Source organism: Bdellovibrio sp. GT3 (genome assembly GCF_037996765.1).
Classification (GTDB): Bacteria; Bdellovibrionota; Bdellovibrionia; order Bdellovibrionales; family Bdellovibrionaceae; genus Bdellovibrio.
Genome location: NZ_JBBNAD010000005.1, coordinates 284,942 through 340,770 on the forward strand (window position 1 = coordinate 284,942; position 55,829 = coordinate 340,770).

General features: G+C 46.4%; 60 protein-coding genes and 1 pseudogene (2 of these 61 running past the window's edge). 28 read left to right on the top strand and 33 right to left on the bottom strand.

Going from position 1 to position 55,829, the window contains the following annotated elements:
• The 3 genes from AAAA73_RS08720 to AAAA73_RS08725 all read left to right on the top strand — a co-directional run.
• Positions 1–216: the end of a DASH family cryptochrome gene (locus AAAA73_RS08720; protein ID WP_340597845.1), read on the top strand. It extends 990 nt beyond the left edge of the window; the window shows 216 of its 1,206 coding nt (coding positions 991–1,206); its start codon lies off the left edge, out of view; it ends in the stop codon at positions 214–216.
• A complete protein-coding gene (locus AAAA73_RS17410) occupies positions 197–412 on the top strand; it encodes a CPXCG motif-containing cysteine-rich protein (RefSeq protein ID WP_413582796.1) in 216 nt (71 codons plus the stop codon). Before AAAA73_RS08720 ends, AAAA73_RS17410 begins: the two co-directional genes overlap by 20 nt.
• A gap of 81 nt (positions 413–493) precedes the next feature.
• Positions 494–2,083: a PAS domain-containing hybrid sensor histidine kinase/response regulator gene (locus AAAA73_RS08725; RefSeq protein ID WP_340597847.1), complete on the top strand. Its 1,590-nt coding sequence runs from the start codon at positions 494–496 to the stop codon at positions 2,081–2,083.
• Here AAAA73_RS08725 and AAAA73_RS08730 read toward each other — a convergent pair.
• Positions 2,043–2,891: a Bd3614 family nucleic acid deaminase gene (locus tag AAAA73_RS08730; protein WP_340597849.1), complete on the bottom strand. Its 849-nt coding sequence runs from the start codon at positions 2,889–2,891 to the stop codon at positions 2,043–2,045. The two genes, AAAA73_RS08725 and AAAA73_RS08730, sit on opposite strands and share 41 nt — an antisense overlap.
• A gap of 46 nt (positions 2,892–2,937) precedes the next feature.
• Here AAAA73_RS08730 and AAAA73_RS08735 point away from each other — a divergent pair, with 46 nt between their 5' ends.
• From AAAA73_RS08735 to AAAA73_RS08750, 4 genes are all read left to right on the top strand, one after another.
• The gene (locus AAAA73_RS08735; protein WP_340597851.1) at positions 2,938–3,858 is read left to right on the top strand and encodes a class I SAM-dependent methyltransferase; all 921 of its coding nucleotides are present in this window, start codon (positions 2,938–2,940) and stop codon (positions 3,856–3,858) included.
• A 141-nt stretch (positions 3,859–3,999) separates the two neighbouring features.
• On the top strand, positions 4,000–5,283 hold the full coding sequence (gene speE / locus AAAA73_RS08740) for a polyamine aminopropyltransferase (protein ID WP_340597853.1): 1,284 nt from the start codon (positions 4,000–4,002) through the stop codon (positions 5,281–5,283).
• Between the two features lie 131 nt (positions 5,284–5,414).
• Entirely contained in the window at positions 5,415–6,038 is a 624-nt protein-coding gene (locus tag AAAA73_RS08745) for a superoxide dismutase (protein ID WP_340597855.1), read from the top strand.
• Between the two features lie 189 nt (positions 6,039–6,227).
• Positions 6,228–6,635, top strand: a complete 408-nt coding sequence (locus AAAA73_RS08750; RefSeq protein ID WP_340597856.1) for a hypothetical protein — start codon at positions 6,228–6,230, stop codon at positions 6,633–6,635.
• 8 nt (positions 6,636–6,643) lie between these two features.
• Here AAAA73_RS08750 and AAAA73_RS08755 read toward each other — a convergent pair whose 3' ends face one another.
• The 3 genes from AAAA73_RS08755 to AAAA73_RS08765 all read right to left on the bottom strand — a co-directional run bounded on the left by AAAA73_RS08755 (position 6,644) and on the right by AAAA73_RS08765 (position 8,425).
• Complete coding sequence (locus AAAA73_RS08755) at positions 6,644–7,219, bottom strand: flavodoxin family protein (protein WP_340597857.1); 576 nt, start codon at positions 7,217–7,219, stop codon at positions 6,644–6,646.
• Between the two features lie 198 nt (positions 7,220–7,417).
• Positions 7,418–7,936, bottom strand: coding sequence for a BON domain-containing protein (locus tag AAAA73_RS08760; protein WP_340597858.1), 519 nt, complete (start codon positions 7,934–7,936; stop codon positions 7,418–7,420).
• 90 nt (positions 7,937–8,026) lie between these two features.
• Positions 8,027–8,425 carry an HPF/RaiA family ribosome-associated protein gene (locus AAAA73_RS08765; RefSeq protein ID WP_340597860.1) on the bottom strand — a complete coding sequence of 133 codons (399 nt, stop codon included), beginning with the start codon at positions 8,423–8,425 and terminating at the stop codon, positions 8,027–8,029.
• 203 nt (positions 8,426–8,628) lie between these two features.
• Here AAAA73_RS08765 and AAAA73_RS08770 point away from each other — a divergent pair, with 203 nt between their 5' ends.
• From AAAA73_RS08770 to AAAA73_RS08780, 3 genes are all read left to right on the top strand, one after another.
• Positions 8,629–9,552 (top strand): LysR family transcriptional regulator, encoded by a 924-nt coding sequence (locus AAAA73_RS08770; RefSeq protein WP_340597862.1) that lies wholly within the window; start codon positions 8,629–8,631, stop codon positions 9,550–9,552.
• 75 nt (positions 9,553–9,627) lie between these two features.
• Positions 9,628–10,464, top strand: a complete 837-nt coding sequence (locus AAAA73_RS08775; RefSeq protein ID WP_340597864.1) for a TIGR02147 family protein — start codon at positions 9,628–9,630, stop codon at positions 10,462–10,464.
• A gap of 219 nt (positions 10,465–10,683) precedes the next feature.
• Positions 10,684–11,139 carry a hypothetical protein gene (locus AAAA73_RS08780; protein ID WP_340597867.1) on the top strand — a complete coding sequence of 152 codons (456 nt, stop codon included), beginning with the start codon at positions 10,684–10,686 and terminating at the stop codon, positions 11,137–11,139.
• A gap of 85 nt (positions 11,140–11,224) precedes the next feature.
• Here the strand turns inward: AAAA73_RS08780 and AAAA73_RS08785 are convergent, their stop codons facing one another.
• Positions 11,225–12,463, bottom strand: a complete 1,239-nt coding sequence (locus AAAA73_RS08785) for a M20/M25/M40 family metallo-hydrolase (protein WP_340597869.1) — start codon at positions 12,461–12,463, stop codon at positions 11,225–11,227.
• Positions 12,464–12,572: 109 nt separating this feature from the next.
• Between AAAA73_RS08785 and AAAA73_RS08790 the strand changes: the two genes are divergently transcribed.
• Positions 12,573–14,141 carry a B12-binding domain-containing radical SAM protein gene (locus AAAA73_RS08790; protein ID WP_340597871.1) on the top strand — a complete coding sequence of 523 codons (1,569 nt, stop codon included), beginning with the start codon at positions 12,573–12,575 and terminating at the stop codon, positions 14,139–14,141.
• Here AAAA73_RS08790 and AAAA73_RS08795 read toward each other — a convergent pair.
• On the bottom strand, positions 14,092–14,601 hold the full coding sequence (locus AAAA73_RS08795) for a DUF1772 domain-containing protein (RefSeq protein WP_340597872.1): 510 nt from the start codon (positions 14,599–14,601) through the stop codon (positions 14,092–14,094). The genes AAAA73_RS08790 and AAAA73_RS08795 overlap by 50 nt on opposite strands.
• A gap of 63 nt (positions 14,602–14,664) precedes the next feature.
• Positions 14,665–15,519 (bottom strand): bifunctional 2-polyprenyl-6-hydroxyphenol methylase/3-demethylubiquinol 3-O-methyltransferase UbiG, encoded by an 855-nt coding sequence (gene ubiG / locus AAAA73_RS08800; protein WP_340597875.1) that lies wholly within the window; start codon positions 15,517–15,519, stop codon positions 14,665–14,667.
• A 46-nt stretch (positions 15,520–15,565) separates the two neighbouring features.
• Here ubiG and AAAA73_RS08805 point away from each other — a divergent pair, with 46 nt between their 5' ends.
• On the top strand, positions 15,566–15,937 hold the full coding sequence (locus AAAA73_RS08805) for a hypothetical protein (protein WP_340597877.1): 372 nt from the start codon (positions 15,566–15,568) through the stop codon (positions 15,935–15,937).
• On the opposite strand, the gene AAAA73_RS08810 is transcribed toward AAAA73_RS08805, so the two are convergent.
• The 9 genes and pseudogenes from AAAA73_RS08810 to AAAA73_RS08855 form a co-directional block, all read right to left on the bottom strand.
• Entirely contained in the window at positions 15,934–16,290 is a 357-nt protein-coding gene (locus AAAA73_RS08810; protein WP_340597879.1) for a DUF1304 domain-containing protein, read from the bottom strand. The two genes, AAAA73_RS08805 and AAAA73_RS08810, sit on opposite strands and share 4 nt — an antisense overlap.
• 1 nt (position 16,291) lies before the next feature.
• Positions 16,292–16,756 carry a CBS domain-containing protein gene (locus AAAA73_RS08815; protein ID WP_340597880.1) on the bottom strand — a complete coding sequence of 155 codons (465 nt, stop codon included), beginning with the start codon at positions 16,754–16,756 and terminating at the stop codon, positions 16,292–16,294.
• Between the two features lie 26 nt (positions 16,757–16,782).
• Entirely contained in the window at positions 16,783–17,778 is a 996-nt protein-coding gene (trpS, locus tag AAAA73_RS08820; RefSeq protein WP_340597882.1) for a tryptophan--tRNA ligase, read from the bottom strand.
• Between the two features lie 9 nt (positions 17,779–17,787).
• Positions 17,788–19,176, bottom strand: coding sequence for an NAD(P)H-binding protein (locus AAAA73_RS08825; RefSeq protein ID WP_340597884.1), 1,389 nt, complete (start codon positions 19,174–19,176; stop codon positions 17,788–17,790).
• Between the two features lie 14 nt (positions 19,177–19,190).
• Complete coding sequence (locus tag AAAA73_RS08830; RefSeq protein ID WP_340597886.1) at positions 19,191–20,753, bottom strand: RecQ family ATP-dependent DNA helicase; 1,563 nt, start codon at positions 20,751–20,753, stop codon at positions 19,191–19,193.
• A gap of 107 nt (positions 20,754–20,860) precedes the next feature.
• A pseudogene (locus tag AAAA73_RS17415) lies at positions 20,861–21,810 on the bottom strand (aldo/keto reductase).
• Positions 21,811–21,828: 18 nt separating this feature from the next.
• Complete coding sequence (locus tag AAAA73_RS08845) at positions 21,829–22,200, bottom strand: VOC family protein (protein ID WP_340597891.1); 372 nt, start codon at positions 22,198–22,200, stop codon at positions 21,829–21,831.
• Between the two features lie 84 nt (positions 22,201–22,284).
• Positions 22,285–23,043: a cyclic nucleotide-binding domain-containing protein gene (locus tag AAAA73_RS08850; protein ID WP_340597893.1), complete on the bottom strand. Its 759-nt coding sequence runs from the start codon at positions 23,041–23,043 to the stop codon at positions 22,285–22,287.
• Positions 23,044–23,208: 165 nt separating this feature from the next.
• Complete coding sequence (locus AAAA73_RS08855) at positions 23,209–23,970, bottom strand: hypothetical protein (RefSeq protein ID WP_340597895.1); 762 nt, start codon at positions 23,968–23,970, stop codon at positions 23,209–23,211.
• Positions 23,971–24,134: 164 nt separating this feature from the next.
• Here AAAA73_RS08855 and AAAA73_RS08860 point away from each other — a divergent pair, with 164 nt between their 5' ends.
• From AAAA73_RS08860 to AAAA73_RS08870, 3 genes are all read left to right on the top strand, one after another.
• Positions 24,135–25,184, top strand: coding sequence for a hypothetical protein (locus tag AAAA73_RS08860; RefSeq protein ID WP_340597896.1), 1,050 nt, complete (start codon positions 24,135–24,137; stop codon positions 25,182–25,184).
• 85 nt (positions 25,185–25,269) lie between these two features.
• Positions 25,270–26,862: an ABC-F family ATP-binding cassette domain-containing protein gene (locus AAAA73_RS08865; RefSeq protein ID WP_340597898.1), complete on the top strand. Its 1,593-nt coding sequence runs from the start codon at positions 25,270–25,272 to the stop codon at positions 26,860–26,862.
• A gap of 51 nt (positions 26,863–26,913) precedes the next feature.
• Complete coding sequence (locus AAAA73_RS08870; RefSeq protein WP_340597900.1) at positions 26,914–27,840, top strand: hypothetical protein; 927 nt, start codon at positions 26,914–26,916, stop codon at positions 27,838–27,840.
• Between the two features lie 36 nt (positions 27,841–27,876).
• On the opposite strand, the gene AAAA73_RS08875 is transcribed toward AAAA73_RS08870, so the two are convergent.
• Together AAAA73_RS08875 and AAAA73_RS08880 are read right to left on the bottom strand one after the other, a co-directional pair.
• A complete protein-coding gene (locus AAAA73_RS08875; RefSeq protein WP_340597902.1) occupies positions 27,877–28,932 on the bottom strand; it encodes a hypothetical protein in 1,056 nt (351 codons plus the stop codon).
• The gene (locus AAAA73_RS08880) at positions 28,925–29,692 is read right to left on the bottom strand and encodes a DUF4423 domain-containing protein (protein WP_340597904.1); all 768 of its coding nucleotides are present in this window, start codon (positions 29,690–29,692) and stop codon (positions 28,925–28,927) included. Before AAAA73_RS08880 ends, AAAA73_RS08875 begins: the two co-directional genes overlap by 8 nt.
• A 187-nt stretch (positions 29,693–29,879) precedes the next feature.
• On the opposite strand from AAAA73_RS08880, the gene AAAA73_RS08885 reads away from it, so the two are divergent.
• From AAAA73_RS08885 to AAAA73_RS08895, 3 genes are all read left to right on the top strand, one after another.
• Entirely contained in the window at positions 29,880–30,374 is a 495-nt protein-coding gene (locus AAAA73_RS08885; protein WP_340597906.1) for a hypothetical protein, read from the top strand.
• Between the two features lie 21 nt (positions 30,375–30,395).
• On the top strand, positions 30,396–30,911 hold the full coding sequence (locus AAAA73_RS08890) for a hypothetical protein (protein WP_340597908.1): 516 nt from the start codon (positions 30,396–30,398) through the stop codon (positions 30,909–30,911).
• Between the two features lie 78 nt (positions 30,912–30,989).
• Entirely contained in the window at positions 30,990–31,637 is a 648-nt protein-coding gene (locus tag AAAA73_RS08895; protein ID WP_340597910.1) for a L,D-transpeptidase, read from the top strand.
• A 9-nt stretch (positions 31,638–31,646) separates the two neighbouring features.
• On the opposite strand, the gene AAAA73_RS08900 is transcribed toward AAAA73_RS08895, so the two are convergent.
• Positions 31,647–32,018, bottom strand: coding sequence for a hypothetical protein (locus tag AAAA73_RS08900; RefSeq protein ID WP_340597912.1), 372 nt, complete (start codon positions 32,016–32,018; stop codon positions 31,647–31,649).
• A 228-nt stretch (positions 32,019–32,246) separates the two neighbouring features.
• Between AAAA73_RS08900 and AAAA73_RS08905 the strand changes: the two genes are divergently transcribed.
• A complete protein-coding gene (locus tag AAAA73_RS08905) occupies positions 32,247–33,584 on the top strand; it encodes a chloride channel protein (protein WP_340597914.1) in 1,338 nt (445 codons plus the stop codon).
• 3 nt (positions 33,585–33,587) lie between these two features.
• On the opposite strand, the gene AAAA73_RS08910 is transcribed toward AAAA73_RS08905, so the two are convergent.
• Complete coding sequence (locus tag AAAA73_RS08910; protein ID WP_340597916.1) at positions 33,588–34,103, bottom strand: hypothetical protein; 516 nt, start codon at positions 34,101–34,103, stop codon at positions 33,588–33,590.
• Between the two features lie 109 nt (positions 34,104–34,212).
• On the opposite strand from AAAA73_RS08910, the gene AAAA73_RS08915 reads away from it, so the two are divergent.
• A complete protein-coding gene (locus AAAA73_RS08915) occupies positions 34,213–34,392 on the top strand; it encodes a hypothetical protein (RefSeq protein ID WP_340597918.1) in 180 nt (59 codons plus the stop codon).
• A gap of 12 nt (positions 34,393–34,404) precedes the next feature.
• Positions 34,405–34,815: a CoA-binding protein gene (locus AAAA73_RS08920; RefSeq protein ID WP_340597920.1), complete on the top strand. Its 411-nt coding sequence runs from the start codon at positions 34,405–34,407 to the stop codon at positions 34,813–34,815.
• A gap of 1 nt (position 34,816) precedes the next feature.
• On the opposite strand, the gene AAAA73_RS08925 is transcribed toward AAAA73_RS08920, so the two are convergent.
• The 3 genes from AAAA73_RS08925 to AAAA73_RS08935 form a co-directional block, all read right to left on the bottom strand.
• Positions 34,817–35,374 (bottom strand): SRPBCC family protein, encoded by a 558-nt coding sequence (locus AAAA73_RS08925; RefSeq protein ID WP_340597922.1) that lies wholly within the window; start codon positions 35,372–35,374, stop codon positions 34,817–34,819.
• Positions 35,375–35,425: 51 nt separating this feature from the next.
• Positions 35,426–35,863 (bottom strand): hypothetical protein, encoded by a 438-nt coding sequence (locus AAAA73_RS08930; protein ID WP_340597924.1) that lies wholly within the window; start codon positions 35,861–35,863, stop codon positions 35,426–35,428.
• 63 nt (positions 35,864–35,926) lie between these two features.
• Entirely contained in the window at positions 35,927–36,844 is a 918-nt protein-coding gene (locus tag AAAA73_RS08935; RefSeq protein ID WP_340597925.1) for a LysR family transcriptional regulator, read from the bottom strand.
• Between the two features lie 104 nt (positions 36,845–36,948).
• On the opposite strand from AAAA73_RS08935, the gene AAAA73_RS08940 reads away from it, so the two are divergent.
• Together AAAA73_RS08940 and AAAA73_RS08945 are read left to right on the top strand one after the other, a co-directional pair.
• Complete coding sequence (locus AAAA73_RS08940) at positions 36,949–37,752, top strand: pirin family protein (RefSeq protein ID WP_340597927.1); 804 nt, start codon at positions 36,949–36,951, stop codon at positions 37,750–37,752.
• Positions 37,753–37,881: 129 nt separating this feature from the next.
• Positions 37,882–38,292: a hypothetical protein gene (locus tag AAAA73_RS08945; RefSeq protein ID WP_340597929.1), complete on the top strand. Its 411-nt coding sequence runs from the start codon at positions 37,882–37,884 to the stop codon at positions 38,290–38,292.
• Here the strand turns inward: AAAA73_RS08945 and AAAA73_RS08950 are convergent.
• From AAAA73_RS08950 to AAAA73_RS08960, 3 genes are read right to left on the bottom strand one after another with little or no spacing between them, the layout of a single operon-like run.
• Positions 38,270–38,653 (bottom strand): MGMT family protein, encoded by a 384-nt coding sequence (locus tag AAAA73_RS08950; protein ID WP_340597931.1) that lies wholly within the window; start codon positions 38,651–38,653, stop codon positions 38,270–38,272. The two genes, AAAA73_RS08945 and AAAA73_RS08950, sit on opposite strands and share 23 nt — an antisense overlap.
• On the bottom strand, positions 38,650–39,972 hold the full coding sequence (locus tag AAAA73_RS08955; protein WP_340597932.1) for an MBL fold metallo-hydrolase: 1,323 nt from the start codon (positions 39,970–39,972) through the stop codon (positions 38,650–38,652). Before AAAA73_RS08955 ends, AAAA73_RS08950 begins: the two co-directional genes overlap by 4 nt.
• A 2-nt stretch (positions 39,973–39,974) precedes the next feature.
• Positions 39,975–40,961 carry a 2-hydroxyacid dehydrogenase gene (locus tag AAAA73_RS08960; RefSeq protein ID WP_340597934.1) on the bottom strand — a complete coding sequence of 329 codons (987 nt, stop codon included), beginning with the start codon at positions 40,959–40,961 and terminating at the stop codon, positions 39,975–39,977.
• A gap of 90 nt (positions 40,962–41,051) precedes the next feature.
• On the opposite strand from AAAA73_RS08960, the gene AAAA73_RS08965 reads away from it, so the two are divergent.
• Positions 41,052–41,825, top strand: a complete 774-nt coding sequence (locus AAAA73_RS08965) for an exodeoxyribonuclease III (protein WP_340597936.1) — start codon at positions 41,052–41,054, stop codon at positions 41,823–41,825.
• Between the two features lie 6 nt (positions 41,826–41,831).
• Here the strand turns inward: AAAA73_RS08965 and AAAA73_RS08970 are convergent, their stop codons facing one another.
• A complete protein-coding gene (locus AAAA73_RS08970) occupies positions 41,832–42,329 on the bottom strand; it encodes an FBP domain-containing protein (RefSeq protein WP_340597938.1) in 498 nt (165 codons plus the stop codon).
• 89 nt (positions 42,330–42,418) lie between these two features.
• Here AAAA73_RS08970 and AAAA73_RS08975 point away from each other — a divergent pair, with 89 nt between their 5' ends.
• Positions 42,419–43,720: a hypothetical protein gene (locus tag AAAA73_RS08975; RefSeq protein ID WP_340597940.1), complete on the top strand. Its 1,302-nt coding sequence runs from the start codon at positions 42,419–42,421 to the stop codon at positions 43,718–43,720.
• On the opposite strand, the gene AAAA73_RS08980 is transcribed toward AAAA73_RS08975, so the two are convergent.
• Positions 43,717–45,231 (bottom strand): hypothetical protein, encoded by a 1,515-nt coding sequence (locus AAAA73_RS08980; protein WP_340597942.1) that lies wholly within the window; start codon positions 45,229–45,231, stop codon positions 43,717–43,719. The two genes, AAAA73_RS08975 and AAAA73_RS08980, sit on opposite strands and share 4 nt — an antisense overlap.
• Before the next feature lie 191 nt (positions 45,232–45,422).
• On the opposite strand from AAAA73_RS08980, the gene AAAA73_RS08985 reads away from it, so the two are divergent.
• The gene (locus AAAA73_RS08985) at positions 45,423–48,449 is read left to right on the top strand and encodes an outer membrane lipoprotein-sorting protein (protein ID WP_340597945.1); all 3,027 of its coding nucleotides are present in this window, start codon (positions 45,423–45,425) and stop codon (positions 48,447–48,449) included.
• Here AAAA73_RS08985 and AAAA73_RS08990 read toward each other — a convergent pair.
• Positions 48,446–49,360, bottom strand: coding sequence for a pseudouridine-5'-phosphate glycosidase (locus AAAA73_RS08990; RefSeq protein ID WP_340597947.1), 915 nt, complete (start codon positions 49,358–49,360; stop codon positions 48,446–48,448). The genes AAAA73_RS08985 and AAAA73_RS08990 overlap by 4 nt on opposite strands.
• Positions 49,361–49,525: 165 nt before the next feature.
• On the opposite strand from AAAA73_RS08990, the gene wecB reads away from it, so the two are divergent.
• Entirely contained in the window at positions 49,526–50,767 is a 1,242-nt protein-coding gene (gene wecB, locus AAAA73_RS08995; protein ID WP_340597949.1) for a non-hydrolyzing UDP-N-acetylglucosamine 2-epimerase, read from the top strand.
• 52 nt (positions 50,768–50,819) lie between these two features.
• Here wecB and katG read toward each other — a convergent pair whose 3' ends face one another.
• The 4 genes from katG to AAAA73_RS09015 all read right to left on the bottom strand — a co-directional run bounded on the left by katG (position 50,820) and on the right by AAAA73_RS09015 (position 54,991).
• Entirely contained in the window at positions 50,820–53,024 is a 2,205-nt protein-coding gene (gene katG, locus AAAA73_RS09000; protein ID WP_340597950.1) for a catalase/peroxidase HPI, read from the bottom strand.
• A 190-nt stretch (positions 53,025–53,214) separates the two neighbouring features.
• Entirely contained in the window at positions 53,215–53,667 is a 453-nt protein-coding gene (locus tag AAAA73_RS09005) for a hypothetical protein (protein WP_340597951.1), read from the bottom strand.
• Positions 53,668–53,741: 74 nt separating this feature from the next.
• Complete coding sequence (locus tag AAAA73_RS09010; RefSeq protein WP_340597953.1) at positions 53,742–54,245, bottom strand: hypothetical protein; 504 nt, start codon at positions 54,243–54,245, stop codon at positions 53,742–53,744.
• Positions 54,242–54,991 (bottom strand): ParA family protein, encoded by a 750-nt coding sequence (locus AAAA73_RS09015; protein WP_340597954.1) that lies wholly within the window; start codon positions 54,989–54,991, stop codon positions 54,242–54,244. Before AAAA73_RS09015 ends, AAAA73_RS09010 begins: the two co-directional genes overlap by 4 nt.
• Before the next feature lie 127 nt (positions 54,992–55,118).
• Between AAAA73_RS09015 and AAAA73_RS09020 the strand changes: the two genes are divergently transcribed.
• Positions 55,119–55,829 carry the 5' portion of a S1 family peptidase gene (locus tag AAAA73_RS09020; RefSeq protein WP_340597956.1) on the top strand. It continues 135 nt past the right edge of the window, so the window shows 711 of its 846 coding nt (coding positions 1–711); its start codon is at positions 55,119–55,121; the stop codon falls past the right edge of the window.

Here is a 55,829-nt window from a genome sequence, read left to right on the forward strand (position 1 = left end):
GGATTCCTTCCCTATCGCTGCCGCCTGGATGTTGCAAAGTATCTGACCGAAACCCTGAACCTGGATTGGCGTTGGGGGGCCCGGCATTTTGAAGAAATGCTTATCGACTACGATCCTTCCAGCAATTGGGGAAATTGGAATTACCTCATCGGAGTCAACGCCACCACTCAACGACCAAATAATCATGGAGGAATTTATGACCAGCCCGGAATTTGAAAGCTTTGAGAATGAACAAATAGAGCATTATTTTAAATGCCCTTACTGCCACAAAAGCATTTCGATGCTGGTGGACATTTCAGAGCCGGGACGTCAAACCTATGTGGAGGACTGCGAAGTCTGCTGTCGCCCAATTCAAGTAACTTACTCCGCAGATCAAGGAAAACTCGTCGACTTCGCAGCGCAAAAAATTTAATGCGTCCGTTATTACAAAACTTTAATTCCCAGGCGCTTTTGTAATTTTATTTAAATGCAATTCTACAGATAGACTTACTACATGAACAAGTCAGCTTACGAAGCTCTCGTAAATTCACATGCACTGATTGAGTTTGATCCCGAAGGAAAAGTTCTTTGGGCAAACCGCAATTTTTTGAATTTGCTGGGCTACGAAATGGACGAGATTCATCAGCGCTCGCATTCGATGTTTTTGCCTGACTTTGAACTTCACGAATCTGAATACAACGAACTCTGGGACACACTGCGCACCGGCAACCCGCAAGTGGGCGAGTTTAAGAGACTTGCAAAATCCGGCAAGGAAATTTGGGTTCATTGCTCTTATACGCCGGTAAAAAATGACAAAAGTGAAGTGATAAAAATTCTGAGCATGGCCTTTGATATTACAGAAAAAAGGCAACTGGCCGAGAACCTTGAACGAAAAAATCAGGAACTGTTGTCCACAGCAGCCAAGGCCCGAGCCGCAACTTATGCAAAGTCCGTATTTCTGGCAAATATGAGTCACGAAATCCGCACTCCACTAAATTCAATTATCGGTATCACTGACACACTCGCAGAAACTCCACTGAACGGACAGCAATCCTCGTTTGTCGAAATCCTGCAACGAGCAAACTATCAATTGATGACCATCATCAATGACGTCTTGGATCTTTCCAAGGTGGAGGCCGGCGAAATCGTTTTGCACATGCTGCCTTTCGGTCTGCAAAAAATTATCGAGGATATACTTTCAATTCTGGAGTTCCGGGCAAAGGAAAAAGGCCTTTCACTAAAGGTTGTCGTTCATCCCGAAGTTCAGTCCTTCTATATTGGAGACTCGGACCGCCTTCGTCAGGTGTTGATCAATCTGCTTAACAATGCCATCAAGTTCACTCATCAAGGCACGATCACACTGACGATCTCTCCGAACAACACTCCTCGTACCGGAAATATTTTATTCAGTGTTTCTGACACCGGAATTGGCGTTTCAAAACAAAAGTTCAAAGATATTTTCCGTCCCTTTACTCAAGCAGATCCAACCACAACAAGACGTTATGGCGGCACCGGGCTGGGTCTTTCGATTTCTCAAAAAATCGTCACTTTGATGGGCGGAGCTATCTGGCTTGAGAGCGAACCGAATATTGGCAGCACATTTTACTTCACTGCTTCGATGCCCTCGACGACAGAGCGCAAAACCAGCATGCACAACCCTCTGCAAGGTCGCTATCACCTTAACGACTTACAGCACTTTATTCAGGAAGAACGCCTGCGCGTATTGGTGGTTGATGATGTGGATGACAACCGCAATTTGCTGGGAATCTATCTGCAAAAAACAATTCACAGTATCACTTATGCCGAAAGCGGAACTGATGCCGTTGCCTTGGTCGAAAAAAACGACTACGACGTGATTTTCATGGACGTGCAAATGCCTGGGATGGACGGACACGAGGCCACCATGCGCATCCGCGAAATTGAGCGCGAACAAGGCCGTCGTGCGGCCCGTATTTTTGCGTGTACTGCAAATGCTTTTGCTGAAGATATCGAACGAAGCCTTAGCGCTGGTTGTGATATGCATCTATCCAAACCGATTCGCAAGGACACCCTTATGAAGGCGATCAATTCCTGCTTTTCTCAGGCAGAGTCAATTGTTGGTTAAGTCGCATACGATCCAGTACCGTCTGCGTGGACAGTCCACCCGACTCTTCGATTCCGTAAATCACTTTTAAATGCTTTGGCGACTCACTCCAATTATAGATCATACCGGCGCACATCTTACAGGGCTTGTGAGTGCTATAAATAACCGAATCGATCGGAATCTTCTTCCCGGTTTCCTGATAATACTTTTGAACCATATTCACTTCGGCATGCAGGGTTTTATTCTTGGAATTGGAGTTTATTCCGTAAGACAGAATCTCCCCTTGTGCAGAAATCAAAATGGCAGCGATACCCCGGTCAAAATCATGCAACACCTTTCCGCGGGGAACCAATTGCGACAAATCAAAAGCTGCTTTCAGGCGCTCTTCATCAGTAGCTAGGGATTTCACCGTCCACGTTGCGCGCAAGTCGATCAAAGAAATCTGATTTTGCTCGTTCAACTGAGTCACCGAGCTGATCGAATTTTCAACGTTGTCAATTTCACGAAATTCAAGGTGTTCGGAAAATTCCAGGTCGGCCTCGGGAAGGACGGCTTCACTCACTCGTTTAGCGACAACTTTTACCATACCCCGGCACATTTCCGAGAGTGCCGCAGAGGTGAAAATTCGTCGTCGTAAAATAAAGAAGCTATGATCGATTTGCTGGTCAAAAATGCCTTGAAGGAGCTTTACAACTGCTGAAGAGGGCGCCATTTGATTTTTGCGGAAGTGGGAATAGAAAACCCTTCCTTCGTGCTCCACAAAAGCCACATCGTGGCCCTCACGGGAGAGTAAAAATGCTAGGTGCCGGGCCCTTTTTTCATCGCTCATTTAAGAATTGGTACCATATCAGCCCAAATTTGTCTAAAAGGGCTGTATGCAAATGATCAAAAACCGCCTGGAAAAAAACTACAAGAAACTGAAATCATGGGCTGAGCGCACCGGTATCGAAGCCTATCGCTTGTACGATCGTGACATCCCTGAATATCCGTTCATCGTGGATATCTACGGCGAGCACTTTTTGATTTATGATAAGGGCGATGATCGCGACAAGGACAAGAATCACCTTCCCCACGTTGTCGAGGCTTTGCAGGCTCTGTTTAAGGCCGAAGAATCAAAAATCATCGTGAAAAAGCGCGAGCGCCAGGAAGGCTTGAAGCAGTATGAGAAACTTGATCAGAAAGAACAGACTTTCTCGGTTAAGGAGTCCCAAGCCCTGTTCAAAGTGAATTTGTACGACTACCTGGATACCGGTTTGTTTTTGGATCACCGTCCGATGCGCCAGAAGATTTTTAAAACTGCCAAAGACAAAAAGTTTTTGAACCTGTTCTGCTATACCGGATCCGTCAGCGTTTTTGCTGCCCTTGCCGGCGCCCGTACCACATCTGTGGACATGTCCCAGACTTATTTGGGATGGGCCCAGGAAAATTTTGAACTGAACAAAATCCAGGCCTCCGAACACAGCTTTATCAACGCCAATGTTCTGGAATGGTTATCCGAAAATGCGGGCCGCCCGGCATTTGACATTATTTTTCTGGATCCTCCGACATTTTCAAACTCCAAAAAGATGCAGGACAGCTTTGAGGTCGAGCGCGATCAGGACTTCCTGGTGAACTCTTGTATGAGCATGCTGGAACCCGGTGGGGTTTTGTATTTCTCGAATAATAAACGCAAGTTCAATCTGTCACCTGCGATTAAGGAACAATACAAGGTTCGTGACATCACGGAAGAAAGCATCCCACAGGACTTTCACGACAAGAAAATTCACGTTTGCTTTCAGATCTCCGCCTTCTCCTAAAGCTTCGGCGGACAAGTCCGCAGGGACTCCATGTTTTTGTGTTTCGTTTTGTGGTCAAAAATGACTTGCCCCCGGGGGTAAAAGGACCTATTACCCCCTTAGCAACTATGCACAAATTTATAACATTTGGAGGGCACGGAATTGAATGCTTTAGGTCGCCATATTTTGGTTGAGTTCAGCGGGTGTAACGCTGAGGTGTTAAACGACGTTTCTATCATCGAAAGAAGTATGATTGAAGCGGCACAAATCGCAGGGGCTACTGTGATTAACTCGACATTCCACCACTTTTCCCCTTGGGGAGTGAGCGGTGTGGTTGTTATTCAGGAAAGCCATTTGGCAATCCACACATGGCCGGAATACAGATACGCAGCGGTGGATCTTTTCACATGCGGCGAAACTGTGGACCCTTGGGTTTCTTTTGAACACCTGAAAAAAGCATTCCAGGCAAATTACTCGGCGATCGAAATGAATCGCGGTTCTTTGCACGTGATCCAAAAAACTGACTTTAAACCTAAAACAATCCGCGAAAAACCGACTTTTGATTTGTCCAAAGGCGTGCAAATCGAACGCAACGTTTGGTTCACCGATAAGGACGAGAACCAAGCCTTGTCTCTTCGTTACACAGGCGACGTCTTATTTGATGAAACAAATCCGTTCCAACGTGTTCGCGTATTGGAATCTTACTCACATGGAAAATTCCTGGCGATTAACAACATGGTTATGTGTTCCGAGCGTGATGAGTTTCATTATCATGAAATGATCACTCACCCGGTTATGCAGTCCCACGGAAAAGCCAAAAACGTTTTGGTTATTGGCGGCGGCGACGGCGGAACGATCCGTGAGTTGTTTAAGTACGACGTTGATAAAGTGACGATGGTGGAAATCGATGAAGCCGTTGTTCGCGCTTCAAAACTTCATTTGCCACAAATCGCTTCTGAGTTCGGCAACCCGAAATTGAATCTTATTATCGGTGACGGCATCCAGTTTGTGAAAGATGCGGCTCCTAACTCTTACGATGTGATCATCGTTGACGGTTCTGACCCGGTAGGACCTGCTGAAGGCCTATTCACGGCAGAGTTCTATGATAACTGCAAAAAAGCGCTGAAAGATGGCGGCATGGTGATCACTCAAGGTGAATCGCCGATGTTCCATGAGGGCACTTTTGTTGAGCTTAATAAGTGCCTAAAAGGCATTTTCGGCGCTTCCAGCGTTCACACTATGCTATTCCACGCCACGACTTACCCGTCTGGAATGTGGAGCTTGCAAATGGGCGTGAAGGGTTCCACTCACCCAGCGACCGATTTTAACAAAGACCAAGCGCGCCAATTTGCTAAAGCAAAGGGCTTGAAATACTACAATGAGGATTTGCACTCTGCGGCGTTCTCTTTGCCGACGTTTGTTAAAACAATGTTGGGCCAAAACTAAAATCACCAATTGTCTTTTGGGGACTCCGTCTTATTGGGCGGGGTCCTGAAGCTCTCTAAATCGTAGACCTCTCCTCATTTTCAATATAGTTTCATTTAAGATTATCAACCTGGACTATTTAGGAGATGTAAATGTTCAAACTTCCAACACTTCCGTATGCAAAAACAGATTTGGCTCCTTTGTTCAACGAAGAACAAATGACATATCACTATGACAAACATCACAAAGCTTATATCGACAATTTGAATAAGGCGATGGAGACAGACTCTTCTTTGAAAGGTAAATCCCTTGAAGAGATCGTTCTTTCTTCTTCTGGTGGTAACTTCAATAACTCGGCTCAAGCTTGGAACCACACATTCTATTGGTTCAACATGGCTCCAGTAGGAAAAGGCGGCAAAGCCTCTGCTGATCTTGAGACTGCAATCAAACGTGATTTCGGCTCCATGGACGAACTAAAAGCTAAGTTCGTTGATGGTGGCATGAAAACTTTCGGTTCTGGCTGGATCTGGTTGTGCACAGATGCTTCAGGCAAACTAAGCCTGGTATCCACTTCCAACGCTGCAGTTCCGTTCACTAACAACGGCCCAGCTCCAATCATGGTTGCTGACGTTTGGGAGCACGCTTACTACGTTGATTACCGCAACCTTCGTTTGAAATATCTTGAGACTTTCTGGGCACAAGTTAACTGGGATTACGTATCTCAATGTTACGCTTCCAAAAAAGTTCAAGACCTAACGAAAGCAATGACTGCTTAAGAGGTAACAGTTCCCTTTTTGGAACTCACCGCAATTAAAAGGGAGCCCACTGGCTCCCTTTTTTTGTGTCTTCGCAAGCCCACATCTTCCAAAAGACAAGCCAGCAGTTACTTTCCTTTCATACAACAGTTCCGTACTTGTCGCTCCCCACAGCTGTTTCACAATAGAGACAACCTTAAGGAGGTTTCTATGAAAAACCTTTTAGCAGTATTTCTGGTTAGCACATTTTCGTGGGCATCTTTTGCAGCTCCCTCTCAAACATTTGCTCAGACACCGATTCAAGTTTCCGAAGACATCGTCATTGATTACGATTTTGGCGAAGTGGCCGTGGGCAGTGGCAGCTCGACGTCCTGGGAACTTTACGCTCCCGCAGACAAATCAATCTATATTAGCCAAATCACCATGAGTGGTGGTGACTATTGGGCAGATACAGATTGTCTGGGATTTTTGGAGGCGGGTTACTCATGCACTTTTACACTGTACTTCGTGCCATCCCAACAAGGTGAATCCAACGCCACAGTCAAAGTTTTAGCCAACGAAGATAGTGTCACAATGAATATTAAAGGAACCGGAATCCCCGGCGGCGAACCTCAGTAGCTACCGAGTTACTTAAACCATTTACGGCGAGGGTCTTTCTTGTCGACGGGCCAAGTGGTCCACTCAACTTTTAAGGCCATCGCTGTTTTTATATTTTCAAGAATAAGTTCGGCGTCTTCGATTTGCCAAAAATCTTTGGCGTGAGTCGTTTTTGTTTTCAAGGCAATGTCAGACACCAAAGAATAAACCATGCCACTCATTGGCGGGATCAAGAATCCCATCGTGCTTAAAACGCCCTGCAGGCGCGACAGCACGGACTTCCCACCCACTGAATGCATCAGCACCATCACTGCACAGGGCTTCCCCATAATGGCCGGAGTGGCTTCCATATCAGTCATTTCCTCAAGCAGCCTTTGCAGCGGACTCCCCCAAGAATCCCAATAGGTCCCGGTCACAAAAATGACCGAGTCACAATCCGCAATCTTCTTCTTAACCGAAAGCCAAAAGGCGCCAGCCGGTTTTTGCGCCAGATGAACAACCTCATAATCCAACGTCCGATCCAGTTTCCGAACTTTGGAAATGAATGCCGCGCAATTGCCTTTATCGCCAGATGGACTGCCATTAAGAATCAAAACTTTTTTCATACTCAAAAAGGTACGCCGTACCTTTGGGGATTGCATCGCAGAACCGCATCAGTTTCGCGGTGTGTATCAAAAAACCGGCAGGCGCCTTTTGGGAAAAAGGAAGGCGCCCTTGATTGGGGCGCCTTTTATTCATGGAGGGATATTTGGGAAAAGGACCGCATGATTTAACTATCTATCACCATCAATGATCCTCCTTTGTTAGGAAGGCCCAGGCCCATTCATCAGGTCCCGGTTTTCGTTTACAAAAGAAGGAGCTCGGCGGGGTGGTTCTATGATCAATATATTATTAACCACATCGGCCACTCCGGAGAGCTCCCATGCCGATCCGACTGCTAAAGCTTTTAATCGTGGTCTGAACACTTCGCCTTCAAGGGTTACGATTCCGTCCTCAACGAGGACCTCTATTCGTTCTCCCCCGATTTTTACGAAGTCCTCTAAAGACTGTTCGATCAACATCTTTAGCTCTTCATCGGAGCGATAATAGTCAGATGGAACCACAATGCGATCTTCAATCGACCACACTCCCTCAATATTGGAGACGAGTTCCAGGGCTGCCATTTTTTTAAATGAGGTGTCGCAACTGCCTGTGACAATCACGGCACACCCTCGCACGATCACATCGAAGTCCGCAGGACTCACTCTCTTATCCCATTTCAATCTTTCACAGATTTTTCGTCTGAGATCGGTATCAATTGGATTGATCTTTTGAGTACCCATGGGCCGACTCCTTTCTGATCGTTCGGTTAAACTAATTCAATTTCAATATTAACTAATTACTCATTCCCATCTCATCCAAGCTGGGGAAACCTACCCAGCCTGGTTTTCTGCCATCATCTCTGCTTCTTCCCAAGTAGGGAAATAGTTCAGCATAGGATCGTGTCTACGATGCATGGCTTTTTTCGAAGAACGGCGACGCAAAACAGATTTCAAAGAGTCTACTGTTTTCATCACTGCTTTTTTGAAACTCTCGTCAGATTTCGAGATTTTTATAATCCCCTTGCTGTGAGTCGGTTTCAAAATTACCTCGCAAGTATAACTAGGTTTGCGAGATTGTGTGCGATGTCGATCTGTCTCAATCCGCACAGTGAGGTGAGCAGCACTGTCGTATTTGAAGAAGTCCTGGATTGAAGCCTCCACTTTCTCAAGTAAGTAAGCTTCTAGGTTTTCAGTACGAGTGATGTCTCTGTAGTAGATGTCTGTTTGCATATCTACCTCCTTGTTCTTTCATTATCGTTGATGGCAAAGGATTATTTAAATATATAATTCAAATGACATACATAAGTTAAAGTTATAGGTTGAGTCTGGGCCCATAGGGAATCCCTAGTGCTATCGGGCAGTTGGGGGACCAGGGTCGTGGTCTGGGTGCCAAACTGGAGCCGATTTTTCACTCTCAAACCGGGTGGTATTTTATGTTTAATTTTAATCATTTATATTATTTCCACATCACAGCGAAAATTGGCGGTGTCTCAAATGCAGCAAAGTATCTGCGCATTTCCCAGCCCAGCCTGTCCTCGCAACTGAAAATTCTCGAGAGCAATTTAGACACAAAACTCTTCGAAAAAAAAGGTCGCGTCCTGCAACTCACACCCGACGGAGAGCGTGCTTACTCTTACACAAAGAAAATGTTCGACGTTGCCAAACAATTCGAGGACTCGCTGAAATCCCCAGGAGATAAAATGAGCGAACGCCTGCACGTGGGAATTTCCGAACAAGTGGAGCGTCCTTTTATCGCTGATATTCTTTCGCCCGTTATTCGCGACAATAAAGGCAAGACTGATAAAATCATCTCCATCACCTCTGCTCCTGACGAGGATATTCTGCAGCTCTTGCGTTCGCAGGAGGCCGATCTGATGCTGACCAATAAACCCATGTATGCCGAAGATGTGGTGGAGCTGGCTTCAATAGCAGCCCCTGTAAATCTGATGGTTTCCACTCAGCTTCTGAAGAACCTTAAGATGCGCGTTTCCAGAAACACCAGTGTTCAGGATTTTCTGACAGCTTTCCCCGGTGGCTTGGTAATTCCGACTTACAAAATGAAGCTTCGCCATGAGACAGATTTATTTGTTGAGGAAATCAAGGTTCGTAAAAAAATCTCTTTTGAATCCGACATCATGTCTGTCGTGGGTCGCGCCATCGTCGATGGTGCCGGCTGTGGTTTCCTGCCCGTGCCTTATGTATTGGAAGAAATCAAATTGGGTCTAATCACGGTCATCGGTCCGAAATCAGGTTTATGGAAGCATTCGTTGTACATGCTGGCCCATAAAGAAGACGAGTACGATGATCTTACAGAAGATATCGTGAAACGATTTAAGCAGCTGGATAAGTGGAGTTAACCAATAGTTTCTGAGAGCAGTTTTGCTCTCAAAATTATTCTTTACAGCGCTTCTAAGGTGCGCGGTAATTGTCGAATGACCAAGACTGCACCAAAGAAACCACTATTAAGAGACTACCTGAATATAGCTTTCTTTCTTCATGACCTTTATCAGTACCGCAAGGCAACTGAAGAACAGTTTTCTTACGAAACCTGGGCCCATGAACTTGGTTTTCAACATCGGTCATTTCTTCGTCAAGTGGTCATTGGTCGTCGCGCGCTGACGGACACAACAGCCAAACAAATTTGCGAGCGTCTTTTCTTTACTCAGGCCGAGCAAGAGCACTTTATGATTCTTACCCACTATTCCAGAGCGCGCAGTTCACGGGAACGGGAAGCTTTCGGAAAAAAGCTGATTCAGCTACTGGAACAAAACTACTATCAAAATGAAATCGAAGCCTCTGAGGAGTTTGTCAGCACTCCACTGATTCCCCGCCTGCAAGCCCTGCTTAGTTTGGGCGATGATGCAAAGACGGCGGAAGCACTGGCGCAGTTCTTAAATGCAGACTCATTACAAGTCGCAAAAGGACTGATGATTTTGACCAAACTGGGACTGGCAGAATCTACCCCTGATGGTCACAAAGCGACGGTCAGCAATTTCAAGGTCCCGAACAACCTTGGAAGCCAAGCACTTTTGGAATATCACAAACAAAGCCTGCAAGAGGCGATTGATGCACGCACCCTTCCCCATCATTTGCGCCGCTATAAAAGCATGATTCTGCCGATGTCCCAGGAGGAATTTGATTCATTCCTGAAGAACATGGATGGTTTCGTGAAAGAACAGCTGCATAAATTTGACACCCCAAAGACAACCGGTCGCCGTTTGTTTCAAGTGAACTTGAACCTGTTTTCAGTCAGCGAGGAACTCTCTTAGCTTGAGAGCAATTTTGCTCTCAAACCTGTAGTTTCAGACAAAAAATTTCATTTCGTTCATACCTTGTTCACGGAAATTTTGCCCAAAACTTAGCAAGTAATTGAATTTACTATTCAGCCCTCCTTGGCTTGGGTATTGCTTCCTTCACAGAGCAAACCCAAAACTCAAGGCCTTCCCCGCTTCGGCGTGCTCTGCGAGTTAACTATACAGAGGTAGAAAATGAAAAAGGTGATCGTAACTCTATTGGTGTCCCTAATGTCGGTTGCAGCATCAGCGACTGGCGGCCAAATCGGTTCAGGCAATGTGGGCTTGAAAATTGGCGACTTCGCTAACTCATATATCGTAGCTCGCCTGGCGATTGAAGGGCCTTACTATGTTGCCCAATTTGAAGTAAACGGTAATGGCGACACCGTCATCTTCCGCGATGCAAATATGGATGCGGCTAGAGATAATCAGGACTGCGTCGGTAAAAATATCAATCTGAAGAACAATATTTTACAAGTTAGCGTAAATTGCAAAAGCCTGGGCAATGCTCCGCTGAGCTTTGAAATCGACGTCAAAGGCTTAACCAAAGCAGACCTTGAAAAAGGCGCGAAGGTTAACGTTCGCAGCGATGCCACCGGCGGCGAATGGTTCCCTTTTGATATCGTTAAAAGAAATAAGTCGTTCTTTTAGTCTGAACAAATAAAAAAAGCCTCGGTCTCCCGAGGCTTTTTCGCTTAGCAATAAGATGTAGGACCTGGCACCTAGTACGTGGCACCTAGTATGGTTGGCGAGATGTTGAGTTCGCTAGATCCATCGCAAACACCACTGCAAGTTTTGAGTAGACTGCTGAGTGCTTGAAGTTTGTTTTGTCGTTGATCACGTCTTTCACTGTGTGAATGAACGGATTGTCGTTACGCATAGTTGCTTCGAACGGCATCAATGCCGGGAAACCCTGACGGTGCCATGAAGCGTGGTCACTACAGCCGTAACCACATTGATCGTCAACGATACGAACGTGCAAGTAAGTCTCATTCACGGCACGAAGGTAGTCATGCAACCAGCGGCTGGTGAAGTCAGTCATGTTACCCATCACCAACTCCCCTGCGCCCGGATAAGAAGTCATGTCCAATTGAAGAACGGCAACCACATCGCGCTTTTCAGCTTTATAGGCTTTTGCGATTTCCGCAGAACCCAAAAGACCGGACTCTTCACCTGCATACCACATGAACTCGATCGTGCGGTCAGGCTGAGCTTTTTTGCTGATGATACGCAAAGTTTCTAGAAGGTTCGCGGATCCAGAAGCATTGTCGTCAGCACCCGGCGCATTCCCGCCGCTGCCGCCACCCCAGCCACCTTGAACGATAGAATCCAAGTGGCCGCCCAAAACGATGATTTCATTTGGACGAGTTTTACCCGTCAAACGCACACGCACTGTCTTTTGCGGAGTCGTGTTGTGATCAATCAAAGAAATTTCGTAAGGAATGTCAGATCCAGCCAACAAAGTTTCCAAACGTCTTTTCATGTCATCAACATGCAGGTTCGGAGTTTTGCCACGGTTGTATCGAGTTGGATAAGACGACAACCAAGTCACCCACTCACGCAGGTTTTGTTCACTAACTTCACCTACCGCGGATTCAATTTCCGCATTTTTTTCCATGGAAAGCGCTGCAAACGGGGCTCTTTGGTAGAAGTCGTTTTTAGCCTGAATTTGCGCCAAAGAACTTAGCATTGAAGGGATATTCAAAGAATGAAACGCCGGCTCCGTAGTCAAATCTTCAAACCCGCCACATTTGCCCACTTTATGGGCTCTTTCTTGGATTTTTAGTTGCATTTCCGGAGTGATAACCGCATATCCGACACCAACAGATTCTTCTTTTTCAATAACCGGGATGTCCAAGGCTTTTAGGTCCGAAAGATCAGCCAATACAGGTTTTGTGTTGAAGTTTTCAAGGATCGCCTGGTGAGCAGACGCCTGCGCCGCGAAAAGTAAGATAGCCATCATGGCTGTTTTCATGGATTCATTCCTTTGAATTAAGATTACCTGTTTTAAATGTTAGCTAATTGTCCGCAGAGGGCAAAGTTAAATCTTGAGTTGTACGAACGGTGACACTGGTGAGAGCGCGATGAAAAATGACATTCTTTTGGTAACTTTGAATTCTACATACCAACATTCCTCGTTTGGATTGCGTTACCTGTATGCAAATTTGAAGGAGCTTCAAGCCCACGCATCGATCATGGAGTTCACCACCGCGAAGGATCCACGCGATATTGCCGAGCAACTTTTAAAGTTAAACCCCAAAATCATCGGACTTGGCGTATATATCTGGAATGCCAACGAAAGTTACGAACTGGTGAGTCTGATTAAACGAATCAGCCCCCAGACAATCGTGGTCCTTGGCGGCCCGGAAGTGACCCACGAAAGTGAGACTCAACCGATCTGTCAAACAGCGGATTTCACGTTCAAGGGCGAAGCTGATTTCATGTTCTATGACTTCTGCCACAAGTACCTGGCAACGGGGCAATTGCCCGAACAGAAATTTATTAAAGACATTCTGCCTGAAATAAAAAATATCGCATCGCCCTATGAATTCTACTCCGACGAAGACATCAAGAACCGCGTTTTATACGTGGAGGTTTCTCGCGGTTGCCCGTATCGCTGTGAATACTGTCTTTCTTCACTGGATAAATCCGTACGTAACTTTGACATTACTCAGTTCCTGGCTGACATGCAGATCCTTTTGGATCGTGGCGCACGACAATTCAAATTCATCGATCGCACTTTCAATTTAAGCCCCACCATCTGCACTCAGATTTTGAATTTCTTTTTGGAACGCATCGAGCTGGGCTTGTTTCTGCATTTTGAAATGGTGCCGGATCGTCTGCCTAACGAGATTCGCGAATTGATTAAAAAATTCCCGCATGGGTCACTGCAATTTGAAATCGGCATCCAAACCTGGAACACCGATGTCGCAAAACTTGTCAGCCGCAGAAATGATCTGGAAAAAGTGAAAGAGAATTTCAAATTCCTGGCTGATGAAACCGGCATTCACTCCCATGCGGATTTGATCGTGGGTCTGCCAGGTGAGGATATTTACAGCTTTGCCAAGGGCTTTGATATTCTTGCAGGACTTCGCCCCGACGAAATCCAGGTCGGCATTTTAAAACGCCTGAAAGGCGCACCGATTTCCCGCCACGATAAAGAGTGGGAAATGGTTTATTCGGAACATCCGCCATTTCAAATCCTGCGCACCAAGATGATGGATTTCGAAACCCTGCAAAAGATGAATCGCTTTGCAAAGTACTGGGACTTGTTTGCGAACAGCGGTAACTTTAAAAACTTTGTGGCTGCCCTAAAAAGCAGATCAGAAGTGTCTGCCCAACAGTCCTTCTTCTGGGAGTATTTCGCATTCACTGAATATATGTCCGCCCGCCATGCTCAATCATTTGGTATTTCATTAATCAATCTGGTTGAGTCCGCGTTGATTTATCTGACCGAACACCTGCACTGGCCGCACGAAGAAGCCCGTCAGTTGCTGATCTCGGATTACATGGCTCCGGGCACTCGTGAACTACCGAAGGTGTTAAAGGTTTATCCGGAACCGAAGAACAAAGGACTTCCGCCGGAAGCCCGTGTGAATCTGCCTAAACGGCAACAGCGACATCTTTCAAAATCGGAGACTCAGTCCTCCTAATGAGGGCTGAGAGGATCAAGAACGAGAATCCTGCGGTCAAAACCGCGCAACGCCAATACATCAGATTCAGCCACTGGGAGCGAATCGCCTCCCAGTCGTCAGGTGGCCCCTGGAAGCCCCAAATACGAATCAGCTGATTCAAAGGCACAAAGCCAGTCCACGTGATCACCAGGTCATTGACCACACAAAGCAACGTAAACAGCACGAAGAAAAACTCAAGGTGCTTCCACTGCTTGCGAAGCATTAACAAATGAGTAATCAATTTAAATAATACAACCGCGCACAACAAAGGCGTCCACGATAAGAAGGACCTCTGCATCGACTCATGGAAGGCGATATAGGAGGTTGCCGACAACTTCTCCATGACCGACCCCATCCCCATGACGAAGGCGAATGCATTCCCCGCAAGCGCTCCGATCAGGAACAAGCTTGTGTACTTCAAAAAATGATTAATTTTCATTCGCCCTTTATAAGGCCCCTGAATAAAAAAACACGTTTCAAATTATCCACATAACGTTAGTGGTCAGTGCTCTCGGAATTTTTTGGCGTATCCGGTGTAGGAAATAATCTTTCTTTTGCTCCATACAAATCGAAAATCTGGATGAAACTCCCGCGAGCGAAGAAGACGCCAGAACCCGGGTTGAAGGAAGGCCGGTCGCATGCCCCGAACCCTTTGCATTTCCAAATCACATTGCTCGCACCAGAACTCGATTTCTTCGGGTTTTCGAAATAATTTGTAATCAAAAAAGGCCGACCCTTGGTTTCTAGCCAGCCAGCGAATCACCCGGTTAATCCAAAAGTAGGATGCAGCGTTCTTGTTGATGGTTCGATAAAAAAGCAAGCCACCGGGCCGCAACACCCGGCTCATTTCTGAAATGATCAACTCGGGGTCGGAGACATGCTCAAACAAGTCCAGGGCCACCACCACATCAAAACTTTCTTTCGGAAAAGGCATGCGATACGCATCCCCTTCCACATACTTAACCCGCCCGGATTTATCCATCAGCTCAGCCACACGAAGACTGGTTCTTGAAATATCCAGCCCCGTGACCTCGTAACCCGCCTCTACTGCCGTATTTGAAAAAAAGCCGGCACCACTGCCGACATCCAGAATTTCTGCGTGATAGCCGATGTATTTGCGAATTTCTGAAAGAATCCACTTCATTTGAAACGAAGTTTCCAGACGTAAAAGCGCCATGGGACCTTCATTCGAGGAATACCACTGTCGAGCCAACTCCTGATAGAATTCGCCCTTGGCGAGGTCCGCCTGACCGACTTTGTAAAACTCGAAATCTTCCTCCACCAACACTCCTCGTTTCAAACTAACAAGGAGAGCGGCGATCCGACGAATCCTGCGAAGTCCAGTGACAATAATCAACTGAAGACCTCGACAACAGGGCAAAGGACCGGATACACTTTTCTCAATGGAAATAATTGAAACTGCCTGTCGAGTTGTGTTCGGTTTACAGATGGTCTTCTGGGGTCTCAACGGCTTCTTTAATTGGCTGAAAATTCCGCCATCCCCGCCTGTTATCGAAAGATTTGTGGGCGCGTGCTACGAAACACGATTCATTATGCCCACAACTAAAATCGCAGAGATCCTATTGGGCCTGTTGATGATTGTTGGTTTTGCAGTGCCACTGACGATTTTGCTGATTGCACCCATCGTGTTTGTGATCACATTCCTGCATCTGCTTCACAATCCAAAGCCTTGGGGCGTGGTGATACCAATCACTCTGCCCTTCGCCATCGTCGTCGGATTTCATCTGCCGGCTATATTCGCTCGTTATTTTTAAAGCATGGCTATGACTGCCAGAATAGCCGGCAACGCCTGCACAAAGAAAATGCGGCGATTCACGCTATAAGCTCCGTAGAATCCGGCGATGATCACACAGATAAGGAAGAACATTTTAATCTGATAAGCAAAGGCTTCATCCTGATGGAACAAGCCCCACAGCAGGCCCGCGCCCAAGAATCCGTTGTACAATCCCTGGTTCGCAGCCAGAACAGCCGTGTCCTGGGCTTTTTCAAATGTGTTTCTGAAAACTCTAAGTCCTACCGGGCGCTTCCACAGGTACATTTCGATGTACATGATGATGAAGTGTTCAATCGCAACAATCGCAACCAATGTCAGGCCCAGTATCTTCATTTTAAATCCCTGTTTGTGCAATCTTGTAAGCTATTTCGTCCAGACTTTCGATATCAAACAAAGTGGAAAGAGGACGTTTGTGGCTGTCCTTACGCAGAGCCTGCCCCAGGACCTGAATCAGATCCTCAGTAGTGACGATCCCCACCAGTTCCTCGTCGTCATTCACCACCAGGACAGAACCTATTTTTTTCTCCACCATGGTATCAACAGCATCCATCAGTGAGGCGCTTTGATTCATAGTCTGGACCGGTTGGCTCATAAAGTCCTCGACCGGATACATTTTGCTATCTTTAAAAAAAGACAAATCACTATTTGAAAGGATACCAACAATTCTTTGTTCCTGATCAACAACAGGAAGATGGCGAATACCATGCTCCTTCATCAGTGACTGGGCCGCAGCTAAAGAACTGCCGACCGCAATCATAATCACATTGTTGGTCATCACATCACGAGCAAGCTTTGCCATAAGTACTCCTTTGACGGTCTCAGTACTTAGTAGACAATACCCATCGCCTTTTTGACATCAGAAAGAGTCTTAGCTGCCACATTGCGGGCTGCTTCTGTGCCATTTCGCAAAACTTCCTGAACATAACCCATGTCCTTGGAATACTCTTCACGACGCTGGCGCATAGGAGCCAGCTTTGCCTCCAAGATCTCCAGGATACGTTTTTTTAGAACGCCATCACCCAAACCACCGCGGCGATAGTGTTCTTTCAATGCTTCCACTTCCGCTTTGTTCGTATCGAACACATCCAGGAATGTGAATGGCACGTGTCCTTCAACTGTACCTGGATCTTCCACTTTCAAGTGATTTGGATCCGTGTACATTGCATTTACTTTTTTCTTAAGTTCATTCGGAGTATCGCCCAAGTAGATCGCGTTCCCCAAAGACTTGGACATTTTCGTTTTACCATCGATACCAGTCAGGCGCCCCGTTGTGCCAACCATAGCTTTTGTATCGTGGAAAACTTCTTTTTTATAAAGATGATTAAATCTGCGAGCAATCTCGTTCGTTTGCTCGATCATTGGTTGTTGGTCTTCACCCACAGGAACCAAGTCTGCTTTAAATGCCAAAATGTCTGCCGCTTGGCTGACAGGATATGTAAAGAAACCCGCCGGAATGGAGTCCTTCATGTTTTTCTGACGAATCTCATCCTTCAGCGTTGGGTTTCTTTCCAAGCGCGCCACTGTCACCAGATTCATGAAGTAAAAAGTCAGCTCAAACAATTCCGGAACTTGAGATTGAATAAAGATCGTACTTTGTTTCGGATCAATACCCACCGCCAAATAATCCAAAGCCACTTGCTCGACGTTTTTACGAACGTGTTCTGGATTTTCATAATAATCAGTCAATGCCTGCGCATCTGCGATAAGTACGTACTGATTATACTCTTCCTGCAATTTCACGCGATTTTGCAAAGAGCCAACATAGTGTCCAAGATGTAAAGGGCCGGTCGGGCGATCGCCCGTCAAAATGATCTTTTTCATTCCAACAATTTACCCTAACTTGCGCCGCGGCTCAAGCGGACGTGCAAGATGTCGTGCAAATTGCTTCATCACCCAAAGATGCACATAGGCCTGCGTCACTTTATAGAAGTACCAGGGCAATCGCGGCCTGAAGTCATGTATTGCCGCCAGGCACGCTGTGCCCCCCAAAACTTCGCGAAACTCGAGGCGGCCTCGGCCACTTTTCTTGGAAAACAAGCCTCCCCGCACATAGAAAAGTTCCCGATGCCCCCAACTGCGCTCTGGTGAGTATTCCAAAACCAGCAAACGGAAGTAGGGAAATGCATTGCAGAAGTAAATCCAGCGGTCCTTAACTTCCACTTTCATAAATCCCGGCTGCATCACCGGCAGAAACTTCATGTACTCCTCGGCCACATCCTTGGCGGTCCAACCCTCTGGGAGCGGCATGCGCTGCACAGATCGAACCTCATGTTTCGGACTTTGCGGAGCTTTAAAGGCATGGGGCTTTTGGTCCTCGCGGTAATTACCAATTGCCGAGCGCAGAGCCTCATCAACTCCCATGAATTTGTGATCAGGAATATTTAGTTGATGATCCGGGCGGACCATCAATGGATTGCGCAAGCTTTCGATCAGGGGATTGATCAAATCTTTGGGTGCCCTTGTTACCAAACGCACCCACAACGCTGACAGATACGGCGTCAGAAACGGCACCTGAATTAAGTGCCTGCGCTTCCCGAGCAGTTCCGCGACCCTTAACATCATATCGCGGTAACTTAAAATATCGGGCCCACCAAGATCATAAATCTTGTTATCCGTTTCAGGGGTATCAATACAATAGCGAATGCTTTTTAAGACGTCCTCGACCGCCACCGGCTGACTGGGCGTCGAAGTCCATGTTGGACAAAGCATCACCGGCAAACGCTGCACCAAGCGGGTCATAATCTGAAAGGACGAACCACCGGCTCCCAAAATCAAAGCCGCCCGCAGAATTGTCGTGGGAATGCTGCCTTTCAAAAAAACATTTTCCACTTCCTGCCGACTTTGCAGATGTTTGGAAAGCTGTTTTTGATTCTGCGGTATTAAGCCGCCGACATAGATGATTTTTCTTACTTTGTTCTTTTCAGCGGCTCTTAGAAAGTTATCCGCGACGATCAGGTCAAAATCCTCGAAGGATCCCTGGGAAAGATGGGCTGAGGGTCGCATGGAGTGAACCAGATAAATGGCGACATCCGCTCCGGCCAAAGCCTTTTCAGCATCCAGCAAACTGAACAAATCACAATTGCGCCATTCGCAGCTGGAGTGCTCTTCGGAATGTGTATAGTGTGAGCGACTTAAGCCCACAATCGAATAAGCACCCTTAAGTTCTGCAATCAGGGCCTTGCCAATAAATCCACTGGCTCCGGCTATCGCAATCTTCACAACGCCTCCGGGCGCTACTGACCCAACTCGGCCATAATGTCCCAGCCAAATTTTGCCAGCTTTGCCTCGCCGATGCCATGAACATTTTTAAGATCGTCCAGACTTTGGGGATTCTGGATTGCCAGGTGCTTCAGAGTCAAATCGCCAAACACCACAAAGGCCGGAACGTCGAGTTCCTTGGCTTTTTCTTTGCGCCATTTTTTAAGAAGTTGAAAGCGCGCCTCTTGTGCTTCATCAAAGACCACACCATCCATATCGACAGTGGTCTTTGACACTTTTGAGCGTGTTTTTGTTTTCGCTGGAGCCTTCAAAGCCGCCACTGGACGAGAAATGCGTCGCTCGGAGTGAGGCAGGCATGTATCACAGTGCCCACATCGTTCGATTCGTTGCGCATCTTTGTAGTAAGTTAAAATCTCGGCATGACGGCACTCACCGCCCTCCGCATAATTCACCAGGGCATCAAGATTGCGCCAACGGGCGTTCTTGATTTCCTTAGGTGCTTCGGAGCTGGTGATAAAGTATGTCTGCAGTCCCTTGTCTTTTTTGGAGTACAACATCAAGCAGGTTGAATCCAGGCCGTCACGACCCGCACGTCCCATTTCCTGATAAAGCGAATCGATATTGGCCGGCATTTGGTAATGCACAACCAAACGCACATTGGGCTGATCGATTCCCATTCCAAAGGCATTGGTCGCCACTAGAATTCTTAAAGCACCGCGTTCATAAGCCTCTTGAGTTTCGGTGCGCTCGGCTGTTGAAAGACCGGCATGATAGTAACCCACTTGCTCGATCCTTTTTTGAAGTTTCGCCGCCAGCTCTTCAGTCACTTTGCGGGTTCCGCAGTAAATGATCACACGCCCTTCCGGCGCTTGGCGAAGAGCTTGCATCAACAACGCCGCCTTGGCTTCTTCATCCGCACAAAACTCAACCTGATAGTACAAATTGTTGCGATAGAATCCGTGAACCCGACGCTCAGGACTTTTTAATTTCAAATTAATTGAGATATCTGCAAGCACTGTTGGCGTCGCCGAGGCCGTTAACGCCAGCACCGGAATATCCGGGCGCAGTCTTTTTAGAAGTTCCAACTGACTGTACTCTTCACGGAAATCATGGCCCCATTGCGATACACAGTGAGCTTCATCAATCGCGAATACGGCAATCGAGCGATTCTGAATCCAACGCTGAAAACCTTCTTTTTGCACTCTCTCCGGAGAAAGATACAACAGGTAGGTGCCACCTTTTTCAATGTCCTGAAAAATCTGACGTTTTTCCTGATCCGTTTGACCTGCATACAGACAACCCGAGGGAATGCCTTTTCTTTGCAAGGACATCACTTGATCCTTCATCAAAGCGATCAAAGGCGAAATAACGATTACAAGCTTATTGGTGAACACCGCCGGGAATTGAAAGCACAAAGACTTTCCTCCCCCTGTCGGCAACACCGCCAGAACATCCTTGCCGGATAAAATTCCCGCGATGATTTCCTGCTGTCCGATCCGGAATTGAGATAAACCAAACGCCTTTTTCAGCGTGGGTTCAAATTGATCGAAAGTTATCGCAGGTGCAACTGGGTTCATAGAGGCTACTTTCCTTGAAAACAGCCTGTTTTTGCAACCAAGATTCCCGCGTTAACCGGTATTATTTTCCTTGCGAGCCTGGAGCCTGAAGGATTCTCGGACAATCCCTAATATCGACTCTCAAAATCAAGCTTCTCGACCTCTACAGTGGCCAATTTAATAGAGGCCGCCTTGGTCAGGTCTTTTAACTGCTCCAAGGAGGTGGCGCTGGCGATAGGAGCCGTCACCGACTTTCTTTGCATCAGCCAAGCCAGTGCAATGGTCGCAGGCTTCACCTGATGCGCTTTGGAAATATCATCCATAGCCGCCAGGATCTTCAATCCGCGTTCATCAAGATAGCTCAGGGCTTTTTCGCCGCGGGCACTTTTCTTGACGTCCTCTTTGCTGCGGTATTTTCCCGTCAGGAAGCCACTGGCCAAAGAATAATAGGGGATCACACCGACATTGTTTTTCAGGCAAATTGCTTCGAGTTCTTTTTCAAAATATTCCCGGTCATGCAGATTGTATTTTGGCTGTAACGTCACATAGGAGGGATAACCCTCTTTCTCGCTGATATGCAGGCTTTCCTGAAGCCGTTGCCATTGAAGTTTGAGGCACCAATCGCACGAACCTTGCCTTCTTTTAGCAAAGAATCGTAGGCAGCCAAAGTCTCCTCTATCGGGGTTTCGATATCATCTGTGTGCGACTGATACAAATCGATGTAATCGGTTTGCAGACGCGCCAGAGAATCCTCCACCGCTTCTTTGATATAAGCGGCCTTAAGGCCTTTCTTATCAGGGGACATTTCCATTCCGACTTTTGTGGCGATAACCACTTCCGAGCGGATTTTTCGTTCTTTCATCCATTTACCAATGATGACCTCGGATTCTCCGCCCTTATTACCAGGCACCCAGCGCGAATAAACGTCAGCTGTATCAATAAAGTTGAAACCCGATTCATGGAAGCTGTCCAGGATTGCAAAGGATGTCTTTTCATCAATGGTCCAACCAAAAACATTCCCACCAAAACAAAGTGGTGCGACTTCAATTCCCGTTTTTCCAAGCTGACGTTTATGCATGTTGTGAGTTCTCCTGTTTTACATCGAATGCAAACCCACTCGGTTGCCTTCGGTGTCTTCAAAAATACCAATGTTGCCGTATTGCCCGATGCTCTTTTTCGATGCCAGGATTCGACCGCCATTATCCTGCACCCGCTTCAAAGACGCATCGATGTCTTTAACCGGGATATATGGCAAACTTCCATCCGTGGAGGGTACATATCCCGGCCCCTTTACCAACGCACCTGAAGCCCCATAGGACTTCATATCCCCCGCCGGAAAGAACGCCATCTTCAAGGCACCCATCTCTTCTGTTTTGAATTTTAGATCGAATGACTTTTCATAGAAAGTCATAGCGCGTGAAATATCGTCAGTCGCAAGCTCAACCCAATTGAAAATATTGGATGCCATAATAAAAAACCTCCATGCGTTTGATCTCAAGAATCAAAAGCAATGGAGGTCTTCGTCAATATGGCATTGAACAACTATGACAGGTTATCCAGTTAATGCTTTATTGGCGCGCTTCAGGCGTAACGACAGTGTTTTCACAAGGGCTTTGGCCCAGCTGGGCTTGGAGAAAATAACACTGTCCAATGAGCTCATGGGAATTTCAATTAGCTCCACCTCGGTGACAGCTTCCACTGTTGCCGAACGAGGCTCGTGATTAAAGTGACCCATCTCTCCCACAAACTCCCCGGGGCCGATTTCACCCAGACGGATGCGATCCCCTGTTGTGGCTTCGGAATAAGCGCTCAGCGTTCCGTGCTTCACGATATAGACAACTTCCGTGGTGTCGCCTTCCTTGAACAAAGTTTCGCCGACATCCAAATTGCGCAGACGATACTGCGAACCTTCCTTGATGGGCTTTGGTGCGATGATTTTGGAAACAACTTCCAACAAGGCCCACTCGCGATTAGGTTCCGACAAGAAGGACAGTCTTCCTGACTGAACTTCATGCGGAAATACATCATGATCTGGAACATAGGACATCATCACTATGAATATATCGTTGTTATTCTTTTCTTTTAGAACTTTACCGACAATGTCATAACCGGAGCCTTTGGGAAGATACTCATCCACAAATAGAATCTTGGGTCTGACATTGTCTATCTTGTATTTGGTCGCGAACCAATCACTGCCATGAAAGACCGAGCAGTTATTGAAATGCTTGTTAAGGATATCGGAGATAGCCGTGATCCTGTTGGGATCTCCACTAACGATCAAAAACGTGTTTTTATCCTGGCCGCGTCCCATATACACAAACCTTCCATATTATTTTTGTCTCATTCCTGAGACCAACAGACGTGCCGAATAGATATATTATCTACCCAAACTGTCTATCACTCAACCTTCTGTCAAAAAGTTGCCCAGGAATTCTCAGGTTGGAGCAATGGAAGGTGTATCGATTAGGGAATATGATTAATTTAACTGATAGCGCGCCAGATCTGCAACGAACGTTTGTTTGTCATTCGGGAAACGCTTGTAGACGGCAGCAATCAAAGATGCGCGCATATTATGGTTGTTATTGTTGGCAATCACAGTCAGCAGCCCTTGCTGGCAAGTGGAATAGCCACCGCAGTTATTTAAATAAATATCGTAGGCGACCAGCACCGGGATATCATTTGAATCTGTGGACGCCGCAATATTGCGCTCTTCTTCAGTGCGCGCTTCTTCCATTTTGATTTTTTCAGCAGGAGCGTATTCAAGCGCTTCAGCCAGTGCGACTTCCGCGAGCTGCGCATCACCGCCACCGCCATTCATCATGTCCAGGGCTTCGACTCGGTCAAAGTGAGCTGAGTTGGCCCCTTGCAGATCGCGGTAATAGTCCCACAGTACAGCTTTCTTATTTGGAAGAGCATTGATCTGCGCACGCAATTGCGCCGCTCTGGCGCGCAACTCTGATTTCATTTCGGCTGCACGTGTGGTCTTGATCAGATCTATTAATAGTGCGCGCTCTTTTGTCTGAACCGGGATGTCCGTATAACTTGCAATACTACGAGTTGGAGCTTTTTGAGGCGTTCCAGAAGCCTCTGCTGGAACGGGTTTGATATCATTCACAACCATATTGGAATTCGTAGTTTGGGGATCGCCTGAATGCTTGACGGTTTTATCACCATCACGATTAAAAAGGACTGCCAAACCCACTGCAACGACAACCAAAACGATTAAAATCTGCTTCATATTTAGATTATCCCCGTGTGCCCCAAGGATTTGCAACTGGAAACGAAGTCTAGTTATTAGCCACCCATCAAGAGTTATACACCTCAAATTGAATCCACGCAGCCTACAGGAGTTATCAGCCCTTGGTCCTCAATTTGCTTCATAGCCAAGGTATTGGGGGGCCAATGAAGTTAACAACAACGACTGTATTTGCAATCACCGTTCTCACATCGCATATCGCCAACGCTGGGATCACCTGCTCTGCATCTGAATGTAAAGCTGAAACAATGCCTTTACTTAATCAGATGGAATCATCTGTAAAAGCAAAATTTGGATCAATGGCCTGCGTGCCTACATCTTCAATGATGGTAATGGAATCCATTTTCTCGGATAAGAAAGATATCCTGGCTGGTAGCTTTGCTGACAGCATCTATCAACAAAGTTCCTATGGTGCAATTTTGCTCATGGGTTCTGATATGAAAACGACTTCTCAAAACGGTACCTATGTAAGTGATGCGCAAAAAACTTTCACCAAAATCGCTCAAGGATTTTCTGGTGGCGCCTCTTCATTCAGCGTAACCAACGCAAAAAGATCCATCACTCCAGCAAATCTGATGGCCGATATGAAATCAGGAATGGTGGGTTCACTGCTTTTCGCTTCATATATTCCTAAATGTTCTTCCATGGCGAGCGGCCGCAAATCCTGCAGCTTTACTCGTCAATATGGTCACTCGGTTGCAGTTCAAGCTGCATCTGCATCCTCAGTTCAAATCTTTGACCCGAGCGATGATAAATGGACTTCAGGTCTTTTGAGACTTTCTGAAGATTCAGGCTATGTGGATGCCACTCTTTCATTGGCTTCTCATATCGGTTCTGATGCACGCATTCTTGCGAAAAACTACTACACTCAAGGAGAAGTGGATCTTGCAGAATACTACTACGGTCTGAAAGTGGCGGCAGCTGAATCCAGTGCCCCGGTTGTGGTTCAACCATCACCGACACCAACGACTCCTGTAGTGGTGCAACCGTCCCCAACTCCGACGACTCCAGTGGTAGTTCAGCCTAAGCCAACCCCAACTACACCAGTAGTGGTTCAGCCAAAGCCGACTCCTTCGGTACCAGTTGTGACTCAGCCAAGACCTACAACTCCGGTTGTATCTATGCCGAACTCACAAATTTGGCAGCAATGGGTGAAATACTTCAAAGCTAAAGGGAAATACGCTTCCCGTAGATAAGAAATCCATGAAAAAACAGACAAACCAGGCGGCAGTTTCGACTGCCGCCTTGCTATTTTAGGGGTTTTTACGTAGAACTTGCCCCATGATCAGCACCTCCAATATCAGCCTCCGCTTCGGTGGCAAAAAGCTTTTTGAAGACGTTAATGTGAAATTCACTCCGGGCAACTGTTACGGCCTGATCGGCGCCAATGGGGCCGGTAAATCCACATTCCTGAAAATCCTTTCCAAGGAAATCGAGCCTAATACCGGGGAAGTTATTATCCCAGGAGGCTTGCGCCTGTCTGTGCTTAAGCAGGATCACTATGCCTATGATGAGTTTCCGGTTCTAAAAACCGTCCTGATGGGTAACGAAGTTCTTTACAAAGTAATGACCGAGAAAGACGAGCTTTACGCGAAAGCTGATTTCTCTGAGGCTGACGGCCATCGCGCCTCTGAGCTTGAAGGTATCTTTGCTGAACTTAATGGCTGGGAAGCTGAATCCGAAGCTGGTGTTATGCTTGCGGGTTTGGGAATTGGTGACGAGTTCCATCACAAATTGATGAAGGAACTAAATCCCGGCGAGAAGGTTAAAGTCCTTTTGGCTCAGGCTCTTTTCGGTCGTCCTGACATTCTTCTTCTGGATGAGCCGACGAATCACTTGGACATCTATGCGATCAACTGGCTTGAGGAATTCCTTTTGAATTTTGATAACACAGTCATCGTGATTTCGCATGACCGTCACTTCCTGAACAAAGTCTGCTCGCACATTGCGGATATCGACTACGGTAAAGTGACGACTTTCACTGGTAACTACGATTTCTGGCGCCAAGCCAGCGAATTAAAACAGCGCATGCTTTCTGATCAGAATAAGAAAAGTGCTGACAAGGCGGATGAGCTTAAAGCCTTCATCGCGCGCTTTAGCGCCAACGCTTCAAAATCCGCACAAGCCTCTTCCCGTCAAAAGATGTTGGAAAAGCTTGAGTTCAATGACTTGCCAGCCTCTTCACGCAAATCCCCGTTTATTGGTTTTGATATCAAACGCGACTTGGGTAACGACGTGTTGGTGGTTGATAAGATCAACAAAACTTGGGAGGGCGAAACGGTTCTTAAGAACGTCAGCTTCTCTTTAAGAAAAGGCGACAAGGTTGCCCTGATGGGCCGCAATGACCTTGCCAAGACTTTGCTAATGGAAATTATCGCAGGCGAGCTGGCTGCGGATTCTGGAACTTACACCTGGGGTATCACTACAAACCGTGGTTACTTCCCTACAGACAATTCCAAGTACTTCCAAGGCTCTGAACCAACTCTGGTTGATTGGCTGCGTGAGTTCTCTGAAGACAAAGACGAAAGCTTCTTGCGTGGCTTCTTGGGTAAAATGCTGTTCTCTGGAACAGACGCCCTGAAACAACCGACAGTGCTTTCCGGGGGCGAGAAGGTTCGCTGCATGTTCTCTAAACTGATGCTTTCAGGTGCCAATGTCCTAATCCTGGATGGTCCGACGAATCACTTGGATTTGGAAAGCATCACGGCTGTGAATGAAGGTTTGGCGCGCTTTAAAGGTACCGTGATCTTTACGTGCCACGACCATGAGCTGTTGCAAACTGTGGCCAACAGAATCATCGAGATCAATGAGACTGTCACTTACGACAATCACATTGATTACGAAGGTTACGTTCAGGCGACAAAGAAGCACTAGACCAAAGTCAGTTTCCTATTAAGAGCAGAGATCTATTTCCGATAAGAAAGAATGGATTTTCTGCTCTTACTTTTTCTATCAATATCACCGAGTTATGCCGTCGAAGCGTACTCGTACCCAAAGCAGAATAAGGTCTCCATTGATTCCGAAGTGCTGGCTGGCTGCTTCCTAAAAGAGATCAATAAGTACCCAAATCAAACCCGCACGACCGAACCCAACTTTGTCTATCGCGATAATAAAATTGAGCAGAGAACCGGCAAACTCGCACAATGCGACTTCGATCATGATCAGTTTTTCCATTATATGATTGGCGGTCCCGACCGTTGTGACTACAGCACAGGACAGGAAAGCAAACTTCGCGCTTGGGTGATAAGCCAAAGCGACAACACGATCGACCCCGTGAAGCTATTCAGGGAAGCCTTAAAGCTCAATGGCGGCTCAACATTTAACGCCACTTTGACAATCCATCAACTTTTACGCAACGAAGCCCGCTACAAAAGCAAAGCTTACTTCTATAAATCCACGCCAGCGCAAGAGAAAGCCTTCTGGAATAAGTTTGTTGATATCCGCGGAGACCTTGAGGAACGCGGCAAAGATAAAGGCTTTGAAGCAGATCACCAGGGTTCTTGGTATCGCATGTGGGGCATCATGGGTTATCGTTTTTCCCTCAATAGAGGCTCTTATAATGACCAAGAATCCATGACCTGTGGGTATTCGGAAAAAGGGCTGATAAGTTCTCAAATCAAAGCCTTAAAGGCGAACAGCACTGCCATTGCGGCAGAAGCTATCAAATATCCCATGGACTTCATCGGTGATTATCAGCCCGGTGCCGACCGCCCGGGCAAGATGGCCGTAAACTTGGCTGGATCCCACATCGCGACGATCATTGAGGATTCAACCCACAAGCGGGCCCTGAGCTTACAAACTTTTCCTGATGACAACGTCTGCGAAAACCAAGGATATCTGGAACAGGATTAGGAAATAAAAAAGGGCAGATTCAATCTGCCCTTTTCTTTAGTTTCCAATTGGATTTGGTTCAAATCCCATCTCGCCCCAAGACATTCTCTGAAATGGCAAACGAATCACTTTGTACCATGGTTCGCGGTACTGCTCGACTTTTAAGGAACCTGGATCGTAGGTCCACTTGTTATTGATCTTCGTCGCTGAGAACGCGATAGACATCTTGAAATCATTGCTACGAAGAAGAATGTTCGTTTTAAACAAGCACGAGTTGGAGATGTTCCCAATCAGCTTCACTTTGATTTTCGTGTCGCTGTCGCTGAATTTGTCCCAATGCAGATTATAAAGAACTGAACCCGCTGGTTTTTTGCTGATCAAATCCAAATCCGGAATTGGCAATACTGGAATTGGAATCGAATAGCGATAGCACATCGCCTCGTCAGCGACCGCTTTAGTGATATCAATCAAATCATCGCCCACTTGCAGGATCACTTCAGGATAAGCCGTGTAAACGTCTTTAGTGAAGACCATCGCAGAAACATCTTTGCTCCATGGAAGAAGTGGAGTCACAGAAGTTTTGGTTTGCACCAACATGGAGATACGAACCCCCAGCAGGTCCAACTCTTCATGGGAGTAACCACCGTGGTGATGACCGAACTCATGGATCAGGATCGCAACTGCTTCAGCAATTGAAACCGCTGAATATTCGCCATCTGCATTTTTGCTGTAAAGAAGATCCGAGTTGATATAAATCGGTGAACCCGGCGTGCTGCCCGTTTTTGCAACGCGAACCAAGCCGTCGATAATGAAGAAGCCCGGAGTTTTCTTTTCAGAACCAAAGTACAACATACGGCCTTTGATTTCTTGTGGAAGAGTCTTGGCGATTCTTGCGATGATCTCACGCTCACGTGAACTCAATTTGCAACCGTCTGATGTCAGGCAAACTTCGATGTAATTTTCCAAACGCTCGTATGCGAAAAGAACGTTCTTTTCAGCAATACCGCCACCGTTGCCAATCCAGTCACTTCCAGGACCCGCAAATGCGCTGGCAGACACAGTCGCCAAAGCCAGCATTAGCGCGCTTTTCAGGGTTTTAGTTAAATTAAACATTTTGCTCCTCCGCAGAGTTCTCAAGCTTCGTTAACGGAAATAATAGAAACGAGAGTGTGTAAACCTCAGATAACGGCCCGTCTTGTAGCAGATCCTCGATCTTTTTTCGAGTTTTTAATAAGATATCAGTCACCTCAGGGATTTTCTTGGGATTTACCGCCATAGTCATCGAGTTGAACAAGCGTGTATCGATCGAATCCCTATGGAGTGATTGCTCTGCTAAGTGCAAATTCTGGTTGTGGTACTTGCGTATTGCAGCTGACGGGACATCTTTCAATAGTATGGGTTTCGTTGTTCTAACCAAGCGATTGCGACTTTTTTTCAAAAGCTCCAACCTGAATAAACGCTCTAGTGCGTCCTCCGCCTCTGCTTCCTTAATCCCCAGGCGTTTTGCAATCCATTGAGGATGTGCTTTATTGGTAGGTATCTGCGCCAGATTCATTATTGCCATATAATACCAATCAGAAATCATTCGGAAGGTATCTTCCTTCAGCAACAAGTCCTTATCTATTTCAATTTTTGTGGAGCCTTGTCTGTACTCTGCCCACAACAGCTCTCTCTCTAATGGAGATAGTAACAGGCGTTCCATCACTTTCTCCAAGTTCGTCTTCGAAAGAGATCTTCTTTCACCCATTACATCTGACAATGTGGTCGAACCAACTCCCAGATCACGCGCGAAAGCCCGTAATGAATACGACGAATTCCGGGTTTGCCGCTTCGCCAGTTCCTGCATCAATAGACTTTTTATAGTGATATCCATGCACCCTATATAGACACAAAACTCTAATAACGCAACATCTCGGGACACTTTGTCCCGATTTGTTAGAACGGGACACATTGTCCCGTTCGGGGTCTAGACAACCCTTTTGAACCGGAATATCTACTGGCCCATACCGCAGCGGCGGAAAAGTAAACGATTAACAAAACAATCCTTAAGGAGGATTAAAATGAAAAAAGTATTCTTGGCGATCGCAATGGTTCTTGGTGTTTCTCAAGCTCACGCATACACAGCTCCGGCATGGGCTTGTAACCTGAACTTCAAAGGTACTGCTTCTGGTATCAAAGTTATCCTTGGTCACTACCAATACAACGGTAAAGGGACATTGGCTTGTATGTCTCCAACAGGTCAGACTGCTGAATACCCAGTAACTGTTACAATGAAAGCTAAGCCTTTCTCTCCACAAATCGCATTGGGCAAAATGGAATTGACGGGTCAAGCGGCTGAAATCGCTCTTTTCGATTCTAACCCTGAATCCATCCTTGGTACTTACTACGTGGCACAAGCTCAAGGCGCAATCCTTGGTGGCGTTGGTGTTATCACTGCGACTCGCGTAGATCTTCCAACAATCGCTCTTAAAGTGTCTTTCCAGTTCGCTAAAGGTTTCGGTGTAAACCTTGGTGTTAACAGAATGGAAATCGCACTAGATCAAGACCGTAACTAATTCATTGAAGAATTGGAAAGCGTGAATCTCAAAAAAACCGGGGACTTTAACCTCCCCGGCTTTTCCTTCCCGAGATTTATTTTAAATTTATTAACCGAAATGGTGATGAAAATGTTCACAGAACTGTCCGGAGAGGCGCTCGCCCTTCCTAATTCAATCAAATACAAAGAGTTATATATGGTCCAACCTTTAAACAACGGTACATTTCCGGATTACCGAGACTTATTAAAAGAAAAATTTGCTGCAGAGAAGGCAAAGAAATACTCGTTCTCTCTGCAATACTGTGCGGATAGGCTTCAGGTATCGAAAACTTTCGTGAAGCTTGTTTTTGACAAGAAAAGACACTTCTCCATGGATACACTTCCTCGCCTTTGGGATCTGTTCAAGTTGACTCACAAGGAACGTCTGCATTTGACATTCTTGTTCTGTCACACAATCTCAGACAGCGATTTGTTGAAAAACCAATTCGCCCTTGTCATGAAAAATGTAGAAAATGAAACGTTAGTGGTTTCTGACGCTACACAAGTCTCGTATTAGCCTAGGTCCACCTCGGTTTTTTGTACGCAAGCGTACACTGTGGGTAAGTTAAACCCACTCAAAAAATTGAGGTGCGACATGAAAACAAGCCATCACATAACATGTTTTAGCCTTTCCCTGCTGTTACTAGTGGGGAATTATGCGCAAGCGGAAGAGTCCACATACATCGATGATGACCGCATTCCTAACATGCTCGAAGATATCGACCCCTTTGATCCCAATGTTGAACAAGTGCTGGATCATTACGATAAAATCTATGAACAAGAGACCGGGAAATCCGCTCACATCAATACTGTGATGGATGACATCCTTGGACCTTTTGCAGGTTGCCGACGTAACGCTTGTGCCGTTTGGGCCCAGGTTGTGAAAAGCTCACAGCGCATGTACCTTTACGTGAACGGAAGTTTACGAGGTTCATGGAAGGTTTCGACCGGTATGAAGGGGTACGGGACACCAAATTTTGATCGCCATCCAAACGGTCGCATCTACGATCGCTATACTTCTTCAAAATATCCAGAAGGTGACTACAACGGACTCGGCAATATGCCATACGCGGTGTTTATCACTGGTGGCTATGCCTTACACGGCACTCCACGTGGCAATTGGCCTAAGCTAGGTACACCAGCATCTCATGGTTGCATCCGTATGCACCCAGATAATGGGTATACCTTCAACCGCCTGGTAAGATCCTATGGCATCAGCCGGGTTTGGATAACTGTACAGTGATGATTTGAATTAAAGAAATCTACTCGAAGTGACCTGAGTGGGAACGCCTTTCCCACTCCACTTCGTATATTGATATTTTCCGCCGGGCTTTACTTTCTCATGATTGATTTCAACATCCACCAGAGCATTGTATCCAGCCTCCACAGCCAAGAAACCCAAGCGCAGCAAAACTTCCTCGCGATCCGGGCAGTCTTTTATTTCAATCGCTTTTTCTTTACGGCTGAATCTGGAGGTGATCTTAGAATCCGAAGTCATGAAAATGGAGATGGTCTTAGCCTTTTCGATATCGGCTTCGTATTTCGCAAGAACTGGCGCCACGTTCTGGTCATAGCAGGGACCACAGTAAACGGTATGCTTCACAATCGCTGGAACCACTTTCATGAAGGAAAATGAATCCTCATCCAAAAACTGCGCGCATTTCTTGCAAACATGCTCGCGACAGATCCCACAATCTAAATTTGCCTTAGGTTTTTGACAGACTACGCAGTTCGTATTTTCCATTTTCATGATTCCTTGAGAGAAAATTACATGACACACCGTTTCGATGCAAGGTCCAAAGCATTGAAGCTTCCGTAGAAACAGCGCAGATTCGCCAAATTGGAGATAACAATGGCAGAACACGAGCTCAGCAGAAAACGTCAGGTTCTTTTTATATACTCAATCACCTGTTTAATTGGCGTGGCGATGGTGTTTGTCGCAAAAGCGCTACTCATGATGATTCAGCTTTGCACTAATTTATTCTACTTTCAGGAATTCTCCTTTCATGAGCGCTCTCCGGAAAACCACACACTTGGGATAATTTCAGTCATCATTCCGGTTCTGGGAGGGTTGATTGTCGGAGTCATGGCGCGCTGGGGTTCAAAAGCCATTCGCGGACACGGAATTCCTGAAGCCATGGAAAATATTCTGGAGCGCGACAGTCGCATTCCGCGCAGAATAACTTTGCTAAAACCCTTGTCTTCAGCCATTGCCATCGGATCCGGCGGTCCGTTTGGTGCCGAAGGACCGATCATCGCAACTGGTGGAGCCCTGGGGTCATGGATTGGGCAAATCCTTCCAGTCAGCTCCTATGAAAGAAAGATTTTACTGGCATCCGGTGCGGCTGCGGGGATGGCTGCCATCTTTGGAACCCCACTGTCGGCTGTGATGATTGCCATTGAACTTTTGCTATTTGAGTTCCGCGCCAAATCCTTTGTCCCCGTCGCCTTGGCAACAGTGATTGCTGCCACACTTCGCGGAGTCTTCATAGGCAACGAATCCTTCTTTCAAATGCCAGCTCTAGGTGAAACATCGCCAATCCAACTCGTGGTCTTTTTGCTGTTTGGCGCCGTCATGGGGCTTTTGTGTATAGTTGTGACGAAGTCCATTTACTGGATTGAGGATGCGTTTGAAAAATTACCGATACACTGGATGTGGTGGCCCGCGCTGGGTGGTATCGCCGTGGGTGTGATCGGTTTGGTTGAGCCGCGAAGTCTTGGGGTTGGTTATGGGAATATCTCCATGAGCCTTGGCGGCAGCCTGACAATCGGCGCAGCCGTCAGTATTTTGGTTTGGAAATTTCTTTCCTGGGCAATTGCTCTGGGAAGCGGAACATCCGGAGGCACGCTCGCTCCGCTTCTGACCTTGGGTTCCGCATTCGGATTTATTGTTGGCAGTGGCTTAAGCCTGATGTTTCCAGAATGGGGCATTGATCCGCACGCGATGGCCTTGGTCGGCATGGCGGCGCTTTTTGCGGGTTCTGCGCGGGCACTTTTGACTGCCGTTATCTTTGCATTGGAAGGAACCAAACAACCACTTGGCCTGGTGCCCCTGTTAGGCTGCTGTTCAATTGCCTACATTGTGTCTTCGCTATTGATGAAAAATTCCATTATGACCGAGAAGATTGTACGTCGTGGCCTGCAGGTCCCGCACGAATACTATCCTCCTGCGCGAAAAACGCAGGAGTAGTTCCTAAGGTCGCAGCTCCGCACATTTGGCTGCTGCGATCTCAGTGACTTTTTCATTCTCCGATACCAGGGGAACATAGTGCTTTAGCAAAAGCTTGGATTCACCCTGGTCAAACCATCCATCAACTGAATACTCCACCACATCTCCTCTCATCGATAGTGATGAACTGGTGTGGGTGATTTTGATATCTCTTCCTACAGGCGAACAGTCTTGAATATTGACGCCGAATATCTCTGATCCCTCAAAGACCACAAAGGTATTTTGAATCGCAGACTCCCGATCCGTACCAGTATAAGCAAGACAAAAACCCACATTGGTTTCTCTGGATGAAGTCCAACCGCCGACAATAGCCGCAGACTGACCGTTCTCCAGTGCAAGGCCATCCCGATTGTAGTTAACGGCTGAAAATTCCCACGCGGAGTCAATTTGCTGATACTCACAAGTGATGTGATTAAATCTCTCCGCAGCCATGGAAATGGAAGAGAGCAGGAAGGACAATATGATTACCCAATACTTCATTCGTTCACCTCTGTTTGATTTCAATAAGCGCCCAAAACTATGTCAAGGATTCACTGGGCAATATTAGCTCCCTCTGCGACAATCGAGGTATCAATCAGGAGAATTTGCCATGCCGGAAAAACCGCAAGCCCCCGATAAGCCCGAGGAACCAAAGAATCCCGTCGAAAATCCCGACAAAAAGGATCCACGCAAAGACACCCCGGAAATAGATCCTCAACCTAACAAAGTTCCTGAAATAGATCCTCCCCCAGGCCAACCGGAGAAAAGACTGCCACCCGATCCGCAATGAAAGGCTGAATTTATGAACGTAGCTGAAAATGAAATCAAATCCGTCATGGATAAGTACAGAAAATTTGCGGTCTATGGGTTAAGCCCTGATCCGACGAAACCCAGTCACTATGTCCCGCTTTATATGCGTGATCATGGGTGGGAAATGGTGGGCACTTATCCCAAACCTCACGAGGCCAACGGATTTACAATCTACAAATCCCTGACCGAGATCCCCAAAGAGTATCGAAAGTTCATTGATGTCTTCAGAGCCTCGGAGAAAATTCCGGAAGTGGTGGATGAGGCGATTGCCCTTGGGGGTGTTGAAGTTTTGTGGTTGCAGCTGGGAATTCATCACGCTGCGGCCGAGGCAAAAGCAGAAAAGGCAGGGATCAAAGTGGTCTCCAATCGCTGCCTTATTATCGAACACAAGAAATGGTTCTAGACTACTGGCCCGGAGTTGGAGGCGTCGCGGTTGGCGCTTCTACAACTTTCTTCAGGTTCTCGAAGCCTTTTTCCATCTGACCTCTAAACATCGCCTCACAGTCAATCAGCACAGTCATTAACTTGGTCATAAACCCGCCATCACCGTACATCGTCCATGTAAATCGTGTGCCGTCACCTTCGGGTGTTAGTTTATACTCAACCATTTGCTCGGCATTCATTGGTTTCGTCATAGTCAATTTTATCGCCACGAATTCGTTAGGCTTGATATCTTTCATTTCCAGACGCCCGGAACCCGCCTCACTGTTACCCTCAAAATCCATGATGGATCCGACTTGCCCATCTTCTCCGGAGAAAGTCTTCTTCATATCAGGGTCCACTTGCTCATAAGGACTCCACTGACCGCCCATTTTGAAATTACTCAAGTAAGGAAAGATCTTGTCCGCTGACGCATTAATAACGGTGCTGTTTTCATAGCGGAACGTACCACTGCGAGTTGCCACATATCCCAGGAACAGGACAAACACTACCAGAAAACCTATCAGAATTTTTTTAACCATAATGATGCTAACCTCCGTGAGCTAACATCGTCTCCCAAAAAATGTTCAAGATCAAATGGCTAATCCGGCATCACGATAGGTTTGCATTTCATCCCCAGAGACAAAGGCAAATATTCTTGGCCCCGATTCCCCTTGTTGCATGAAATAGGTCACATCGAAATCGATGGACTTTATCGGTGCACCATCGGGACTGTACTGTGCACGGTAGTAAACTTTAACCATGTCATGGTAGCGATCAATCGGAGTGACCACCAAATTGCGAATATTGAGCTCGCGAGCCCCAATCTTTTGATAGAACGAATAGGCTTTTCTTAAGGTCGCAGAAAAAAAGTGATTATTGGAACCCGTCTGAACGTCATCAGGTCCCGCTGCAAGAAAGTGATCCGTAAAGAAGCTACGGATCAGATCTGTATCCGGCTGGCCTTGCAATCCTTGATTATAGGCCCCGACGTATTTGGAAAAAAAGTCTTTGTACTGCCGTGCTGGCATGAGTTCCTCCATGAGAGGTCTCATGATATGGCAACGGCAGACAAGACTCACATGACATTCCTGTCACTTAGTGCGCGGACTTTTTTTGGCTTGTACAGCAATGCAATTCTTCAGTAGTTGAGCCCACACAGCACGAGCCACCGGCCCCATTGGTTTGTGCTTTAGGCGCATAATATGCAAATCCAAAGAGAAAGGCTTTACCTGCTCGTCCTCGATCAGCAACAGGCTTTCTTTTTTCAATTCCTTTTCAATCTCGTTCAGTGGCAGGCGCCCCCAACCAAATCCACTCATGATCATTTTATGCTTTAATGCATGATCAGTGACATAGCTTTTCTTGGAATCAGCAACCACACCCTTGCGATCGCGTTTCAGCAAGTTGGTTTTATCCCCTTGTTGAAGAACCACAATCTGCGGGAATGGTTTTAAGGATTTATAGGAAAGATCCGGCAATGATTTAGCCAAGGACTTTGCAAGCACCGGAACCATCTCAATTCTGTCAAATGCAACACTCTCGACATTGTCGTTTTCTTCGGATTTGGTTGAAATCGCAAAGTCAGCTTCCTCTGACAACAAAGAATTCAATCCACCACTCATAATCTCTGTGCGAAAAGTCATTTCAGTCGGATACTTACTAAGAACGGTTTCCTGAAACACACCTTCAATCGCCTCAAAGCGCACCAAAGGATCCAATACCACCGTCAAATACGGTTCCACTTTCTTGGAACCCAATTCGATTCCCACTGTCTGCAATTCACGAAATGAAAAAAGACATTGTTTTGCCCAGTTGTAGAAGACAAGTCCTTCTGGTGTAAGCTTGGGTCTGTACTCTTCGCGATTAAAAAGTCGCAGGTTGAATTCCTCTTCCAGCTTCTTAATTGCAACACTCAGGCTGGGTTGGGTTTTATGGAGATGTTCGGCTGCCGATTTAAAACTTCCTTTTTCCACAATCATTTCAAGTGTTTCCAGCTGATCTATGGTCATAAATTACCCCTTAAACTATATAAATATAATATATATAGATTATAAAAACATATTAATTTTTTTGGAAGTAAATTTCACCGATACTCTATTCATGGGAGGCACTCATGAACTTGAAGATTCCCCTTAAGCGCCGGGCATTTATGATCGGCGCAACAACGACAGCAATTGGTTTGATTGCAGGGGCTGTGCCTCTCACAAGAAAGGAAAAAGGTATGTTAACAATTAGAAGATCCAACGACAGAGGTAATGCAGAACACGGCTGGTTGAAATCCCGTCATACGTTTTCTTTCGCCGAATACTATGATCCTGAACACATGCACTTCGGTCCACTTCGTGTCATCAACGAAGATAGAATTTCCGGAGGCTCGGGTTTTGATACTCATCCCCACCGCGATATGGAAATCATTTCCTACGTGGTTTCGGGTGGATTGCAACATCGGGACTCCATGGGCAATGTGGCAGTGATTAAACCTGGCGAAGTGCAACGCATGAGCGCTGGCACAGGAGTCATGCATTCAGAATACAATGACGAAGATAAAGAAACTCACTTCTTTCAAATCTGGATCATGCCGAAAGTGCGTGGCGTGCAACCCGGCTATGGACAGAAATCTTTTGAGACCGAGTTGAACACGCAAAAACTTGTTCACGTGATTTCTCCGGATGGCAAGGATGGCACAATTGGAATTCATCAGGATGCGGATATGTATATATCGCGATTGAAAAAATCCGAATCCCTGGACTTCAATATCGGCGACGACCGCCGCATGTGGCTTCAGGTTGTCAAAGGCAACGTTCAGGTTAATGGTGAAAAACTTGAAACGGGCGACGCGATTGCGGCCACTGATGTTGCCGTAGCGAACATCAAGGCCAGCGAGGATTCTGAAATGATCCTCTTCAAACTCCCTTAAAACCCTCCCCAGAAAAGGCGGGCCACCCGGCTCGCCTTTTTTCTTTAAAAACCGCTCGGACTCAGCGTTTCCCGGGTTGACGAAGCTTGGGTAGTTAAGTCAAATGCCCCTCCATCAGGGGGAAATCACATGAAAAATCTATTCTTGGCTTTGGCCATGGTCCTTGTCTCTTCCACGGCTTTTTCGGCTCCGGAAATGATTCGCTGCAAATCCCAAAAAGGCGATGTTCTTTTCAACTTCTATCCACTTTCCGCAAGCTGGGTTCATGCCGATGGCACGACGACTGAATTTCTTCGCTATGGCAACATCTGCAATCAAGATGTTGAGAAAGTAAATCCAAAACCAAATTGTCGTGTTGAAGACATTTCCGAAGATCACTACATGATTCAAACTCTGGCATGCCAGCATGAAGGTCAGTGGTTTGCTGACGCCTTCGTTGAGGTCAGCAATATTTCCAAAGAGGGTCGCTTTCAGTGCAAGACAAAATTTGGCAGCCAAGCTGACATCAATTTAAATCTTAGCGAGTGTCAGGCTTACTAAACATTCTGGGTTGCGCCCGATCTCTTTTCTGGGCTGGGCGCTTACTCCACTGGTACTTTTTCAAATCCAGCTTTCCCATCGTATCGAAAGCAACGCCTTCCTTCGCAAGCTTCTTTTTCTGCTCCTGATAGTTCCTGCTTTTAATATCAAAAGAGATTTTTCCCTGTGAGTTTAAAACCCGGTGCCAGGGCAATTTGTACTTGGTCGAAGAGGAGTGCAATATCCACGACACTCCACGGGAGCCCTGAGGTTTCCCGGCAAGCTCAGCAATCTGTTTATAAGTCGCAACTTTGCCTTCTGGAATCTTCAGAATCGTCTCTATCACCTTTTTGGAAAAGTCAGACAACTGAACGACGGTCATAACACCTCCTCCCTCTTGATTCTGGCTAACTGGGCCTTTTGATAAGATCCAAACTCCGCGCTGAATAGACAGCGAATCAAAGGGTCTTCCACCGCATCGACGTCGGAATCTTTCACGACACGAATATACAGTGATGACAGACTCTCCCCCGTGTTCAAGGCAGAATGCAGTTTTGCAGCGGTCACTTCCGTACACCAATCAGGATTCACGCCTGACGCAGGTACGGGTTTCATTTGATCATCATTCAATTCATAACAGCGAACTGTCTCTAGGCCCTCTTTAGAAAAAACCGACAGCTTCCAAATTCGGCGTTTATTAAAAAACGTATCTGCGGAGGGACCGATCTCCAGAAATTTTTCCAAAATTCCTTTATCGCAATAGTCGTTTACTTGCTTCATCTGGCTATCGCTTAGTTTTGTAAAATGACTGGCAATACTGGCCGTGGAGGGAGGTTTCAAATCCGGCACATACTGATAATCAGATTCAGGATTTCCAATAACTTTGATCCACGGAAGACTTTCACAGCTTTGCACTTTATCTTTACCTAACAATATCCCGCTGGCAGGAGTCAGATTTATAATATTAACTGTTGGCAGGACGCTTTTTACTTGCGAATGAAAATCAGCATAAGAAATCGGAAAAAATGCGTGGTTGTACCAAGACCAATCCTCCATACGGAACTGGCAAGAACTGGGAATGATGTTTTTCGGATTTAATACTTTCAACTGTGACAGCCATTCCTCGGGAAGTTTCCGATCAGAGGGTGCCGCTTTGTAGGGTTCCAGGACTTCAAGCTCGCGCATCATTTGAAAAGGCCACATCACTAAATCCCAAGGCCCTTGTTTCGCCAGATTCGCAAATGTGTCTTCATCAATCCAGGAATCCACAACATTTAGAATATTCAAACCCTGAACTCTGATCTGAAATAAAGAATCCACATCAACGTCCAATGCGGGACGAGATATGACTTCAAAATCCCCAATGGAAACTGATGAATTCAAAACCACTGGATGCACATTTACAAAACCAAGTTCACGAATCCAGGAAAACATTTCCTGATGAACGCAAAACATGTAAATAGGCGTCGCACGATCCAACAGCTTCAAACTGTCAAATGAGCAGTGATCGTCATGAAAATGAGAAATAAAGACCGCATCAAAACGAAGCTGTCTAACCGCTGCCAGATCAAATTCGATTTCCGGGAATGAGAAGCAGTTTCTACTGAATGGATTCTCAAAAATCGGGTCAAAGGCGATGCGCACGCCCCGGCTTTCGAAAACATATCCAGCATGAAAGATCCGCGAAATCTTAACGGCCATATCTAATTAACTTCGTTGTTACAGGATTCACCCCGCATCAGCGACTTGATATTGTCCCGAGTGGTCTCTGCAATATTTACGAGGGCTTCATGGGTTAAGAAGGCTTGATGGGACGTAAGAATGACGTTAGGGAATGTAGTCAGACGGGCTAGCACATCATCCGTAATTCCCTCTGCGGATTGATCCGTAAAGAACACGCCTTCTTCTTCCTCGTAGACATCCAGACAGGCACCAGCAATACGGTGGGACTTCAAGGCTTCAATAAGCTCCTTGGTGTCAATAAGTGCTCCCCTTCCCGTATTAATAATCACGGCGTTTTTCTTCATCACTTCAAAAGCCGAGGACGAGAGCATGTGTCGAGTTTGGTCATTCAACGGACAGTGCAGGGAGATAACATCTGATTCTTTCAAAAGATCCTGCAAGGCAACGTACTTCCCGATTTTCTCCATTTCAGGATTAGGAAAGGGATCATAAGCCAAAACCTTGCAGCCAAATCCATTCATAATCTGGGCAAAAGCCCGTCCGATTTTTCCAGTTCCGATCACGCCGACCGTTTTGCCATAAAGATCAAATCCGACCAGACCCTCCAATGAGAAATTCAAATCACGAATTCGCCCATGGGCACGGTGAGTTTTGCGGTTTAGCGTCAAGAGCAAAGCCACCGCATGTTCCGCAACCGCATGAGGCGAGTATTCCGGCACACGCACGACACGCATTCCCAACTTTTGAGCAGTGCTGATACTTACGTTATTAAACCCAGCACAGCGTAGGGCAATATTGCGAACCCCTTGCTCCTTAAGCTTCATCAGGACTTCTTCATTTAGAATGTCATTCACAAAACAGCAGATCGTGTCATAGCCCTTGGAAAGCTGTACAGTCTTGGGAGTCAGTCGAAGTTCCAAGAAATCAGGTTCAATTCCTGATTGTTTGAAAACTGAGCTAAAGACTTCCTCTTCATATTTTTTAGAACTGAAAAACCCGACTTTCATGACAGCTCCTCCGTTGCGAGCTAAATGTTACATTCACTCAGCTATGAAATCCATAGGTTCTTTGCTATACTGTAGCTTCTGAGGTGACAGATGAAATTGATTTCCTGGAATGTAAACGGTCTTCGCTCCGTGCATAAAAAGAACTTCCGTGAATGGTTTGAAAAAGAGAAGGCCGACGTAGTTTGTTTGCAGGAAATCAAAATTACTGACGATGCGATTAAAAAGGACGAGGACTTCTATCACCCCGCAAAATACCACTCTGCCTGGTCCTTTGCAGAAAAGCCCGGCTATTCGGGGCTGGCAATCTATTCCAAAAAGGAACCTGATAATGTGCGCATCGGAATGGGCATCGATAAGTTCGACAATGAGGGCAGATGGCTGGAGGCCGATTTCGGCCCCATCACGCTAGTGAACAGCTATTGGCCAAACAGTCAGCGCGAACTCACCAGACTTCCCTTCAAGCTTGAATTCTGCAAGGCTGCGGAAAAGCGTCTACAAAGCCTGCGCAAAAAAGGACGTGAAGTTATTATTTGCGGTGACTTCAATATCGCTCACAAAGAGATTGATTTAAGAAATCCAAAAACAAATATGAAGAACGCCGGTTTCTTGCCAGAGGAGCGGGCTTGGATGAGCCATTTTCTGGAAAAGCTTGAGTGGGTGGACAGCTTCAGACAGTTCGAACAAGGACCGGAACACTATACTTGGTGGAGCTATCGTCCCGGCGTTCGCGAAAAGAACGTTGGTTGGCGATTGGACTACTTCCTAGTTAACAAGGAATCTTCGGACCGCCTGAAAGCAGCCGCGCACTGCCCCGATGTCATGGGATCAGATCACTGCCCGGTTCGCTTGACTCTAAAAAAGTAAAACAAATCAGTCTTGTTTGTAGTTACTGATATTCTCAAATAGCTTTGCCATTTTATGGTAAAGCTCATGAATGTGTTTTTCCGGGCTTTTTCCAGCCCGGGTCGCATTTTCCTCGATTTTTTCAATACAACGCAGATCGTGGCAAATCAGATAAGAATTGCTGACATTCGCACTCATTGCCACGGAAAGAAGTCCGATATCTTCCGAGGAGCCATAGGCGTTGCACCAATTGCAAAGTCCGCCAGTGGGTTCACCACTTGAAGGTGTTCTTTTAAAAGCCACACCCCGAGGCATATCCCAATTGGGCATTTTACAAACCAGATATGTGTAAACACCAGAAGACTCTTTCCAGGTAAAATAGGACTGCACATTGAAGGGGTATCTTAGATTGTCCGGCAAAATGAGCTTCTTCTGATCTCTTGCACGAAAGCACTGAATCAATTCCTCTTCAGATGAAATGGAAAAGAAATGTTCATTTTGAAAACTTGAAATCTGGGATTGCATAAACACCAACCTCACTCAATTCAATGGTAACTGGCAAAATGTCAGAAGTCATGCAGACGGTCCAAGGTAGGTACGAATACACTTAGGCGATGAAATTTCTGACTCTCCTTCTATTCTTCATCATAACTCCGCAAATTGCCACTGCTGAATCGGAGTGGAGTTTCGGTGCCGATATGAATATGACTGAGTTCTATTATCCGGAACAATACGGAGAGGATACCAATGACAGCTTATTCAAACTTGAGTTGGATCCAATGGTGCGCTGGAAAAAGGGAGATCGCTGGCGCGTGTACTCAAAGCCCGTGCTTGTGGCCAATCCTGATAACAAATCCACAGAAGAGCAGTTTTATTTTGATCCGTCCGAAACCTATATCAAGTTTCAAAAAGATGTTCTGGATATTTACGTGGGATACAATGTCGTCACCTGGGGGATCACCGATGGCTACAACCCCATAGATATCGTCAACCGACGGCAACTTTATGATCCCCTCAGATCCAAGAAAATGGGTACGCCCTCTATCTTGATCTCTGAATCCCTGAAGTGGATCGACTATGATTTGATCTACATCCCCTCGGCACGCGAGGCCATTTTACCCGGTGAAAACAGCAGATGGTTACCTCGTGAGGTTTTCGTACCACAGGTTCCCGGCAATGACCTGGTCCTGCTCCTACCACCCAATTTGCGCTATACTTGGGGAAACGAAGCTATTCTTGATGATGCACTAGAAAACAACTTTGCCATCAGACTGCAAAAAACTATTTCAATTTTTGATTTCGCCATCACCGGCTACGACGGCGCAGCCTCAGCTCCCATCATTGAACCCCAAGTCACCGGAACCATTGTCGAAGTTTCTCCAAAAACCGTCATTCAAGTGGACCCTGATGTCCGACTCGACACCAAACAATACAGAATTCGCCAAGGAGGTTTCTCATTGGTCAGCCGCCAATGGGACTTTCTATTCAAGTATGCCACGACCTATTCTGACAACTATGGTGACTACGTGAATCTGCCCGGTTGGATTCATGAAAGCATATTGGGTGTGGAGAAAACCTTCAACTTCAGCGATGCCATGCTGATTGCAGTTGTTCAGTATTCATTCCTGGATACCGAAAGAAAAAATGATTCGAATATCTCAATCACGGAAATATTTCGTCGCGCCTGGATGGCGGGAGGGCGACTCTCCTGGAAAGAGGTTTGGAATGCCTCCTTGTTGGGCCTTTATGACACCGTCCACTCAAGTACATTTGTGGAAGTCACATTAGGCCGGCGCTTCTTTGATTCGTGGAACGCCAGCCTGACTGCGAATTTCATTTCCGGAGATATTGAAAATCCCCTGGGCTTATACTCGAAGAATGATGCCTACATACTTTCTGTAGGCCGATCATTTTAAGGAGCCAGCTGTAATAGCAGATCCGAATTGGACAATGACGTGGCTTTGTTAATTTTCAAGCTCACTCCATCAGTCAAAGGGATTGCCGGAAGCTGAAAGCTGAAAGCTTTTCCAGCAATGGCAGAAAGCGCCTTGCTCTCAATAGTGGACGCCGCAAAGCGGGTCTTTGGATAGTAATACTTCACATACCAGGAATCCCATCCATAACGCAAATCCAGCGAAGTGTTGGAAAACTTCACCGATGCTTTGCTATTGGAAATGCCCAGACTAAGTCCACTGCTGAAAGGAACAACGAAGTTCATAAATGGAACATATTGCCCATTTTTAGGTGCTTTCATTTGAGAGAGCAAATTCACTTTCATCTGATACGACAATCCAGAACCAGAAATCACGGGATCCTGATTTGAGTAGACGTTGAACAGGAACTTGCTTGATTTTGGGTAGTCCATCAACTCGGGCCAAACAAAGAACTGCATGAAGCGTGAACCCATCACAGAAGACAGTCCTGAGATCTGGCTTGAATAAAACTGATGCACCCAGGTATTTGCTGCGTAAGCACGACTTAATAGTTCTTTGGCAAAGCCACCCGGCAGACGAATCATCGCTTGGCCGGAGGTGCCATAGTTCACAGCTTCCTGGGAAAGCTGCAGCTTTTTAGTTTCTGCCTGCGGGGCTCTTGTGAACTCCACAATCACGCGGCCTTTCGCAAGCGCCTTTTCTGAATTTGAATCATCGAATGAATCCACAATCATGCTGATATTCACATCGGATCGCGAACTGACAAGTTGTCGCGGCTTTGCAAGATCAAATGAATACTTACCCACGTACCCATTCAGATAAGATAGAATCAAAGTTCTTTGCGGATTAACGAAAGATGCAGAATCCGCCGAGATCTGAGCGATCTGCTGATTTACGATATCAGCAAAGCCCGCTGCGCCCGTGCAACCGAATGCTGCTGCCGACCACGCCTCTTTATCCCATACTAAGGAGAAGTCCTGAACCACGCCTCCGGCTTTACTGGAGTTGATTTCCGGGCTCAAGCTCACAGAAAATGAGCCCGCTCCAGATTTCATATTTAACACGACGTTAGGGCACTCTGCCACCAGATGAAAGCGACCGGTAATACCACCGACTGTTTGCTCCACCCATTGATCAACAGAAATACTTGCGATCGTCATTTGTGCCGCAAGCTCCTTGGACTTCAAGATTACTTGAGTTTCAGAAGAACCCAGCCCTGGCTTTTCCAGCTCAGTATTTAAAGAAACTGAGATTCCTTTTAACTGAACCTGGACGCCATTCTGAGCCTCCACGGTTTGATCAGGAAATTGCCAATTTGCCTTAAATTCCTGATTGGCCAGAGACTTCCATTTCTCTTCAATAAGATTTTGCTGGAACTGCTTAGGAAGAACGATCTCAAACTCTGACTCTACAGTGGCAGAAGAGAATGCCTGCTGCGAGAACAGAAAAGCAGCAAACACGAAAACATTTCTGGTGATTTGCTTTTTACTCATAGGACTAAGGTTACGGTGCTTTGAGCAAAATCTAAAGCGACTTTTTTCGATAGGATGCATTCTCAGTTTTCATATTTGAAATTCGGACCAACATCGAAGAACTTTTAGTCTTTTTATCAGACATTATAGAAATGAAAGCACCGTCCGATATAATAAATCTGTTATCCACACTCAAGGGAAGGAACAATGGGATGCGACTGCCTTTAAAAGTTTCCAGAAAAAATCTGGCGATCATCTCCTTGATGGGCGTAGTTCTTATAACAATTCTAAGTTTGTTTGCCCTGCCAAAACTAACCACACAGTACAGCCTAAAACAATTTCTTCCCAAAGATAACCCTCTATTGATGCTGGATGAAAAGAGTCGCCAGACGTTCCAGCTTTCTGAGGTTCAGCCCTTCATCATCACAGCAAAAATAAATCAGGAAAACGGCGGCAACTGGTTTCGTCAGGATAGAATAACTGAACTGGAAAAACTAACCGATCTGATTTCAAAGTATCCCGGCGTTCGCAACACGCTGTCTCTGGCCAATATTCAAGGGGCTATAAATAACAACCAGGGACTGAGTGTGGGTCCCCTTTTGAAAAATCTTAGCATCGATCGCTGGGAGCCGGAGACTACTTCGAACCCACTGATTGCTCCCACTCTTATATCCAAAGATGGGAAAACCGCTTCGGTTATTGCGAATATCAACAGACTCACCAACAAGGAGCTTTTGGCACTCCGCCAGAATCTGCAAGTGACGGCAACTGCGGCACTGCCTTTTGCAGACGTACAAATGGGCGGAACCCCGGCGGTACAAACTGACATCAGCTTGCTTCTGCAATCTGAGCTGCGAAACTTTGTCATCCTGGGCTTCCTGTCCTGCTTTGTCGTGCTTGCGCTGATTTTTTCAAACTTTGCGCCACTGATCATTTCCTTCGTTATCATTCTTTGTGCAAATATTCTGGTGCTAGCGGTGATGGCAGTGGCGGAACTTCCATTCTCGATTCTTTCCACGACGATTCCGATTCTGACCACCATTGACGTGGTTTCCCTTTGTATTCACACCTTGCTTCGCTATGCCGAAGAAAGAAAAGCAAACCCGTTTGAGTCCCACGAGAATCTGGTCAGCAAAACACTTAAAGCCATTATCAGACCCAACTTGATTGCATCGACGACAACAATGATTGGATTTCTGAGCCTTTTAACCACTAACGTTCCTCTTATTCGTGAGTACGGTGTCACTGCGGCAATTTCCATTGTCATTGGTTGGATCACCACAACTGTACTCTTGTTCCCACTTCTTTTGTTTTTACCAGGACCACGTGCCCGCGAGTGGGCGTGGGCTAAGGCGCGCTGGGGTCTTTACCTGTTCAGACGCAGTGGTCTTTGGACCACTGGTATTATCATAGTCTCCTTGGCATTGGCCCTGAAAGGTGGAAACCTGTCCTGGTCAGCAAAACTATTTGATGACCTCCCACAGAATCACCAAGTACGTCTATCGACTGAAACCATCGACAGAGAGCTGGGCGGAATGATTCCCGTCGATATCGAAATAGATGGCAGTAAAGAAGCTTGGAATGATCCAAGTTTGATTTCCCGTCTGGATTCGCTTTCTGCAGAAATCCGACAACTGCCTTCCGTAGGCAGCGTGGTCAGCCTGCCCGATTTGGTTGCAGCAGCCTCACTTCACAACACTCGTCTGCCAGCGAGCCGCAGCTCCACAGCAGAGATTTACTTCCTATACTCCCTGGCAAGCGACAGCCCGCTTAAGAACTTTCTAAATGCAGACAGTTCTAAAACCAGAATCTCGGTCAGAACCCAGGATTTGCCAGGCAATCAACTGCATGATCTGGTCGAGAACGTTCGACAAATGACGGAAAAAGCGTTCCCGGACATGAAAGTCCAAACCACCGGAATGGGCTCGACTATTCATCATCTTAATAATGAGCTTTCCCGCGAGCTGATTTTTGGATTCTGGCAATCCATGGTTGCCATCATCGCCGTTTTGATTTTCGTGTTTAAATCCCTGCGCTGGTCCCTGGTCGCCTGTATTCCAAATTTGGTTCCGCCAGCAGCTCTGCTTGGATTCTTAGCCATCTCTCAAACTCCAATCAAACCAAGTGTTGCAATTATTTTCTCGATCGCTCTGGGATTGGCATTCAACAATACGGTTTATCTTCTGGAAAGACTGCGCGCCATGCAGAAAACCAAAAACAGCCGCACTCTGGATATTGAAAAGATGATCTGGCTGGAGGGCAATCCCTGCCTGATCTCGACCATGACCTTGCTTGCAGGATTTTCGGTCTTTATGGCTTCGTATTTTGCCATGAATCGTATCTTTGGATTCTATATGGTCTTGTCAATGCTGACTGGTCTGGTAGGGGATTTGATTCTTTTACCAACAATGTTGAAAAGTTGCCCATGGCTGCTTCGCCCATTAGTTTGGAAGAAGGAGAAAGTTATGGCAACAGCAGCGTCCTTTATTTTTGCATTCGTTCTTCTTTTCAACCATCAGGATGCCCTGGCTCAGCAATTGACTGTTGATAAAGTCGGTCAGGAAATGAGCACACGCATCAAAGCGAAAGATGAAACGTTCACAGCTTCCATGAAAATCATAGAAGCTGATGGCTCCAGCAAAGACCGTGAAATGAAAATCTGGAGAATGAGCTCTGGAAAAAAAGACCATTCCTTGATGGTGCGCATGCAGAAGCCCGCTGATCTTAAAGGCACGGCACTGCTTGCGACAATGAAGAACGACACCGAGGAGAAATGGATTTACCTTCCATCCAATAAACAGGTTCGCCGTTTGACCGGCGAAAACTCCAAAGGTGGCATTCTTGGATCTGAGTTGAGTGCAGAGGATTTTGACTTTAATCGTGATTCCTCAGCAACCACGACGATCAAAAAAGAAATGGAAATCAAAGGCAGTAAGTACATCCTGATGGAAAGCGACGTCACCGCAAGCTCTCCGAACTACTCGAAAGTCATCAGCTACGTTTCTGCCAAAGAATTTTTGCCAATTAAGGCAGAGTGCTACGACAAACAAGGCAAACTTCTTAAGGTCATCGACTTTGGCGGTTATAAAAAACTGGGCGGCGGCAAGTTTCGCGCCTCGAGCATTAAAATCAAGAATGTTCAGAATAAACGTGGCACTGACATTCAGCTTGCAGATATCAAGCTCAATCAAAACTTAAAGGCCAGCAGCTTTTCACCAAAGGCCTTGTCCGACGACTAACGAGACAAAGCCACGGCAATCTCTGCAGCGAGTTTGGCATTATTCAGCACCAACTGAATATTTGTCTCCAAGCTCTTGCCTGCAGTCAGTTCTTTGACTTTTCCAAGCAGGAACGGTGTTGATTCTTTCCCTTTAATCCCTTTGGCATTCATCTCTTTTAAGGCATTCTCGATCACAGCCTCCATGGATTTTAAATCCAACGAATATTCCACAGGAACGGGATTTGCGACAACCACGCCACCCTGAAGACCCAGATTCCACTTGGCCTTCAGAATATCTGCAAGTTCCTGCGCTGAGTCCACTTTCGCGTCAACTTTGAAACCGCTTTCTCGAGTATAAAATGCCGGAAGCTCCGCAGTTTGAAAACCCAGTACCGGCACACCTTTGGTTTCGAGATACTCCAAGGTCAAACCGATATCCAAAATTGATTTAGCTCCCGCACATATGACAGCCACATTGGTTTGTGCCAGTTCCTCAAGATCCGCGGATACATCCATCGTTTGCTCGGCGCCACGATGCACGCCACCGATCCCACCCGTTGCAAAGACCGGGATCCCCGCAAGCTCGGCAATGATCATCGTACTGGCAACAGTTGTCGCACCGTCTTTTTTTGCTGCTACGACAAGAGGGATGTCTCGACGACTGACTTTCGTGATCTGCAATCCCTTTTTGGCAAAACTCTCAATTTCTGTTTTAGACAGGCCCGCTCTAAGTTCTCCATTGATAATCGCAATTGTCGCTGGCACCGCACCATGGGCACGAACCTTGTCCTCCACGGCCAGAGCCATTTCGTAATTCTGGGGATATGGCATGCCGTGTGAAATTATCGTCGACTCCAAAGCCACAACAGGAAGTCCCTTTGCCAGGGCTTGTTTAACTTCATCAGAGAGTCTAACTTTATGCGTATTCATTTAAGCTCCGTCGAAAAATTCACTAAGAATCATGCACCATTGATGTGTGGAAAAACAAATAATTAATACCTCACCGTAGATTGCGTCAGCTGCATATAGATTAAAAGGTTGAAATTACGTAATGGGAATTTGCTCCCTCGCACTTTGCTAAATAAATTTTAGTTCATGAAAACACTACTATTCGTCTTTGGCACACGCCCTGAAGCTATCAAAACCGCCCCGGTCATCCTAAAAGCCCAACAAGATCCACGATACAAAGTTCTGGTTTGTTCAACAGGACAACATCGCGAGATGATTCGCCCGTTGTTTGACTTTTTCGGCATTAAACCGGATTTCGATCTGGACCTGATGCGCCCGGGCCAGTCCTTGACTGACATTTCCACCGGTGTGATGTCTGGTTTGAATAAAATTTTACTTGAGAACAATGTGGATGCCGTCGTCGTTCAAGGTGACACAACCAGCGGGTTTATTGGAAGCCTTGTTGCCTTTTACCACAAAATTGCGGTCGTCCATATTGAAGCCGGCCTGCGCTCTGGAGATATCCTCTCCCCATATCCGGAAGAATTTAATCGCAAAGGCACAGCCTTGGTTGCAAATGTGCACTTCGCACCGACTGACACCGCTCGCGACAATCTTTTGCGCGAACACCATGCCGCTGAAGACATCTACGTCACTGGCAACACCGGAATCGACGCGCTATTTGAAGTAAAAAGAAAAATTTCAACAACGCCGGAAATGCAAGATGCCATCGCCGGAAGATACGCGTTCTTGAATCCGAAAAGAAAAATGATCCTGGTAACAGTTCACCGTCGCGAATCTTTTGGTACTCCGATGGAAGAAGTCATGAAGGGTCTTTTGGATCTTTCACGAAGGGAAGATGTGGAGTTGCTAATTCCACTCCACATGAATCCTCAGGTGCGTGCTTCGGCGGCAAAAATTTTTGGTAGTCAGGCTCAGTGGGTTGACAAAGACAGCTTCATCAATCCAGAGAATAAAATCTGGCTCTGCGAGCCGGTGGATTATGTACCATTTATTTACCTGATGGACCGGGCTCATATGATTATCACCGATTCCGGTGGTGTTCAGGAAGAAGCTCCTTCGTTGGGAAAACCGATTCTTGTCGCCAGAGAGAAAACAGAGCGTCCTGAAGCTATCGTCGCGGGCACTTCAAAACTAATTCCTTTGGAACAGAGGCGCTTTTTAAAGCTTGCGACGGAAATTCTGGATTCTGCTGATTTATACAACAGTATGTCCCAGGCAAAGAACCCCTTCGGCGACGGCCGTGCCTCAGAGCGGATCTTGGATATTTTGCAAATGACTCTTCGAAATGAAGACATGGTAACGACCCCAGAACCACCAGTCAGATCGCCAATTGAACCGTACGATTCCCAACATCTTCACATATGATATTTAGGGAGCCTCTGATCTCTTAATCAAAGGCTCCTTTTTTTTAGTTTCTCTAAACGCGATCAGCCAGATCAAAGCGATCCGCATTCATAACTTTGTTCCAAGCCCAGACGAAATCCTTAACGAACTTCTCTTTGGAATCATTGCAAGCATAGACTTCCGAAAATGCTCTTAACTGCGCATGGGATCCAAATACCAAATCCGCCGAGGTCGCAGTCCACTTCGCTATTCCGGTATTGCGGTCTTTTCCTTGATAGACGCCATCCTTAGAGGGCTCATCCCACACCGTATTCATATCCAGAAGATTCACAAAGAAATCATTGGTCAGCGTTCCTGGTTTATCCGTGAAAACTCCGTGGCGACTCCCGCCATGATTCATATCCAGAACACGCAAACCACCCAAGAGCACCGTCATTTCAGGTGCAGTTAAGCTTAAAAGATTTGCACGGTCCAAAAGCATCGTTTCTGGAGACAACGGCAAACCTTTTCGATAGAAATTTCTAAAGCCGTCTGCTTTTGGTTCAAGCACCGCAAAAGAATGAACATCTGTTTGCTCTTGAGTGGCATCTGTACGACCCGGTGCAAATGGCACGGTCACATCCACTCCGCCCTTTTTCGCAGAACTCTCTACCGCTGCACACCCACCCAGCACAATTAGATCTGCCAAGGAAATCTTCTTGCCGCCAGAGGAGGATTTATTAAAATCTGACTGAATCTTTTCGAGCGCGCTCAATGTCCCGGTCAATTCTTTAGGCTCATTCACTTCCCATTCACGCTGTGGTGACAAGCGCAGGCGCCCGCCATTTGCCCCGCCCCGTTTGTCGGTGCCACGGAAGGATCCCGCTGCCGCCCAAGCCGTTGCAATCAAACGCGAATTACTAATACCCGAATCCAGAACTTTCTTTTTCAAATCCTTTATATCGTTTTCATCGATGAGTTTGTGATCGACCGCTGGCACCGGGTCCTGCCACAACTGCGCAGGTGCAACCCACGGGCCCCAGTAACGTGAAATCGGACCCATATCGCGATGTAAAAGCTTGTACCAGGCTTTTGCAAAAGCATCCGCAAAATCTTTCGGATTCTCATGGTAGCGTTTGGAAATTTTCACGTAGGATGAATCCGCCAACAAAGCAAGATCAGAGGTCAACATCGTTGGTGGATGCTTCTTGCTGGAATCATGCGCATCCGGCACCAGATTGTGAGCGGATTTATCCTTGGGAATCCATTGATGAGCTCCTGCAGGACTCTTGGTAAGTTCCCATTCATATTTATGCAAATTATCAAAGAATCCGTTACCCCATTTCGTCGGAGTGCTGGTCCATGAACCTTCAAGGCCGCTTGTGATAGTGTCAGGCCCTTTTCCAGTTTTATAGGAATTTTTCCAACCCAATCCCTGCATGTGGAAAGGACAACCTTCTGGCTCCGGTCCTACGTGATCTGCTTTCGCTGCCCCATGAGTTTTTCCGAATGTGTGTCCGCCGGCAATCAAGGCCACCGTCTCTTCATCATTCATCGCCATGCGCGCGAAAGTCTCGCGAATATCTCGTGCTGAGGATTTAGGATCCGGTTTTCCGTTGGGACCTTCGGGGTTCACGTAGATCAAGCCCATCTGAACGGCACCAAGGGGATTTGCCAGGTTTCGATCACCGCTATAGCGTTCATCACCAAGCCACGTGTCCTCTGCTCCCCAAAACACTTCCACCGGTTCCCACACATCTTCGCGACCAAAGGCAAAACCAAAGGTTTTAAATCCCATTGATTCCAAAGCACAGTTACCGGCAAACACCAATAGGTCCGCCCACGAAACTTGTCTGCCGTACTTTTTCTTTATCGGCCACAGCAGTCTGCGTGCTTTATCCAAACTGGCATTATCAGGCCAGCTGTTCAACGGCGCGAATCTTTGCGCGCCATCACCACCTCCACCGCGACCATCCTCAACGCGATATGTTCCGGCGGCGTGCCAGCTCATACGAATGAACAAAGGTCCATAATGGCCAAAGTCCGCTGGCCACCAATCCTGAGAGTCCGTCATCAGTGCCATCATGTCTTTTTTAAGTGCTTCGACATCCAGTTTTTTAAATTCGTCCTTATACTTAAAAGACTTATCCATCGGATTTACTTTGGGTGACTGATGGTGAAGCACCGACAGATCCAATTGATCTGGCCACCAATCCTTATTGGTGCGCGGTCGCATATTGGTTTTCGGTTTCGGTGCCGGTATGACGGGATTTTCACTCTCACTGCGTGGTTCGGACATGGAAATCTCCTTTGAGTATTTACGTTTTTGTTTTTCACATAAAAGTAAATACTCAATCCGAACCGTTCAATTTTCCAATTTCAAATATGAAAAGCAGTATAATGACAAACTCTAATTCAGATCGATAAACTGGTTGATGTAAGAAGCCGACAACTCAGGATATTGATGCTGAGGCCCATGATTTAATGCGCTAGTTCTTATCGTCAATGTACTTGAAGTAGGCTCGGCACAGAGGATTGTCTTCTTTGATTCTGTTGTAGCGAAGAACTTTATCCATGCGTCGGGCCTTACATCTGTTCACCATAGGACCAATCAAAGCACCAGGTCGCTCCTTTAATACGGGAGCCGCCTCATCTCTACAGGATTGATCGACACTATTCCAGGCAGTTTCACAAACTTCCCGAGTTAGATTGTAACAGACTCCTTGAGGACTGGATGCTCCACATGGTTGTTTGGCCACACTCTCTTCGATCTCGGCTTCGACCACATAGGTGTTCATCACATAAATCAGACAGAACACCAGCAGCAGAGAGCCGACACCGATATCCCAGTAAATCGAAACGCGTAATAGCTTCGCACTGGGACGAAAGTAAATTAACAACGTACCGATTATGAAAAGTGCCAGATAAAATAGAATAGTCATAATTAAAGCCTACAGAAATTTGAGCTTTATCACAATTAGAGTCTTCTCTTATTCCATAACGTGGCTAGTCCCGACTAAAGAAGATCGTCAAACAACGATTTGATCTGACTTAGAATATGAGGTTCACAAAGAGGTTTTGCAGCTGTCGCCTTGATCACTGGCGCTGCGTTCTTGTCCTTAGGCTGCGCCACAGTAACCGACTGTGTGGATTTGCGTTTGGATTTTTTGCTTTTAACGAATTCACCAGCCGCGCATGGTTCCCATTTTTCAGAAATAATATGCCCAGCACAAATATCGCGCATCGCTGAAGTCTGAACTTCCGCCCCTTCCGCGACCACCAAGAAACGATAGTGAATGGGATGTTGGTACTTAAGCCAAACCTCAGTGGTGTATTTCACTGACTTTTTGGTCTCAAGCTTCTTCATTTCGTACTTTTGCTCGAAACCAAACTCATCAGTGAGTTCGAAGAATAAGGACTCCCCTGGCTGTAAGGAAACAGCCAGAAGCTCCACATTGGTAACTACTTTGTCACCAATGGGTTTTGTTGAGTCTACAAAGAGTGGATTGATGGTGCTCAAACCCACATTTCCGTTGCTAGATTAGCCAGCGCCAAACCTGCCGGATTCTTTGGCGAATATTGCAACATCGGCTGATGATTGTGATGGGCTTCCTCAACCACAATGGATTCAGGAATGTAGTTATTGAATACCGGGATCGTGTAGATTGTGCGCAAATCATTGATCACTTTTTCCACGATACGACGGTTGCGGTATTTGGAAATAATGATTCCACGTACGTCGATCTTGTGACCAAGGCCCGTGTGAATGTGCTTCAAAGTGTCCAGAATCAAATCAATACCTTTAAGAGAGAAGTATTCAGGACAAATTGGAATTACGATGTCTTTGGATGCGATCAGGGCGTTCACAGTCAAAAGACCCAAAGATGGCGAACAATCGATCACGACGATGTCGTAGTTTTCTTTGATTTCAGCCAAAGCTCTTTTAAGAATGCTCTCACGGCCGAACTTGGTCGCCATGTGAATTTCAATACCGCTCAGCATGATTTCTGCCGGAATCACGTCAATTCCGAAAGCTTCTGATTGAACGATGGCATCCTGTGCTTCAAGCTCGCCTGTTAGCACATCATAAATAGTGTTTTCAAAATCAACGTCACCAAACATTGCACGAGTCGCCGAGGATTGAGGATCCAAGTCGATAAGAAGAATTTTCTTACCCTCTTTCGCCCATTGTGCTGACACGTTGATAGCTGTCGTCGTCTTAGCAACGCCACCCTTTTGATTGATAAATGAAACAACACTTCCCATGGGATTCCTCCGGTATTGGTAATTCCCCAATACTTTAGGCCAGCTTTTGGCGGATGAGAAGAAATCTACGGGGGTTACGGGTGCTTTTCGCGACAAAGGTCTAGGTCGGCACAGGGGTTGCAATTCTATGGCGCTTTACCTATTCGTCAAACTGGGAGAACCCACTATGCGTCTTTTGAATTTAGTTCTTACTGTGTCAATTGCGTTTACACTGTCCGCTTGTGGCGACACCACCGGAGGACAGCTGACTGCAGCCAACACGGACAGCATAGTTAACGGCAAAGTGGTCACCAAAACCACGGATCTTAGCCAAAGCACTGTTGCCATTTTATTTGAAGATGGTGGCAAGTTTCTAAGTCTATGCACAGGAACGTTCATCGCAGAAAACGTCGTGCTGACCGCCGCTCACTGTGTCGAAGAGGGCAATTTGTATCTTACTCAGAACAAATCCCATCCCAATGGTATTAAAAACAAGAAAGACCTTATGGGCGTCGTAACGAAATCCATCGTTCACGATGAGGCTGATATCGCACTCCTGCAATTCAGTACCTACTCGGCTTCAGCCAGCTACAAAGTTCGCGCTCTTCCAAAAGAGGATTTTGTGATTCCTAGGGATGGAAAGTTTGAATTCATTGGATACGGATTAACTGGCGTTTATGATGACGACGCCGGCATTTTGCGATCAACGTCTTTGCCGACAAAGACCATGTTCAAATCCCTGAAGATTGAGGGCGAGCAGCAAGTAGAACTGGGCACGATTATCATTGATCAGACCGAAGCAGGAATTTGCATGGGAGACTCCGGTGGACCGTTGTTTGTTAGATCGAAATCTGGTGAA

Excerpts from the sequence above, each read along its gene's own strand:
- AAAA73_RS17410 (WP_413582796.1), top strand. The coding sequence starts at position 197 with ATGACCAGCCCGGAATTTGAAAGCTTTGAGAATGAACAAATAGAGCAT.
- AAAA73_RS08725 (WP_340597847.1), top strand. The coding sequence starts at position 494 with ATGAACAAGTCAGCTTACGAAGCTCTCGTAAATTCACATGCACTGATT.
- AAAA73_RS08730 (WP_340597849.1), bottom strand. The coding sequence starts at position 2,891 with ATGAGCGATGAAAAAAGGGCCCGGCACCTAGCATTTTTACTCTCCCGT.
- AAAA73_RS08735 (WP_340597851.1), top strand. The coding sequence starts at position 2,938 with ATGCAAATGATCAAAAACCGCCTGGAAAAAAACTACAAGAAACTGAAA.
- AAAA73_RS08745 (WP_340597855.1), top strand. The coding sequence starts at position 5,415 with ATGTTCAAACTTCCAACACTTCCGTATGCAAAAACAGATTTGGCTCCT.
- AAAA73_RS08750 (WP_340597856.1), top strand. The coding sequence starts at position 6,228 with ATGAAAAACCTTTTAGCAGTATTTCTGGTTAGCACATTTTCGTGGGCA.
- AAAA73_RS08755 (WP_340597857.1), bottom strand. The coding sequence starts at position 7,219 with ATGAAAAAAGTTTTGATTCTTAATGGCAGTCCATCTGGCGATAAAGGC.
- AAAA73_RS08760 (WP_340597858.1), bottom strand. The coding sequence starts at position 7,936 with ATGGGTACTCAAAAGATCAATCCAATTGATACCGATCTCAGACGAAAA.
- AAAA73_RS08765 (WP_340597860.1), bottom strand. The coding sequence starts at position 8,425 with ATGCAAACAGACATCTACTACAGAGACATCACTCGTACTGAAAACCTA.
- AAAA73_RS08770 (WP_340597862.1), top strand. The coding sequence starts at position 8,629 with ATGTTTAATTTTAATCATTTATATTATTTCCACATCACAGCGAAAATT.
- AAAA73_RS08775 (WP_340597864.1), top strand. The coding sequence starts at position 9,628 with ATGACCAAGACTGCACCAAAGAAACCACTATTAAGAGACTACCTGAAT.
- AAAA73_RS08780 (WP_340597867.1), top strand. The coding sequence starts at position 10,684 with ATGAAAAAGGTGATCGTAACTCTATTGGTGTCCCTAATGTCGGTTGCA.
- AAAA73_RS08785 (WP_340597869.1), bottom strand. The coding sequence starts at position 12,463 with ATGAAAACAGCCATGATGGCTATCTTACTTTTCGCGGCGCAGGCGTCT.
- AAAA73_RS08790 (WP_340597871.1), top strand. The coding sequence starts at position 12,573 with ATGAAAAATGACATTCTTTTGGTAACTTTGAATTCTACATACCAACAT.
- AAAA73_RS08795 (WP_340597872.1), bottom strand. The coding sequence starts at position 14,601 with ATGAAAATTAATCATTTTTTGAAGTACACAAGCTTGTTCCTGATCGGA.
- AAAA73_RS08805 (WP_340597877.1), top strand. The coding sequence starts at position 15,566 with ATGGAAATAATTGAAACTGCCTGTCGAGTTGTGTTCGGTTTACAGATG.
- AAAA73_RS08810 (WP_340597879.1), bottom strand. The coding sequence starts at position 16,290 with ATGAAGATACTGGGCCTGACATTGGTTGCGATTGTTGCGATTGAACAC.
- AAAA73_RS08815 (WP_340597880.1), bottom strand. The coding sequence starts at position 16,756 with ATGGCAAAGCTTGCTCGTGATGTGATGACCAACAATGTGATTATGATT.
- trpS (WP_340597882.1), bottom strand. The coding sequence starts at position 17,778 with ATGAAAAAGATCATTTTGACGGGCGATCGCCCGACCGGCCCTTTACAT.
- AAAA73_RS08830 (WP_340597886.1), bottom strand. The coding sequence starts at position 20,753 with ATGAACCCAGTTGCACCTGCGATAACTTTCGATCAATTTGAACCCACG.
- AAAA73_RS08845 (WP_340597891.1), bottom strand. The coding sequence starts at position 22,200 with ATGGCATCCAATATTTTCAATTGGGTTGAGCTTGCGACTGACGATATT.
- AAAA73_RS08850 (WP_340597893.1), bottom strand. The coding sequence starts at position 23,043 with ATGGGACGCGGCCAGGATAAAAACACGTTTTTGATCGTTAGTGGAGAT.
- AAAA73_RS08855 (WP_340597895.1), bottom strand. The coding sequence starts at position 23,970 with ATGAAGCAGATTTTAATCGTTTTGGTTGTCGTTGCAGTGGGTTTGGCA.
- AAAA73_RS08860 (WP_340597896.1), top strand. The coding sequence starts at position 24,135 with ATGAAGTTAACAACAACGACTGTATTTGCAATCACCGTTCTCACATCG.
- AAAA73_RS08865 (WP_340597898.1), top strand. The coding sequence starts at position 25,270 with ATGATCAGCACCTCCAATATCAGCCTCCGCTTCGGTGGCAAAAAGCTT.
- AAAA73_RS08870 (WP_340597900.1), top strand. The coding sequence starts at position 26,914 with ATGGATTTTCTGCTCTTACTTTTTCTATCAATATCACCGAGTTATGCC.
- AAAA73_RS08875 (WP_340597902.1), bottom strand. The coding sequence starts at position 28,932 with ATGTTTAATTTAACTAAAACCCTGAAAAGCGCGCTAATGCTGGCTTTG.
- AAAA73_RS08880 (WP_340597904.1), bottom strand. The coding sequence starts at position 29,692 with ATGGATATCACTATAAAAAGTCTATTGATGCAGGAACTGGCGAAGCGG.
- AAAA73_RS08885 (WP_340597906.1), top strand. The coding sequence starts at position 29,880 with ATGAAAAAAGTATTCTTGGCGATCGCAATGGTTCTTGGTGTTTCTCAA.
- AAAA73_RS08895 (WP_340597910.1), top strand. The coding sequence starts at position 30,990 with ATGAAAACAAGCCATCACATAACATGTTTTAGCCTTTCCCTGCTGTTA.
- AAAA73_RS08900 (WP_340597912.1), bottom strand. The coding sequence starts at position 32,018 with ATGAAAGTGGTTCCAGCGATTGTGAAGCATACCGTTTACTGTGGTCCC.
- AAAA73_RS08905 (WP_340597914.1), top strand. The coding sequence starts at position 32,247 with ATGGCAGAACACGAGCTCAGCAGAAAACGTCAGGTTCTTTTTATATAC.
- AAAA73_RS08910 (WP_340597916.1), bottom strand. The coding sequence starts at position 34,103 with ATGAAGTATTGGGTAATCATATTGTCCTTCCTGCTCTCTTCCATTTCC.
- AAAA73_RS08915 (WP_340597918.1), top strand. The coding sequence starts at position 34,213 with ATGCCGGAAAAACCGCAAGCCCCCGATAAGCCCGAGGAACCAAAGAAT.
- AAAA73_RS08920 (WP_340597920.1), top strand. The coding sequence starts at position 34,405 with ATGAACGTAGCTGAAAATGAAATCAAATCCGTCATGGATAAGTACAGA.
- AAAA73_RS08925 (WP_340597922.1), bottom strand. The coding sequence starts at position 35,374 with ATGGTTAAAAAAATTCTGATAGGTTTTCTGGTAGTGTTTGTCCTGTTC.
- AAAA73_RS08930 (WP_340597924.1), bottom strand. The coding sequence starts at position 35,863 with ATGCCAGCACGGCAGTACAAAGACTTTTTTTCCAAATACGTCGGGGCC.
- AAAA73_RS08935 (WP_340597925.1), bottom strand. The coding sequence starts at position 36,844 with ATGACCATAGATCAGCTGGAAACACTTGAAATGATTGTGGAAAAAGGA.
- AAAA73_RS08940 (WP_340597927.1), top strand. The coding sequence starts at position 36,949 with ATGAACTTGAAGATTCCCCTTAAGCGCCGGGCATTTATGATCGGCGCA.
- AAAA73_RS08945 (WP_340597929.1), top strand. The coding sequence starts at position 37,882 with ATGAAAAATCTATTCTTGGCTTTGGCCATGGTCCTTGTCTCTTCCACG.
- AAAA73_RS08950 (WP_340597931.1), bottom strand. The coding sequence starts at position 38,653 with ATGACCGTCGTTCAGTTGTCTGACTTTTCCAAAAAGGTGATAGAGACG.
- AAAA73_RS08955 (WP_340597932.1), bottom strand. The coding sequence starts at position 39,972 with ATGGCCGTTAAGATTTCGCGGATCTTTCATGCTGGATATGTTTTCGAA.
- AAAA73_RS08960 (WP_340597934.1), bottom strand. The coding sequence starts at position 40,961 with ATGAAAGTCGGGTTTTTCAGTTCTAAAAAATATGAAGAGGAAGTCTTT.
- AAAA73_RS08965 (WP_340597936.1), top strand. The coding sequence starts at position 41,052 with ATGAAATTGATTTCCTGGAATGTAAACGGTCTTCGCTCCGTGCATAAA.
- AAAA73_RS08970 (WP_340597938.1), bottom strand. The coding sequence starts at position 42,329 with ATGCAATCCCAGATTTCAAGTTTTCAAAATGAACATTTCTTTTCCATT.
- AAAA73_RS08975 (WP_340597940.1), top strand. The coding sequence starts at position 42,419 with ATGAAATTTCTGACTCTCCTTCTATTCTTCATCATAACTCCGCAAATT.
- AAAA73_RS08980 (WP_340597942.1), bottom strand. The coding sequence starts at position 45,231 with ATGAGTAAAAAGCAAATCACCAGAAATGTTTTCGTGTTTGCTGCTTTT.
- AAAA73_RS08985 (WP_340597945.1), top strand. The coding sequence starts at position 45,423 with ATGCGACTGCCTTTAAAAGTTTCCAGAAAAAATCTGGCGATCATCTCC.
- AAAA73_RS08990 (WP_340597947.1), bottom strand. The coding sequence starts at position 49,360 with ATGAATACGCATAAAGTTAGACTCTCTGATGAAGTTAAACAAGCCCTG.
- wecB (WP_340597949.1), top strand. The coding sequence starts at position 49,526 with ATGAAAACACTACTATTCGTCTTTGGCACACGCCCTGAAGCTATCAAA.
- katG (WP_340597950.1), bottom strand. The coding sequence starts at position 53,024 with ATGTCCGAACCACGCAGTGAGAGTGAAAATCCCGTCATACCGGCACCG.
- AAAA73_RS09005 (WP_340597951.1), bottom strand. The coding sequence starts at position 53,667 with ATGACTATTCTATTTTATCTGGCACTTTTCATAATCGGTACGTTGTTA.
- AAAA73_RS09015 (WP_340597954.1), bottom strand. The coding sequence starts at position 54,991 with ATGGGAAGTGTTGTTTCATTTATCAATCAAAAGGGTGGCGTTGCTAAG.